Origin of the sequence: Halobacillus andaensis (assembly GCF_014636475.1) — a bacterium.
GTDB classification, from domain to species: Bacteria; Bacillota; Bacilli; order Bacillales; family Halobacillaceae; genus Halobacillus_A; species Halobacillus_A andaensis.
In genome coordinates this window covers 1-55,873 of the sequence record NZ_BMEL01000006.1, presented here as the reverse complement: position 1 = coordinate 55,873, position 55,873 = coordinate 1, and the positions used below count along the sequence as shown (strand labels likewise).

71 protein-coding genes and 2 other annotated features (1 of these 73 cut by a window edge) are annotated in these 55,873 nt (G+C 42.5%); of the genes, 66 read left to right on the top strand and 5 right to left on the bottom strand.

Annotated features, from left to right (window positions below):
- From disA to rpsI, 62 genes are all read left to right on the top strand, one after another.
- Positions 1-217: the 3' portion of a DNA integrity scanning diadenylate cyclase DisA gene (disA, locus tag IEV27_RS19235; protein ID WP_188379134.1), read on the top strand. 857 nt of this gene lie to the left of the window's left edge; only the last 217 of its 1,074 coding nucleotides appear in the window; the start codon falls outside the window, past its left edge; its stop codon occupies positions 215-217.
- Between the two features lie 128 nt (positions 218-345).
- Positions 346-1,443: a PIN/TRAM domain-containing protein gene (locus IEV27_RS19230; protein WP_188379133.1), complete on the top strand. Its 1,098-nt coding sequence runs from the start codon at positions 346-348 to the stop codon at positions 1,441-1,443.
- An 84-nt stretch (positions 1,444-1,527) separates the two neighbouring features.
- The gene (locus IEV27_RS19225) at positions 1,528-2,700 is read left to right on the top strand and encodes a bifunctional 2-C-methyl-D-erythritol 4-phosphate cytidylyltransferase/2-C-methyl-D-erythritol 2,4-cyclodiphosphate synthase (protein WP_188379132.1); all 1,173 of its coding nucleotides are present in this window, start codon (positions 1,528-1,530) and stop codon (positions 2,698-2,700) included.
- Positions 2,701-2,767: 67 nt separating this feature from the next.
- On the top strand, positions 2,768-4,237 hold the full coding sequence (gene gltX / locus IEV27_RS19220) for a glutamate--tRNA ligase (protein ID WP_188379131.1): 1,470 nt from the start codon (positions 2,768-2,770) through the stop codon (positions 4,235-4,237).
- Between the two features lie 44 nt (positions 4,238-4,281).
- Positions 4,282-4,493, top strand: a binding site (T-box leader).
- A gap of 100 nt (positions 4,494-4,593) precedes the next feature.
- The gene (cysE, locus tag IEV27_RS19215; RefSeq protein WP_188379130.1) at positions 4,594-5,286 is read left to right on the top strand and encodes a serine O-acetyltransferase; all 693 of its coding nucleotides are present in this window, start codon (positions 4,594-4,596) and stop codon (positions 5,284-5,286) included.
- Positions 5,249-6,649 carry a cysteine--tRNA ligase gene (gene cysS, locus IEV27_RS19210; protein ID WP_188379129.1) on the top strand — a complete coding sequence of 467 codons (1,401 nt, stop codon included), beginning with the start codon at positions 5,249-5,251 and terminating at the stop codon, positions 6,647-6,649. The genes cysE and cysS overlap by 38 nt, the downstream gene beginning before the upstream one ends.
- 4 nt (positions 6,650-6,653) lie before the next feature.
- Positions 6,654-7,061 (top strand): Mini-ribonuclease 3, encoded by a 408-nt coding sequence (locus IEV27_RS19205; RefSeq protein WP_188379128.1) that lies wholly within the window; start codon positions 6,654-6,656, stop codon positions 7,059-7,061.
- Positions 7,058-7,801, top strand: coding sequence for a 23S rRNA (guanosine(2251)-2'-O)-methyltransferase RlmB (rlmB, locus tag IEV27_RS19200; RefSeq protein ID WP_188379127.1), 744 nt, complete (start codon positions 7,058-7,060; stop codon positions 7,799-7,801). The genes IEV27_RS19205 and rlmB overlap by 4 nt, the downstream gene beginning before the upstream one ends.
- Before the next feature lie 4 nt (positions 7,802-7,805).
- Positions 7,806-8,315 carry an NYN domain-containing protein gene (locus IEV27_RS19195; RefSeq protein ID WP_188379126.1) on the top strand — a complete coding sequence of 170 codons (510 nt, stop codon included), beginning with the start codon at positions 7,806-7,808 and terminating at the stop codon, positions 8,313-8,315.
- 79 nt (positions 8,316-8,394) lie between these two features.
- On the top strand, positions 8,395-9,048 hold the full coding sequence (sigH, locus tag IEV27_RS19190) for an RNA polymerase sporulation sigma factor SigH (protein WP_188379125.1): 654 nt from the start codon (positions 8,395-8,397) through the stop codon (positions 9,046-9,048).
- A 79-nt stretch (positions 9,049-9,127) separates the two neighbouring features.
- Complete coding sequence (gene rpmG / locus IEV27_RS19185; RefSeq protein WP_188379124.1) at positions 9,128-9,277, top strand: 50S ribosomal protein L33; 150 nt, start codon at positions 9,128-9,130, stop codon at positions 9,275-9,277.
- A 41-nt stretch (positions 9,278-9,318) separates the two neighbouring features.
- Positions 9,319-9,492 (top strand): preprotein translocase subunit SecE, encoded by a 174-nt coding sequence (gene secE / locus IEV27_RS19180; RefSeq protein ID WP_188379123.1) that lies wholly within the window; start codon positions 9,319-9,321, stop codon positions 9,490-9,492.
- 134 nt (positions 9,493-9,626) lie between these two features.
- Entirely contained in the window at positions 9,627-10,163 is a 537-nt protein-coding gene (gene nusG, locus IEV27_RS19175; RefSeq protein WP_188379122.1) for a transcription termination/antitermination protein NusG, read from the top strand.
- Between the two features lie 147 nt (positions 10,164-10,310).
- The gene (rplK, locus tag IEV27_RS19170) at positions 10,311-10,736 is read left to right on the top strand and encodes a 50S ribosomal protein L11 (RefSeq protein WP_173917969.1); all 426 of its coding nucleotides are present in this window, start codon (positions 10,311-10,313) and stop codon (positions 10,734-10,736) included.
- Positions 10,737-10,853: 117 nt separating this feature from the next.
- Positions 10,854-11,549 carry a 50S ribosomal protein L1 gene (gene rplA, locus IEV27_RS19165; protein ID WP_188379121.1) on the top strand — a complete coding sequence of 232 codons (696 nt, stop codon included), beginning with the start codon at positions 10,854-10,856 and terminating at the stop codon, positions 11,547-11,549.
- Between the two features lie 49 nt (positions 11,550-11,598).
- Positions 11,599-11,744: a sequence feature (ribosomal protein L10 leader region), on the top strand.
- 48 nt (positions 11,745-11,792) lie between these two features.
- Positions 11,793-12,293 carry a 50S ribosomal protein L10 gene (gene rplJ, locus IEV27_RS19160; RefSeq protein WP_188379120.1) on the top strand — a complete coding sequence of 167 codons (501 nt, stop codon included), beginning with the start codon at positions 11,793-11,795 and terminating at the stop codon, positions 12,291-12,293.
- Between the two features lie 57 nt (positions 12,294-12,350).
- Positions 12,351-12,716, top strand: coding sequence for a 50S ribosomal protein L7/L12 (gene rplL / locus IEV27_RS19155; RefSeq protein ID WP_188379119.1), 366 nt, complete (start codon positions 12,351-12,353; stop codon positions 12,714-12,716).
- A 77-nt stretch (positions 12,717-12,793) separates the two neighbouring features.
- Complete coding sequence (locus IEV27_RS19150; protein ID WP_188379118.1) at positions 12,794-13,396, top strand: class I SAM-dependent methyltransferase; 603 nt, start codon at positions 12,794-12,796, stop codon at positions 13,394-13,396.
- A gap of 316 nt (positions 13,397-13,712) precedes the next feature.
- Positions 13,713-17,243 carry a DNA-directed RNA polymerase subunit beta gene (rpoB, locus tag IEV27_RS19145; RefSeq protein WP_188379117.1) on the top strand — a complete coding sequence of 1,177 codons (3,531 nt, stop codon included), beginning with the start codon at positions 13,713-13,715 and terminating at the stop codon, positions 17,241-17,243.
- A 55-nt stretch (positions 17,244-17,298) separates the two neighbouring features.
- Positions 17,299-20,907 carry a DNA-directed RNA polymerase subunit beta' gene (gene rpoC / locus IEV27_RS19140; RefSeq protein WP_188379116.1) on the top strand — a complete coding sequence of 1,203 codons (3,609 nt, stop codon included), beginning with the start codon at positions 17,299-17,301 and terminating at the stop codon, positions 20,905-20,907.
- A 143-nt stretch (positions 20,908-21,050) separates the two neighbouring features.
- Positions 21,051-21,302, top strand: a complete 252-nt coding sequence (locus tag IEV27_RS19135) for a 50S ribosomal protein L7ae-like protein (RefSeq protein WP_188379142.1) — start codon at positions 21,051-21,053, stop codon at positions 21,300-21,302.
- Positions 21,303-21,395: 93 nt separating this feature from the next.
- Positions 21,396-21,809, top strand: coding sequence for a 30S ribosomal protein S12 (gene rpsL / locus IEV27_RS19130; protein ID WP_101847046.1), 414 nt, complete (start codon positions 21,396-21,398; stop codon positions 21,807-21,809).
- A 49-nt stretch (positions 21,810-21,858) separates the two neighbouring features.
- Positions 21,859-22,329 carry a 30S ribosomal protein S7 gene (gene rpsG / locus IEV27_RS19125; protein ID WP_188379115.1) on the top strand — a complete coding sequence of 157 codons (471 nt, stop codon included), beginning with the start codon at positions 21,859-21,861 and terminating at the stop codon, positions 22,327-22,329.
- 39 nt (positions 22,330-22,368) lie between these two features.
- Positions 22,369-24,447, top strand: a complete 2,079-nt coding sequence (gene fusA, locus IEV27_RS19120) for an elongation factor G (protein ID WP_188379114.1) — start codon at positions 22,369-22,371, stop codon at positions 24,445-24,447.
- Positions 24,448-24,573: 126 nt separating this feature from the next.
- Positions 24,574-25,764 (top strand): elongation factor Tu, encoded by a 1,191-nt coding sequence (gene tuf / locus IEV27_RS19115; protein WP_188379113.1) that lies wholly within the window; start codon positions 24,574-24,576, stop codon positions 25,762-25,764.
- 321 nt (positions 25,765-26,085) lie between these two features.
- Positions 26,086-26,394, top strand: a complete 309-nt coding sequence (rpsJ, locus tag IEV27_RS19110) for a 30S ribosomal protein S10 (RefSeq protein ID WP_079525128.1) — start codon at positions 26,086-26,088, stop codon at positions 26,392-26,394.
- 31 nt (positions 26,395-26,425) lie between these two features.
- The gene (gene rplC / locus IEV27_RS19105; protein WP_188379112.1) at positions 26,426-27,061 is read left to right on the top strand and encodes a 50S ribosomal protein L3; all 636 of its coding nucleotides are present in this window, start codon (positions 26,426-26,428) and stop codon (positions 27,059-27,061) included.
- A 22-nt stretch (positions 27,062-27,083) separates the two neighbouring features.
- Positions 27,084-27,707: a 50S ribosomal protein L4 gene (rplD, locus tag IEV27_RS19100; protein WP_188379111.1), complete on the top strand. Its 624-nt coding sequence runs from the start codon at positions 27,084-27,086 to the stop codon at positions 27,705-27,707.
- Complete coding sequence (gene rplW / locus IEV27_RS19095) at positions 27,707-27,994, top strand: 50S ribosomal protein L23 (protein ID WP_188379110.1); 288 nt, start codon at positions 27,707-27,709, stop codon at positions 27,992-27,994. The genes rplD and rplW overlap by 1 nt, the downstream gene beginning before the upstream one ends.
- A 34-nt stretch (positions 27,995-28,028) precedes the next feature.
- The gene (rplB, locus tag IEV27_RS19090) at positions 28,029-28,862 is read left to right on the top strand and encodes a 50S ribosomal protein L2 (protein WP_188379109.1); all 834 of its coding nucleotides are present in this window, start codon (positions 28,029-28,031) and stop codon (positions 28,860-28,862) included.
- A gap of 57 nt (positions 28,863-28,919) precedes the next feature.
- Positions 28,920-29,198, top strand: coding sequence for a 30S ribosomal protein S19 (gene rpsS / locus IEV27_RS19085; protein ID WP_101847028.1), 279 nt, complete (start codon positions 28,920-28,922; stop codon positions 29,196-29,198).
- 20 nt (positions 29,199-29,218) lie between these two features.
- Positions 29,219-29,560, top strand: a complete 342-nt coding sequence (gene rplV, locus IEV27_RS19080; protein WP_101847026.1) for a 50S ribosomal protein L22 — start codon at positions 29,219-29,221, stop codon at positions 29,558-29,560.
- Between the two features lie 3 nt (positions 29,561-29,563).
- Positions 29,564-30,205 (top strand): 30S ribosomal protein S3, encoded by a 642-nt coding sequence (gene rpsC, locus IEV27_RS19075; protein ID WP_188379108.1) that lies wholly within the window; start codon positions 29,564-29,566, stop codon positions 30,203-30,205.
- Positions 30,206-30,223: 18 nt separating this feature from the next.
- Positions 30,224-30,658 (top strand): 50S ribosomal protein L16, encoded by a 435-nt coding sequence (rplP, locus tag IEV27_RS19070; protein WP_188379107.1) that lies wholly within the window; start codon positions 30,224-30,226, stop codon positions 30,656-30,658.
- Positions 30,648-30,848 (top strand): 50S ribosomal protein L29, encoded by a 201-nt coding sequence (gene rpmC / locus IEV27_RS19065; protein ID WP_008636054.1) that lies wholly within the window; start codon positions 30,648-30,650, stop codon positions 30,846-30,848. The genes rplP and rpmC overlap by 11 nt, the downstream gene beginning before the upstream one ends.
- Positions 30,849-30,872: 24 nt before the next feature.
- On the top strand, positions 30,873-31,136 hold the full coding sequence (gene rpsQ / locus IEV27_RS19060; RefSeq protein ID WP_101847018.1) for a 30S ribosomal protein S17: 264 nt from the start codon (positions 30,873-30,875) through the stop codon (positions 31,134-31,136).
- A 41-nt stretch (positions 31,137-31,177) separates the two neighbouring features.
- Complete coding sequence (rplN, locus tag IEV27_RS19055) at positions 31,178-31,546, top strand: 50S ribosomal protein L14 (RefSeq protein WP_188379106.1); 369 nt, start codon at positions 31,178-31,180, stop codon at positions 31,544-31,546.
- 41 nt (positions 31,547-31,587) lie between these two features.
- Positions 31,588-31,899, top strand: coding sequence for a 50S ribosomal protein L24 (gene rplX, locus IEV27_RS19050; protein WP_188379105.1), 312 nt, complete (start codon positions 31,588-31,590; stop codon positions 31,897-31,899).
- Positions 31,900-31,925: 26 nt separating this feature from the next.
- Positions 31,926-32,465 (top strand): 50S ribosomal protein L5, encoded by a 540-nt coding sequence (gene rplE, locus IEV27_RS19045; RefSeq protein ID WP_188379104.1) that lies wholly within the window; start codon positions 31,926-31,928, stop codon positions 32,463-32,465.
- Between the two features lie 26 nt (positions 32,466-32,491).
- Entirely contained in the window at positions 32,492-32,677 is a 186-nt protein-coding gene (locus tag IEV27_RS19040) for a type Z 30S ribosomal protein S14 (protein ID WP_035511674.1), read from the top strand.
- Positions 32,678-32,707: 30 nt separating this feature from the next.
- Positions 32,708-33,106: a 30S ribosomal protein S8 gene (gene rpsH / locus IEV27_RS19035; RefSeq protein ID WP_101847011.1), complete on the top strand. Its 399-nt coding sequence runs from the start codon at positions 32,708-32,710 to the stop codon at positions 33,104-33,106.
- A gap of 31 nt (positions 33,107-33,137) precedes the next feature.
- Positions 33,138-33,674 (top strand): 50S ribosomal protein L6, encoded by a 537-nt coding sequence (gene rplF, locus IEV27_RS19030; protein WP_188379103.1) that lies wholly within the window; start codon positions 33,138-33,140, stop codon positions 33,672-33,674.
- A 34-nt stretch (positions 33,675-33,708) separates the two neighbouring features.
- Positions 33,709-34,071 carry a 50S ribosomal protein L18 gene (gene rplR, locus IEV27_RS19025; RefSeq protein WP_188379102.1) on the top strand — a complete coding sequence of 121 codons (363 nt, stop codon included), beginning with the start codon at positions 33,709-33,711 and terminating at the stop codon, positions 34,069-34,071.
- 20 nt (positions 34,072-34,091) lie between these two features.
- Positions 34,092-34,589 carry a 30S ribosomal protein S5 gene (rpsE, locus tag IEV27_RS19020; protein WP_188379101.1) on the top strand — a complete coding sequence of 166 codons (498 nt, stop codon included), beginning with the start codon at positions 34,092-34,094 and terminating at the stop codon, positions 34,587-34,589.
- Between the two features lie 18 nt (positions 34,590-34,607).
- Positions 34,608-34,790, top strand: coding sequence for a 50S ribosomal protein L30 (rpmD, locus tag IEV27_RS19015; protein WP_188379100.1), 183 nt, complete (start codon positions 34,608-34,610; stop codon positions 34,788-34,790).
- 30 nt (positions 34,791-34,820) lie between these two features.
- Entirely contained in the window at positions 34,821-35,261 is a 441-nt protein-coding gene (rplO, locus tag IEV27_RS19010) for a 50S ribosomal protein L15 (RefSeq protein ID WP_188379099.1), read from the top strand.
- Positions 35,261-36,553 (top strand): preprotein translocase subunit SecY, encoded by a 1,293-nt coding sequence (gene secY, locus IEV27_RS19005; RefSeq protein WP_188379098.1) that lies wholly within the window; start codon positions 35,261-35,263, stop codon positions 36,551-36,553. The genes rplO and secY overlap by 1 nt, the downstream gene beginning before the upstream one ends.
- 41 nt (positions 36,554-36,594) lie before the next feature.
- Entirely contained in the window at positions 36,595-37,248 is a 654-nt protein-coding gene (locus tag IEV27_RS19000; RefSeq protein ID WP_188379097.1) for an adenylate kinase, read from the top strand.
- Positions 37,245-37,991, top strand: coding sequence for a type I methionyl aminopeptidase (map, locus tag IEV27_RS18995; RefSeq protein WP_188379096.1), 747 nt, complete (start codon positions 37,245-37,247; stop codon positions 37,989-37,991). The genes IEV27_RS19000 and map overlap by 4 nt, the downstream gene beginning before the upstream one ends.
- Positions 37,992-38,007: 16 nt before the next feature.
- On the top strand, positions 38,008-38,343 hold the full coding sequence (locus IEV27_RS18990; RefSeq protein WP_188379095.1) for a KOW domain-containing RNA-binding protein: 336 nt from the start codon (positions 38,008-38,010) through the stop codon (positions 38,341-38,343).
- Positions 38,321-38,539 (top strand): translation initiation factor IF-1, encoded by a 219-nt coding sequence (gene infA / locus IEV27_RS18985; RefSeq protein WP_188379094.1) that lies wholly within the window; start codon positions 38,321-38,323, stop codon positions 38,537-38,539. Before IEV27_RS18990 ends, infA begins: the two co-directional genes overlap by 23 nt.
- A 36-nt stretch (positions 38,540-38,575) precedes the next feature.
- Positions 38,576-38,689, top strand: coding sequence for a 50S ribosomal protein L36 (gene rpmJ, locus IEV27_RS18980; protein ID WP_003156543.1), 114 nt, complete (start codon positions 38,576-38,578; stop codon positions 38,687-38,689).
- 25 nt (positions 38,690-38,714) lie between these two features.
- On the top strand, positions 38,715-39,080 hold the full coding sequence (rpsM, locus tag IEV27_RS18975; RefSeq protein ID WP_188379093.1) for a 30S ribosomal protein S13: 366 nt from the start codon (positions 38,715-38,717) through the stop codon (positions 39,078-39,080).
- Positions 39,081-39,106: 26 nt separating this feature from the next.
- Positions 39,107-39,502, top strand: coding sequence for a 30S ribosomal protein S11 (gene rpsK, locus IEV27_RS18970; protein ID WP_188379092.1), 396 nt, complete (start codon positions 39,107-39,109; stop codon positions 39,500-39,502).
- Between the two features lie 173 nt (positions 39,503-39,675).
- The gene (locus IEV27_RS18965) at positions 39,676-40,620 is read left to right on the top strand and encodes a DNA-directed RNA polymerase subunit alpha (RefSeq protein WP_101846989.1); all 945 of its coding nucleotides are present in this window, start codon (positions 39,676-39,678) and stop codon (positions 40,618-40,620) included.
- A gap of 46 nt (positions 40,621-40,666) precedes the next feature.
- On the top strand, positions 40,667-41,026 hold the full coding sequence (rplQ, locus tag IEV27_RS18960; RefSeq protein WP_188379091.1) for a 50S ribosomal protein L17: 360 nt from the start codon (positions 40,667-40,669) through the stop codon (positions 41,024-41,026).
- Positions 41,027-41,194: 168 nt separating this feature from the next.
- Entirely contained in the window at positions 41,195-42,034 is an 840-nt protein-coding gene (locus tag IEV27_RS18955; protein ID WP_188379090.1) for an energy-coupling factor ABC transporter ATP-binding protein, read from the top strand.
- A complete protein-coding gene (locus tag IEV27_RS18950) occupies positions 42,010-42,882 on the top strand; it encodes an energy-coupling factor ABC transporter ATP-binding protein (protein ID WP_188379089.1) in 873 nt (290 codons plus the stop codon). Before IEV27_RS18955 ends, IEV27_RS18950 begins: the two co-directional genes overlap by 25 nt.
- Complete coding sequence (locus IEV27_RS18945; RefSeq protein WP_188379088.1) at positions 42,875-43,672, top strand: energy-coupling factor transporter transmembrane component T family protein; 798 nt, start codon at positions 42,875-42,877, stop codon at positions 43,670-43,672. The genes IEV27_RS18950 and IEV27_RS18945 overlap by 8 nt, the downstream gene beginning before the upstream one ends.
- Before the next feature lie 13 nt (positions 43,673-43,685).
- Positions 43,686-44,429 (top strand): tRNA pseudouridine(38-40) synthase TruA, encoded by a 744-nt coding sequence (gene truA / locus IEV27_RS18940; protein WP_229735430.1) that lies wholly within the window; start codon positions 43,686-43,688, stop codon positions 44,427-44,429.
- A gap of 253 nt (positions 44,430-44,682) precedes the next feature.
- Positions 44,683-45,120 (top strand): 50S ribosomal protein L13, encoded by a 438-nt coding sequence (gene rplM / locus IEV27_RS18935; protein WP_188379086.1) that lies wholly within the window; start codon positions 44,683-44,685, stop codon positions 45,118-45,120.
- 23 nt (positions 45,121-45,143) lie between these two features.
- Positions 45,144-45,536 carry a 30S ribosomal protein S9 gene (gene rpsI, locus IEV27_RS18930; protein ID WP_101846976.1) on the top strand — a complete coding sequence of 131 codons (393 nt, stop codon included), beginning with the start codon at positions 45,144-45,146 and terminating at the stop codon, positions 45,534-45,536.
- A gap of 190 nt (positions 45,537-45,726) precedes the next feature.
- Here rpsI and IEV27_RS18925 read toward each other — a convergent pair whose 3' ends face one another.
- From IEV27_RS18925 to IEV27_RS18915, 3 genes are all read right to left on the bottom strand, one after another.
- A complete protein-coding gene (locus tag IEV27_RS18925) occupies positions 45,727-46,968 on the bottom strand; it encodes an exo-beta-N-acetylmuramidase NamZ family protein (RefSeq protein ID WP_188379141.1) in 1,242 nt (413 codons plus the stop codon).
- 85 nt (positions 46,969-47,053) lie between these two features.
- Complete coding sequence (locus IEV27_RS18920; RefSeq protein ID WP_188379085.1) at positions 47,054-49,150, bottom strand: glycoside hydrolase family 3 protein; 2,097 nt, start codon at positions 49,148-49,150, stop codon at positions 47,054-47,056.
- Positions 49,151-49,174: 24 nt separating this feature from the next.
- Complete coding sequence (locus tag IEV27_RS18915; protein ID WP_188379084.1) at positions 49,175-50,872, bottom strand: serine hydrolase domain-containing protein; 1,698 nt, start codon at positions 50,870-50,872, stop codon at positions 49,175-49,177.
- A 245-nt stretch (positions 50,873-51,117) separates the two neighbouring features.
- Between IEV27_RS18915 and cwlD the strand changes: the two genes are divergently transcribed.
- Both cwlD and salA read left to right on the top strand, forming a co-directional pair.
- Positions 51,118-51,837, top strand: a complete 720-nt coding sequence (gene cwlD, locus IEV27_RS18910) for an N-acetylmuramoyl-L-alanine amidase CwlD (RefSeq protein WP_308808358.1) — start codon at positions 51,118-51,120, stop codon at positions 51,835-51,837.
- 87 nt (positions 51,838-51,924) lie between these two features.
- Entirely contained in the window at positions 51,925-52,983 is a 1,059-nt protein-coding gene (gene salA / locus IEV27_RS18905; RefSeq protein WP_188379083.1) for an iron-sulfur carrier protein/transcriptional regulator SalA, read from the top strand.
- A gap of 39 nt (positions 52,984-53,022) precedes the next feature.
- Here salA and gerD read toward each other — a convergent pair whose 3' ends face one another.
- A complete protein-coding gene (gene gerD / locus IEV27_RS18900) occupies positions 53,023-53,661 on the bottom strand; it encodes a spore germination lipoprotein GerD (protein ID WP_188379082.1) in 639 nt (212 codons plus the stop codon).
- A 136-nt stretch (positions 53,662-53,797) separates the two neighbouring features.
- Between gerD and IEV27_RS18895 the strand changes: the two genes are divergently transcribed.
- Positions 53,798-54,394 carry a KinB-signaling pathway activation protein gene (locus IEV27_RS18895; RefSeq protein WP_188379081.1) on the top strand — a complete coding sequence of 199 codons (597 nt, stop codon included), beginning with the start codon at positions 53,798-53,800 and terminating at the stop codon, positions 54,392-54,394.
- A gap of 37 nt (positions 54,395-54,431) precedes the next feature.
- Here IEV27_RS18895 and pdaB read toward each other — a convergent pair whose 3' ends face one another.
- Positions 54,432-55,190, bottom strand: coding sequence for a polysaccharide deacetylase family sporulation protein PdaB (pdaB, locus tag IEV27_RS18890; protein WP_188379080.1), 759 nt, complete (start codon positions 55,188-55,190; stop codon positions 54,432-54,434).
- 120 nt (positions 55,191-55,310) lie between these two features.
- On the opposite strand from pdaB, the gene IEV27_RS18885 reads away from it, so the two are divergent.
- Positions 55,311-55,532, top strand: a complete 222-nt coding sequence (locus IEV27_RS18885; RefSeq protein WP_188379079.1) for a hypothetical protein — start codon at positions 55,311-55,313, stop codon at positions 55,530-55,532.
- Positions 55,533-55,873: the final 341 nt, after the last annotated feature.

The window sequence follows — 55,873 nt, the reverse complement described above, 5'->3', positions numbered from 1 at the left end:
TCACCCAAGGGGTTATCGAGTGATGCACAGAATTCCCCGACTGCCGGCTTTAATCATTGAGCACTTAGTTGAACGGTTTGGCACATTAAATGACGTCGTTCAAGCTTCAGTAAAAGAACTCGTAGAAGTTGATGGGGTTGGTGAAGTGAGAGCCAAGAAAATTGGCGAGGGATTGGAAAGAATACAAGAACAATTATTCGTAGATCGTCATTTATAACCAAATGGAATATTTTTCTGTAAATTGAAAAATAATGTCATTTGTGCTAGTTTATTAAACAACATTTCAACGTCTACGATTAATAGACCTTGAGGTTGGTCATAATGGAAAATGAGGAGGTGAAAGAAGTGCTTAAACGTATCGTTCAATTATTTATAGTTATAACCGGAGGAACAATCGGTTATCTATACATGCCGGAGCTTTTTTCAGTAATGGATGTATCCTGGCAAGGTTGGATCCAATCCGGAGTAGGGGCAATTGTCGGAGCACTTATACTATTTTTATTAACTTTTTGGGTAGTAGATTATATTGTTGATTTTCTCAGGTGGGTGGAGGACACCCTCGTTCGAGCCCCGGTTGCGGATCTGTTATTTGGAAGCTTAGGCTTAATCGTAGGTCTGATCATTGCCTATTTAGTGAATAATTTACTCCAGGATATTGAGATTAAAGTAGTTAGCCAGATTCTGCCTATATTTATCACATTTTTACTTGGTTATTTCGGCTTTCAAGTTGGATTTAAGCGAAAAGATGAATTTTTAAATTTATTTGCAAAGAAAGATAAGAAAGGCTCAGATGAAGATGACCTTTCTGAAGCACCAGTGGATCGATCCTTAATTCCGAAAGAAAAAATTCTAGATACGAGTGTCATTATTGATGGAAGAATTGCTGATATTTGTGAAACTCATTTTCTGGAAGGTACAATTGTTATTCCTCAGTTTGTGCTCGAGGAACTTCAGCATATTGCAGATTCATCGGATGGATTAAAGCGAAACCGCGGACGTCGTGGATTGGACATTTTAAATCGTTTACAGAAGGACCTCCCGGTTAAAGTGGAAATTTATGATGGGGATTTTGAAGAGGTTCAAGAAGTAGACAGCAAGCTTGTGAAACTTGCGAAAGTCATGGATGGGATCGTTGTGACGAACGACTTTAATCTAAATAAAGTATGTGAGTTCCAGAATGTTCAAGTCTTAAATATTAACGATTTGGCCAATGCGGTGAAACCAGTCGTTCTTCCTGGAGAAGAAATGACGATCCAAGTGATTAAAGACGGCAAGGAACAAAAGCAAGGAATTGGCTATTTAGACGATGGTACGATGATTGTTGTGGAAGAAGGAAAAGATTATATCGGCAAAACAATTGAAGTGGTTGTTACTAGTGTATTGCAAACTTCTGCGGGACGAATGATTTTTGCAAGGCCAAAATCACTTGAAAAAGCCTTATAAAAACGGTATAACAAATAGAGATTAGCAAAAGTGATAACTGCGTGTTATCGCTTTTGTTGTTTCACTTTATTTAAGGTGGTTATCATGATAAATTATACAGCGATCGTTTTAGCAGCCGGACAAGGAAAACGGATGCATGCAGGACAAAATAAACAATTTTTGATGATCAATGATTTGCCGCTTATCATACATACTTTAACTGTATTTGTGCAAGACCCTTGGTGCAATGAGATTGTGCTGGTTACGAATAAACAAGAGAATGCTCAGATGGAAGAAATCCTCCACCAACATCAACTAAGTGATCGTATGACTTTGGTCAATGGTGGTGCTGAACGACAAGATAGTGTTTATGAAGGGCTGCAGGCTGTCAAGCGAACGAACCAGCCCGTGTTTATTCACGATGGAGCTCGTCCTTTTGTAAAACGAGAGCATCTTCATCAGCTTGCTGAGGTGGTTACTGAACGCAGGGCAGGCCTGTTAGCCGTACCTGTGACGGATACCATTAAGCAAAAGCAAAAGGAGCAACTCATTACACTGGACCGTCATTCTCTTTGGGCTGCTCAAACCCCGCAAGGATTTCATTACCCTTTAATTCTCAAAGCTCATGAAGAAGCAAAATCACAAAATTATTATGGGACAGATGATGCGTCCCTTGTGGAACGTCTTGGTGAAGCGGTAAACGTGGTTGAAGGAAGTTATGACAACATGAAGCTGACTACGCCGGAGGATTTAGTAAAGGCTAAATCTTATGCTGCTCATAAAGGAAAGGTCGTGAAGGATACTATGATTCGTATTGGACAAGGCTTTGATGTTCATCAGTTTGCTGAAGGCCGTAAGTGTATAGTGGGTGGTATTGAAATCCCGCATGATAAAGGACTGTTAGGTCATTCTGATGCTGATGTTTTGCTTCATACGATAGCAGATGCTTGTCTAGGGGCTATTGGCGAAGGGGATATCGGTAGACATTTTCCAGATACCGACGATGCCTTTAAAGATGCGGATTCGGGAAAGCTTTTGCAGCAAGTGTGGAAGTTCGTGACGGATCAAGGGTACGAGCTGGGCAATATAGACTGCACTGTGATCGCTCAAGCTCCTAAAATGGCTCCTTATGTGGAGGAGATTCAAAGAAACATAGCTGCACTTTTAAACAGTGATGCAGAGCGCATTAACGTTAAAGCGACGACAACCGAAAAACTTGGTTTTACAGGTAGAAAAGAAGGGATGGCGGCCCAGGCTGTTGTTCTTCTGCAAAAATAGTCAACAATAGACAGTAAATAATGATAAAATGAATAAAATGGAGACGGATTTGAAAGGAGTTCATATTATGAGTAACGAAGTACGTGTGCGTTATGCGCCAAGTCCTACAGGCAACCTTCATATAGGGAATGCTCGTACGGCTCTATTCAATTATTTATATGCAAGAAACGCTGGAGGAAAGTTCATTATCCGCGTGGAAGATACAGATGCGAAGAGGAATGTAGCTGGTGGAGAAGAAAGTCAGCTGAATTACTTAAAATGGCTCGGTATTGAATGGGATGAAGGAGCGGATGTCGGAGGAGAATACGGCCCTTATCGTCAAATGGAGCGTTTAGATATTTATAATAAATATGTAGATGATCTGCTTGAGAGAGGTTTGGCTTATAAGTGTTATATGACGGAGGACGAGCTTGAAGCGGAACGTGAAGCTCAGATCAACCGTGGAGAAGCCCCTAAATACTCTGGTGCTCATAGTGATTTAACAGAAGAACAAGTAAAAGAGTTTGAGGCGGAAGGAAGAGAACCGAGTATTCGTATTCGCGTTCCTAAAAATTACACCTATGAGTTTAACGATATCGTTAGAGGTAAAATTTCTTTTGAATCCAGCGATTTTGGAGACTGGGTGATCGTTAAGAAGAATGGAACGCCAACCTACAACTTTGCTGTAGCCATTGATGATCATTTAATGGGAATTTCTCACGTCTTGCGCGGAGAGGAACACATTTCCAATACTCCTAAGCAATTGATGGTTTATGAGGCATTTAACTGGGAAGCTCCTAAATTTGGTCATATGACGTTAATCCTTAATGAAAATCGTAAGAAGCTGAGCAAACGTGATGAGCATATCCTGCAATTTATTGAACAATATAAGAATCTAGGATATTTGCCAGAAGCATTGTTTAACTTTATTACATTACTTGGCTGGTCCCCTGTGGGAGAAGAAGAAATATTCACCCAGGATAAATTAATTGAGATTTTCGACGCGGAGCGACTATCTACATCACCAGCCATCTTTGATCCAGCTAAACTGAAATGGATGAACAACCAATATATTAAAGCTTCAAGCTTGGAGCGTGTAGTAGATCTTGCTCTCCCTCACCTAATTGAAGCTGGCCGTGTAAGGGAGGATATGAGTGAAGAAGATCGTGAGTGGACGCATGAGTTAATTTCCCTTTACCATGAGCAAATGAGCTATGGAGCGGAAATTGTTGAACTGACTGACCTCTTCTTTAAAAAAGAAATCCAGTATGATGAAGATGCTTTAGAAGTTCTTAAAGGTGAGCAGGTCCCAGAGGTGCTAGAAGCATTTAAAGGAAAGCTCGCAGAATTAGATGAGTGGACGCCTGAGAACATTAAAGCTCAAATCAAGGCGACTCAAAAAGAAACGGGACATAAAGGTAAAAAATTATTTATGCCAATTCGAGTAGCTACAACAGGTCAGACTCATGGTCCTGAATTGCCAAATGCGATTCGTCTGCTTGGCCTGGAGACCGTTACGATCCGATTGAATGACGCTTTAAAACAAATCCAAGACTAATCTGTTCACAAATTGCAACTTTTCACATATAGTAAAGGTACCCATATGGAACGTAGATGAGGAGAAGTAGGAGAACCTTTCTTTACACAGAGAAAATCACCTTTGGCTGGAAGTGATTTTAAGGGAAGGCTCTGAAATGCACCTCTGAGTCCCTGGTTGAATGAAGTAGGCTGGGGCGGTCGCCTGCCGTTATTAGGGAGAGTGAGGGAAGTACGTTTCCTAAACAGAGTGGAACCGCGCATAACGCGTCTCTGTGCTAATTAAGCACAGGGGCGCGTTTTTTATATAGGAATAACCAACGTTGAGCACAAGTCACTGTGCCTGAATCTTATAAGTAAAGAGAAGGAGGATGCCGGATGGGATGGTTTAAAGTGTTTAAAGAAGATGTAGATGTCGTGTTTGATCAAGATCCAGCGGCACGTTCCTATATTGAAGTGATTTTAACGTACTCCGGGCTTCATGCTACGTGGTCTCACAGGATTGCTCACGCTTTTTATAAAAGGAAATTCTTTTTCCTGGCCCGAATCATTTCACAAATCAGTCGTTTCTTTACTGGAATTGAAATTCACCCAGGTGCGAAAATAGGCCGCCGCTTCTTTATTGATCACGGCATGGGAGTTGTCATCGGGGAAACGTGTGAGATTGGTGATAATGTGACCCTTTTCCAAGGGGTAACCCTGGGGGGGACAGGAAAAGAAAAAGGAAAACGTCACCCAACGCTAAAGGATAATTCATTAGTCGCTACAGGGGCGAAAGTTTTAGGTTCTATCACGATTGGCGAGAATTCAAAGGTAGGAGCAGGGTCCGTTGTGTTAAAAGATGTGCCTGATAATTCAACCGTTGTGGGGATTCCAGGTCACGTCGTCATTCAGGACGGGAAGAAGATTCGCCAAAAAGACTTGGATCACCATAAGCTCCCGGACCCTGTATATGATCGTTTAAACGAAATGGAAGAAGAAATCAAGCAACTTTGCTTACAATTAGAACAAGAGGAAAAAGGAGCGGAACAGGATGAGCATAAAAGTATTCAACACGCTGACAAGAACTAAAGAACCTTTCACCCCACTCGAAGAAGGCAAGGTCAAAATGTACGTATGCGGTCCTACAGTATATAACTATATTCATATCGGTAACGCTCGGCCGGCGATCGTTTTCGATACGGTTCGCAGATATTTCGAGTACAAGAACTTTGATGTGCAGTATGTATTAAACTTTACAGACGTTGATGATAAATTAATCAAAGCTGCGAACGAGTTAGGAGAAGAGGTTCCAGATATCGCCAACCGTTTTATTCAAGCGTATAAAGAGGATGTAGGAGCCTTAGGAGTTAAAGAAGCGGTCCACCACCCTCGCGTAACGGAAAATATGGAGGAAATCATCCAGTTTATTGATGGCTTAATAGAAAAAGACTTTGCTTATGAGTCTGGCGGCGATGTTTATTTCCGTACACGTTCTTTCAACGAGTATGGCAAGCTTTCTCATCAGTCCATTGATGAACTGCGTTCTGGAGCTCGTATTGAAGTAGGAGAGAAAAAAGAAGACCCGCTTGATTTTACTTTATGGAAAGAAGCGAAAGAAGGAGAAATTGCATGGGAGAGTCCGTGGGGTAAAGGGCGTCCGGGCTGGCATATTGAATGCTCCGCTATGGCGAAGAAGTACCTTGGCGATACCATTGATATCCACGCGGGCGGCCAAGACTTAACATTCCCTCACCATGAAAATGAAATTGCTCAATCAGAAGCAAATAATGGAGAATCTTTTGCTCGTTACTGGATGCATAATGGGTATATCAACATTGAAAATGAGAAAATGTCTAAATCCTTAGGGAATTTTGTACTTGCTCATGACTTAGTGCAGAAGCATGACCCCCAAGTGATTCGCTTCTTCATGTTGAGCGTGCACTATCGTCACCCCATTAACTTTAGCGATGAGCTGCTAGCCGGTGCTAAGAGCAGTTTTGAACGCATTCGTAACGCCTATGAAAACTTACTTCACCGTAAAGATTCAAGCTTAAATTTAACAGATGAAAAGACGTATTGGTTAGAAGAAGCCGCTAAACATAAACAACAGTTTATTGCGGAGATGGATGATGATTTCAATACAGCCAATGCGATCTCTGTATTGTTTGATTTAACAAAAACGGCTAATTTGTATTTGCAATCAGAACAGACCCATACAGAAGTGATTGATCAATTTTCCGAAACGCTTAAAGAACTTGCAGGGGTATTAGGGCTGCAGCTTGAACAAGAAGTGGAGCTGTTAGACGAGGAAATTGATGCGTTGATTGAGGAAAGAAAACAAGCGAGAAAAGAACGTAATTTTGCTCGTGCTGATGAAATCCGTGATGAGCTTAAAGCACGAAACATTATTTTAGAAGACACCGCCCAGGGCACTCGTTGGAAGCGGGGGTAAGAGGATGACTTTTACAAATGTGAAGCAGATGAAAAGCCTCGCCCTCGCCTATATGGGTGACGGGGTGTACGAATTGTATGTAAGGAAGCATTTATTACAGCAGGGTCAAGTGAAGCCTGAGCAGCTGCACAGGGCGGCTATTCAGTTTGTGTCTGCTAAATCACAAGCTCAGGTGGTACGAGCCTGGCAAGAGGAAGAGCTTCTTACTGAAGAGGAAGAAGGTGTGTTAAGAAGGGGACGCAATGCAAAGTCTGGAACGGTTCCGAAAAACACGGATGTACAAACGTATCGATACTCCACAGCATTTGAAGCGGTTTTAGGTTTTCATTATCTTTCAGGCAATGAGCAGCGCTTAGAAGAGTTAATTGGACGAGCCATTGAGCTGGTAGAAGAGAGGAGAGAAGCGAAATGAATGAAGAATGGATCATTGGAAAAAATCCAGTGTTAGAAGCGATAAAGTCTGGGCGTTCTATTAATAAAGTGTTTGTTTCTGAGCAGCTTCAGTACCAGTCAGTAAAGAAAATTGAACAAGCAGCCAAAGAAAATGGCGTGCTTGTACAGAAAGCTCCGAAGAAAAAAATTGATCAGCTTGTCGAAGGTAACCACCAGGGAGTCGTCGCGGCTGTCGCTGCTTATGAATATAGCGATATAGATGATTTGTTTGCCCGAGCGAATGAAAAAGGAGAGGAACCATTTTTCATCATTTTAGATGAGATTGAGGATCCTCATAATTTAGGATCAATCCTTCGTACTGCGGACGCTAGTGGTGCTCATGGCGTCATCATTCCAAAAAGACGCTCCGTTGGATTAACTTCTACGGTAGCGAAAACTTCCACAGGGGCGATTGAATACATTCCAGTCGCTCGCGTTACCAATTTATCACGCACAATTGATGAATTGAAAGAACGTTTTGTTTGGGTGGTAGGCACCGATGCCAAAGGGACAGAGGATTACCGAGAATTAGATGGCAAAATGCCTTTAGCTTTGGTCATTGGCAGTGAAGGAAAAGGGATGAGTCGATTAACAAAAGATAAATGTGACTGGACCGTAAGTCTTCCAATGGCCGGGAAGGTGACCTCTTTGAATGCTTCAGTAGCTGCCTCACTGCTTATGTATGAAGTGTATCGAAAACGTCACCCTGTCGAGGGATAATACAATGAATGTACTAATCGTTGACGGATACAACATCATTGGGGCTTGGCCGGAACTAAAACAGCTTAAAGACAAGGATTTAGGACAGGCAAGAGATTTGTTGATTGAAATGATGGCAGAGTATCAATCCTATACGGGGGATCGGGTCATTGTTGTTTTTGATGCTTATCATGTGCGAGGACTCGAAACGAAGCAAAAAAGCTTTAAAGTGGAGACGATCTACACGAAAGAAAATGAAACAGCGGATGAACGAATCGAGAAATTATCCGGACAATTAAATGATGTTCGTACACAAGTTTATGTGGCAACATCCGATTATGCCGAACAGAGAACCATTTTTGCACAAGGTGCTTACCGGAAATCGGCAAGGGAATTATATATCGAAGTTAAGAACATTGAACAAGAAATAAAAAAAGATTTAGAAACCCATAAAGAGGTTCAATATCAGTCTAAAATTCCGATAAATAAAGAGATAAGAGATATTTTTGAGAAGTGGAGAAGAGGCAATAAATAACAAACGCCATATTGACGCTTTTGAAGCGCTTACTGTATAATATTTCTATATTTAGGTACCACAGTCGGAGGGATCCTGAGTGAGCATCGGACAAACAAAGATAGGCATCGAGAAGTTGGATTTCAGTCAACTTGATGACGAAGAAATCATTGAGCGGATTAACCACGGGCAAGTCCAGGCTCTAGATTTTTTAATTGATAAGTACAAAAATTTCGTTCGTGCCAAAGCACGGACGTATTTCCTCATTGGCGCAGATCGGGAAGACATTGTACAAGAAGGCATGATTGGTCTTTATAAAGCCATTCGTGATTATCAAGGGGACAAGCTTTCGTCTTTTAAAGCCTTTGCCGAACTGTGCGTCACTCGTCAAATTATTACCGCAATTAAAACTGCCACTCGCCAAAAACACATTCCACTCAATTCATATGTTTCTCTCGATAAGCCGATATTTGATGAAGAAGCGGACCGAACGTTATTAGATGTCATAGCAGGCTCGAAAGCGATTGACCCACAGGAACTTATGGTCAATAAAGAAAGGTTTGGGGACATAGAGGAGAAGATCTCTGAACTGCTTAGTGAACTGGAACAGCAGGTTCTCTCCTTGTATTTAGACGGTAAAACGTATCAGGAGATCTCCGTAGAACTGAAGAGACATGTTAAATCTATTGATAATGCGCTTCAGAGGGTCAAACGAAAGCTTGAAAGATACATTGAATTCTCTGAAACAACTTAACTATCATGCAATTGACACTAGGTTGTAAGCGTGCTACATTAGTGAAAGTGAATAAACCTCTAGGACGAGGTGACTGTCGATGAGAAAGAAAGTAATTTTAGCTTGTACCCAATGTCAAAGTCGTAATTATACTACAAATATAAATCGCTCAAATCAGTCTGAACGTTTAGAAGTTCGCAAATTTTGTAAGACTTGTGGTGAACATACACTTCATCGCGAAACAAAATAGAGGATGAAGCCGGTTGGCGTAAGTTTGGGGGTAGTACGATCATGTTTAAATTCTTGAAAAATGTATCGCGCGAGATGCGTAAAGTTAGCTGGCCAAAAGGGCAAGAATTAACGAAGTATACCATTACCGTACTTTTTACCGTAGCTTTCGTATCTGTGTTTTTTGCGGTTGTTGACTTAGGCATTACACAAATACTTGAACTTATTCCTAGCTAATAGTACAGTCAGTTTTGTGATATACTAGTTAATAGTCTTGTACAAAAAACCCGTCTGACGGGTTTTTTCATGTTGGAAATCCTTTTAAAAATGAACGATAAGGGAGGGAAGGGCAAGCCACTTGTCCTGTGTAAATGGAAAAAAGATGGTATGTGGTTCACACGTATTCAGGTTATGAAAACAAGGTGAAGACCAATTTAGAGAAGCGAGTCGAGTCAATGGGAATGGAAGATAAGATTTTCCGTGTCCTTGTTCCTGAAGATGAAGAAACGGAAATTAAGAATGGCAAGCGTAAAGTGAATAAGAAAAAAGTTTTCCCTGGCTACGTTATTGCTGAAATGGTAATGACGGATGATTCCTGGTATGTTGTGCGCAATACACCCGGGGTGACTGGTTTCGTTGGTTCGACCGGCTCTGGCTCAAAGCCGATCCCTCTCTTACCTGAAGAAGTCGATACCGTGCTGAAGCGTATGGGTATGACAGAGCCAACATCAGCAGATATTGATTTTGAAGTGAAAGAAAGTGTTAAAGTAACAGATGGACCTTTTGCTAACTTCACAGGTACGATCGAATATATTGATATTGATAAACAAAAAGTGAAGGTCCACGTTAATATGTTCGGTCGTGAGACGCCAGTTGAACTGGACTTCTCTCAAATAGAAAAATTATAAATCCCTTTCCCCTTGCATTATCATTAAATAAATGCTAGAATTCTTATGTTCTTTATGTGCCTCAGAAAAGAGGCGTTAATGCATATTGCGTTGAGTGGGAGGGGAAAACCCTATTACCACATCACGGACTTTAAGGAGGTGTGTCTCGTGGCTAAAAAAGTTATTAAAGTTGTAAAGCTACAGATTCCAGCAGGTAAAGCAAACCCAGCTCCACCGGTAGGACCGGCACTAGGACAAGCGGGTATTAATATCATGGGCTTCTGTAAAGAATTTAACGCTAAAACACAAGATCAAGCAGGAATGATTATTCCGGTTGAGATCTCTGTTTTTGAAGATCGTTCTTTTACATTTGTTACAAAAACTCCACCAGCTGCTGTTCTACTTAAGAAAGCAGCGGGGATCGAATCAGGTTCAGGTGAGCCAAACCGTAACAAGGTAGCTACTGTTAAACGCGATCAAGTAAAAGAAATCGCTGAAACAAAAATGCCTGACTTGAACGCTGCTGACGTTGAAGCTGCAATGCGTATGGTTGAAGGTACAGCGCGCAGCATGGGAATCACAGTTGAAGACTAATCCCACAGCGTCACTCTAATGGAGTTGAAGGTTGCGACACAGGAGTGATCCTTGGTTCGCAACCTTTATTCGTGGGAGGTTAATCCGTTAAAACCACAATGAGGAGGAAATTAAAAAATGGCTAAGAAAAGCAAAAAGCAACAAGAGCTACAAAAGCTTGTTGATCGTACAAAAGCTTATCAAGTAAATGAAGCAATCAGCCTTGTGAAAGAAACGTCTAAAGCTGGATTTGATGAAACTGTAGAAGCAGCTTTCCGTCTTGGAGTAGATCCTAAGAAAGCGGACCAACAAATCCGTGGAGCTATGGTTCTTCCGCACGGAACTGGTAAAACACAGCGTGTACTTGTTTTCGCTAAAGGTGATAAAGCGAAAGAAGCAGAAGCTGCTGGAGCAGATTACGTAGGAGAGCAAGACTTGATTAATCAAATTAATCAAGGATGGTTCGATTTCGACGTAGTCGTTGCAACGCCTGACATGATGGCTGAAGTTGGTAAACTAGGTCGTGTGCTAGGACCAAAAGGTCTTATGCCTAACCCTAAAACAGGCACAGTAACTTTCGAAGTTGAAAAAGCAGTAAATGAAATCAAAGCAGGTAAAGTAGAATACCGTGTTGACAAAGCTGCTAATATTCATGTACCAATCGGAAAAGCTTCTTTCGATGAAGGAAAGCTTAAAGAAAACTTCGAAGCGATTACTGATGCTCTAGTTAAAGCTAAGCCACAAGCTGCGAAAGGTACTTACATGCGTAATGCTGCAGTATCTTCCACTATGGGCCCTGGCATCAAAGTTGATGTTTCTAGCTACGTTAAGTAATCAATGGTTGACTTTCCGTTTTTAATTATTTATAATTAGAAACGTTGTATAAATTAAATACGTTATACCGAAGACAGTAGGTGCGGTGATCCGCTTAAATTTCCTGCCGAGGTGTGTGAATAAACAGTCCAGCATCGTTGCTGTGCTGACATACGTACCTCCATGTCTTCATGGGGGTACTTTTATTTTATGTAAAACACGAACTCCAATCGGTATGATGCTAAGTCAATAGGAGGTGGAACGATGAGCAATATTATTGAGCAAAAGCAGCAGGTTGTTACAGAAATCGCTGAGAAACTTCGCAACAGTAAATCTGCTGTACTAGTAGACTACCGCGGGCTTGATGTATCAGAAGTTACAGAGCTACGTGCTCAGCTTCGTGAAGCAGGCGTAGATTTCAAAGTGTACAAAAACACAATGACTCGCCGTGCGACTGCGGAAACTGAACTAACTGATCTTGATGAAGTCCTAACTGGACCGACAGCTCTTGCGACTAGTGAAGATGACGCTGTTTCTCCAGCGAAAATCTTGAACAACTTTGCGAAAGATCATGACAGCCTTGAACTTAAAGGCGGCGTGATCGAAGGAAAAGTTGCTACTCTTGAGCAAATCAAAGAGCTTGCTACTCTTCCAAACTACGAGGGACTTGTTTCTATGTTCCTAAGCGTGCTACAAGCACCAGTACGAAACTTCGCATACGCGACAAAAGCAATTGCGGAACAAAAAGAAGAAGAAAGTGCATAAGCTTGCACTCGTTTACGGTTAATAAAAATATTTTAAAATCTAAGGAGGAAATTTCTCATGTCTAACGAACAAATTATCGAAGCGATTAAAGAAATGTCTGTTCTTGAGCTTAACGACCTAGTTAAAGCAATTGAAGAAGAATTTGGTGTATCTGCTGCTGCTCCAGTTGCAGCTGGTGGTGCTGCTGCAGGTGGCGAAGCTGAAGAAGAGCAAACTGAATTTGATGTAGTACTAGAATCTGCTGGAAGCTCAAAAATTAAAGTAGTTAAAGCAGTTCGCGAAATCACTGGTCTTGGTCTTAAAGACGCAAAAGAGTTAGTTGATAACGCACCTGGCGCTGTTAAAGAAGGCGTTTCTAAAGACGAAGCTGAAGAAGTTAAAGCTAAGCTAGAAGAAGCTGGAGCTTCTGTAGAAGTTAAGTAATGATAGAATGAAGAAAAGCTCGCTGTTTATCGGCGAGCTTTCTTTTTCCTTATCTTTCTTATAAGAAGGTGTGCTGAATGTCTGAGCATTATTATTCCAAAACAACAGAGGCCAAAAGTGAAGAACGGTCGTGGTCATTTGCTCTGAAAGGGAATGAATTCACTTTTACTACAGACCATGCTGTCTTTTCTAAAGGAGAGGTGGATTTTGGGTCAAAAGTACTCATCGACGCCTATACGCCGCCTGATATACAAGGTGACATCCTTGACCTCGGATGCGGGTATGGTCCGATAGGGTTAGCAATCGCTAAAGCCGACCTTGACCGAAAAGTTGTGATGGTAGATGTCAATGAGCGAGCGTTAGCTCTAGCTAGTAAAAATGCTAAACAGAATCAAGTTGAGAATGTTATGATTAAAGAAAGTGATCGCTTTTCCAATCTAGAGGGTCACTCATTTGCGGCTGTCCTAACCAATCCGCCGATTCGTGCAGGAAAGCAAGTGGTACATGCTATGTTTACAGAATCGTTTACGGCATTAAAGCCTAACGGAGAATTATGGGTGGTTATACAGAAGAAACAAGGGGCTCCCTCTGCGAAAGAAAAGTTGGAAGAGCTTTTCGGGAATGTAGAATTGGTCGTGAAGAAGAAAGGCTATTACATCCTCAAGGCTAAAAAGGTTTGACTCGATTTTTTGTGTGTGGTATTATTGAAAAATGCCAGTATGACCTTTTTGTTGTCAAGTCTTTTTTTCACTCTTTGTATAAAAGGGTGAGAAATGGATAGAATGGTAAATCGTACATGTAGATTGAAATGAGGTTTTTGTTTGAAAACCCTTTTTCTTTTTTGTCTAACGTTAGAGAGAAATGAAGAAACACCATTCGCTAAATATGCGGATGTTTAAATAGTGCTTGTGGCAAGATCAACCGCAAGCCTGTTCGGCATGTCTTTGCCGAACCCTTTTTTCGTTTTAAAAATGCTTGATTGAAGGGGTGAATCTGTTGACAGGTCAACTAGTTCAATATGGACGACACCGCCAACGCAGAAGTTACGCACGTATTAGTGAGGTATTAGACTTACCGAACCTAATTGAAATTCAAACCGCATCTTATGAGTGGTTCTTAGAAGAAGGTTTGAAAGAGATGTTTAAAGACATCTCACCTATTGAAGATTTCACTGGGAATCTGTCACTTGAATTTGTAGATTACAGCTTAGGGGAGCCGAAGTATCCGGTCGATGAATCAAAAGACCGTGACGTGACTTACAATGCTCCGCTGCGCGTGAAAGTACGTCTATTAAATAATGAGACAGGTGAAGTGAAAGAACAAGAAGTATTTATGGGAGATTTCCCGTTAATGACTGATACTGGTACATTTATTATTAATGGTGCCGAACGAGTCATTGTATCTCAACTTGTTCGCTCTCCTAGTGTCTATTTTAATAAAAAAATAGATAAGAACGGAAAGCGTGGATATACAGCTACGGTTATTCCGAACCGTGGAGCTTGGTTAGAATTTGAAACGGATGCTAAAGATGTTGTTCATGTTCGTATCGATCGTACACGTAAGCTTCCGATCACCGTATTACTTCGTGCATTAGGATTTGGAACGGATCAAGAAATCATTGATTTGATCGGTGAAAATGAATATTTGAAGAATACGTTAGAGAAAGACAACACTGAAACCAGTGAGAAAGCATTGCTTGAAATTTATGAACGTTTACGCCCTGGTGAGCCGCCGACGGTAGAAAATGCGAAAAGCTTGTTAGTTTCTCGCTTCTTCGATCCAAAGCGTTATGACTTGGCTCGCGTAGGACGATACAAAATGAATAAAAAGCTTCACATCAAAGAACGCCTCTTCAATCAAACGTTAGCAGAAACTCTTGTTGATGAAGAAACGGGTGAAGTTATTGCTGAGAAAGGTGCGAAAATCGATCGTCGTTTGTTAGATCGTTTAATTCCACACTTTAACAATCAGGAAGAAACAATGAGCGAGCGAGTACTTGATCCTGTAGATGGCGTACTAGAAGAACCAATTCGCGTTCAATCTGTGAAAATAGTAGATCCAACAGACCCTGAAGGTGAACGTTCTATCAATGTTATTGGGAACGCGAACATTGACCGCGATGTAAAACACATTACTCCTGCGGATATTTTGTCATCTATCAGCTACTTCTTTAACTTGCTTCACACTGTTGGAGGCACAGATGACATTGACCACTTAGGAAACCGTCGTCTCCGTTCAGTTGGTGAATTGCTGCAGAACCAATTCCGTATTGGACTATCTCGTATGGAGCGTGTAGTTCGTGAACGTATGTCTATTCAAGATACGTCTTCCATTACACCGCAGCAGCTGATTAACATTCGTCCTGTGATCGCGTCGATTAAAGAGTTCTTCGGAAGCTCTCAGCTTTCGCAGTTTATGGACCAGACTAACCCACTTGCAGAGTTAACGCATAAGCGTCGTCTGTCAGCGCTTGGACCGGGTGGTTTAACACGTGAGCGCGCAGGTTTTGAAGTTCGTGACGTTCACTACTCCCACTACGGTCGTATGTGTCCGATCGAAACACCAGAAGGACCAAACATTGGTTTGATTAACTCCTTATCTTCTTATGCGAAGGTAAACGAGTTTGGATTTATTGAAACACCGTATCGTCGCGTAGACCCTGAGACAAACCAGGTAACTTCTCATTTTGATTATTTAACAGCTGATGAAGAAGACCATTATGTTGTCGCACAGGCCAACGCTAAGTTAAATGAAGACGGTTCTTTTACCGATGAAGAAGTTATTGCTCGTTTCCGCGGGGAAAACACAGTAGTAAACCGTGAGCGTCTGGATTACATGGACGTATCTCCAAAACAAGTAGTATCCGCTGCGACAGCATGTATTCCATTCTTAGAAAACGATGACTCTAACCGTTCTCTAATGGGAGCAAACATGCAGCGTCAAGCAGTACCTCTATTAAAGCCTGATGCACCGATTGTAGGTACAGGTATGGAATATGTATCTGGTAAAGACTCTGGAGCTGCTGTAATCTGCCGCCACGAAGGAACTGTAGAACGTGTGGAAGCAAAAGAAGTACTTGTCCGCCGTATCTCTGAAGTAGATGGCAGAGAAGTAGAAGGTGACTTAGATCGTTACCGTCTTCAGAAATTCATTCGTTCAAACCAAGGAAGCTGTTACAACCAGCGTCCAATCGTGTCTAAAGGAGACCGCGTCGTAAAAGGTGAAATCCTTGCGGACGGGCCTTCAATGGATATGGGTGAATTGGCACTTGGTCAAAACCCTCTTGTAGCATTCATGACATGGGACGGTTATAACTATGAGGATGCTGTAATCATGAGTGAACGCCTTGTGAAAGATGACGTGTACACTTCTATTCATATCGAAGAGTATGAATCTGAAGCACGTGATACGAAGCTTGGACCTGAGGAAATTACTCGTGACATTCCAAACGTAGGGGAAGATGCATTGCGTGATTTAGACGAACGTGGAATCATCCGCGTTGGGGCTGAAGTAAGCGATGGTGACCTTCTAGTAGGTAAAGTAACTCCTAAAGGGGTGACTGAACTATCTGCTGAAGAGCGACTTCTACACGCTATCTTTGGAGAGAAAGCTCGTGAAGTTCGTGATACTTCTCTACGCGTGCCTCATGGCGCAGGTGGAATCGTACTTGATGTTAAGATCTTTAACCGTGAAGACGGCGATGAACTTCCTCCTGGTGTAAACCAATTAATCCGTGTTTACATCGTTCAGAAGCGTAAGATTTCTGAAGGGGACAAAATGGCCGGACGTCACGGAAACAAAGGTGTTATTTCGAAAATACTTCCAGAAGAAGATATGCCGTACTTGCCGGATGGAACACCGGTAGACATCATGTTGAACCCATTAGGTGTACCATCTCGTATGAACATCGGGCAAGTTCTTGAACTGCACCTTGGTATGGCTGCTCGTCAGCTTGGCATCCGTGTTGCGACACCAGTATTTGACGGTGCCCGTGAGGAAGATGTTTGGGAAACTCTCGATGAAGCCGGAATGGCTCGAGATGCTAAAACCATCTTATATGATGGAAGAACAGGCGAGCCGTTTGATAACCGTATCTCTGTCGGAGTCATGTATATGATTAAACTGTCTCACATGGTTGACGATAAACTGCACGCGCGTTCTACTGGACCTTATTCCTTAGTAACGCAACAGCCTCTAGGAGGTAAAGCACAGTTTGGCGGACAACGTTTTGGTGAGATGGAGGTATGGGCGCTTGAAGCATATGGTGCTGCCTATACGCTGCAAGAAATTTTAACGGTTAAGTCCGATGACGTCGTTGGTCGTGTGAAGACATATGAAGCGATCGTTAAAGGTGATAACGTACCGGAACCTGGTGTGCCAGAGTCATTTAAAGTTCTAATTAAAGAGCTTCAAAGCTTAGGTATGGACGTTAAGATTCTTGATGGTGAAGATGAAGAGATTGAAATGCGTGATATTGAAGAAGATCAAACGCAAGAATCTGAGAACATGAATCTCGAAGAACAATAAGGCTAATTGTTAAAGCTTAGGGTAGAACCTGGATACTAAAAGGGAGGTAGGCCCCTTGCTAGATGTAAATAGATTTGAGTATATGAAAATTGGTCTGGCTTCACCTGACAAGATTCGTTCTTGGTCTTATGGAGAAGTCAAAAAGCCAGAGACGATTAACTATCGTACACTAAAACCTGAAAAAGATGGTCTGTTCTGTGAGAGAATTTTCGGTCCGCAAAAAGACTGGGAATGTCATTGTGGTAAATACAAGCGTGTACGTTACAAAGGTGTAGTGTGTGACCGTTGTGGCGTTGAAGTTACTAAGGCGAAAGTTCGTCGTGAGCGCATGGGGCACTTAGAATTAGCTGCCCCTGTCTCTCACATTTGGTACTTCAAAGGCATTCCAAGCCGTATGGGACTTGTTCTTGACATGTCTCCTCGTGCGTTGGAAGAAGTGATCTACTTCGCTGCATATATCGTAACTGAGCCTGGAGAAACAGCTTTAGATAAAAAGCAACTTTTATCTGAAAAAGAATACCGTACTTACCGCGAGAAGTTCGGGCAAGGATTCCAGGCGGCGATGGGTGCAGAGGCCATTCGTAAGCTGCTTTCTGACATCGACTTGGATGCAGAAGTAGACACTCTTAAAGAAGAGCTGAAATCAGCTCAAGGACAACGTCGTACTCGTGCGATTAAACGTCTTGAAGTTCTTGAGTCATTCCGTAATTCGGGCAATGATCCTTCTTGGATGATCCTTGATGTACTTCCGGTCATCCCTCCAGAATTGCGTCCAATGGTTCAGCTTGATGGCGGACGCTTTGCGACGTCTGACTTAAACGACTTGTACCGACGTGTGATCAACCGTAACAATCGCCTGAAGCGTCTGTTAGATCTTGGAGCGCCGACAATTATCGTACAAAACGAGAAGCGTATGCTTCAAGAAGCTGTAGATGCTTTGATTGACAACGGTCGTCGCGGACGTCCCGTAACAGGTCCAGGAAATAGACCGCTGAAGTCTCTTTCTCACATGTTGAAAGGGAAGCAAGGTCGATTCCGTCAAAACCTACTTGGTAAGCGTGTGGACTATTCTGGTCGTTCTGTTATCGTTGTAGGTCCGAACTTGAAGATGTACCAGTGTGGACTTCCGAAAGAAATGGCTCTCGAATTGTTCAAGCCGTTCGTTATGAAAGAACTCGTTTCCCGTGGATTAGCACACAACATTAAATCAGCCAAACGTAAGATTGAACGCGTCCACCCTGAAGTGTGGGACGTTTTAGAGGATGTAATTAAGGAGCACCCGGTGCTGTTAAACCGTGCGCCAACCTTGCACCGTCTTGGCATCCAGGCTTTCGAACCAACGTTGGTTGAAGGACGCGCGATTCGTCTTCACCCGCTCGTATGTACAGCTTATAACGCTGACTTTGATGGTGACCAAATGGCTGTACACGTACCATTATCTTCTGAGGCTCAGGCTGAAGCTCGTATCCTAATGCTAGCTGCTCAGAACATCCTGAACCCGAAAGATGGCAAGCCTGTAGTTACTCCATCTCAGGATATGGTATTAGGTAACTATTACCTAACTCTTGAGCGTGAAGGTGCTGTTGGCGAAGGTATGGTTGTTAAAGACTTAAATGAAGCGTTAATGGCTTATCAGAACGGATATGTTCACTTACACACACGTGTAGCCGTTCAAGCTAACTCTTTAAACAATGAGACATTTACAGAAGCACAGAATAATCAATTGCTGATTACGTCTATTGGTAAGTTGATTTTCAATGAAATGCTTCCTAACTCGTTCCCTTATATGAACGAACCAACTCAAGAGAACCTTGAAATTAAAACTCCTGAACATTACTTTGTTGAGAAAGGTACGAACATTAAAGAAGAGATCGCTAAGCGTGATTTAGTTCTACCATTCAAGAAAGGAATATTAGGAGATATCATCGCAGAAGTATTTAAGCGTTTCTCTATTAGTGAAACTTCTAAAATGCTAGACCGCATGAAAGATCTTGGTTTTGCTTACTCTACAAAAGCTGGTATTACTGTTGGTGTATCCGACGTAGTTGTACTTCCGGAGAAAAAGGAAATTCTCGATGAAGCCCAAGCTAAAGTAGATAAGGTTCTAAAACAGTTCCGCCGTGGTCTAATTACAGAAGAAGAGCGTTATGACCGAGTAATTGAGATTTGGTCCGCTTGTAAAGATGATATTCAAGATCGACTGATGAATACCCTGAATCCTAGAAACCCAATCTTTATGATGAGTGACTCGGGTGCACGTGGTAACGCATCTAACTTTACGCAGCTTGCAGGTATGCGTGGTCTAATGGCCAACCCGGCTGGACGAATCATTGAATTGCCGATTAAATCAAGCTTCCGTGAAGGTCTAACGGTTCTTGAGTACTTTATCTCCACGCACGGTGCTCGTAAAGGTCTTGCCGATACAGCCCTTAAGACAGCCGACTCAGGTTACTTGACTCGTCGTCTTGTTGATGTGGCGCAGGATGTTATCGTACGTGATGAAGACTGTGGAACCGATCGCGGCCTTCCAGTCAGCGCAATTAAAGAAGGCACGGAAACGATCGAACCGCTTGTTGACCGCTTAGTGGGACGTACGTCATTCCAAACAGTAAAACATCCTGAAACTGGTGAAGTTTTAGCTACTCGTAATGAAGTCATCTTTGAAGATGCAGCTAAACAGATCGTTGATGCTGGAATCGAGGAGATTACTATCCGTTCAGCATTTACTTGTAACACGAAGCACGGTGTGTGTAAGAAGTGTTACGGACGTAACCTAGCTACGGGTGATGAAGTTGAAGTAGGAGAAGCTGTAGGAATTATCGCTGCACAGTCCATCGGTGAGCCTGGTACACAGTTAACAATGCGTACCTTCCACACAGGTGGTGTTGCAGGAGACGATATCACGCAAGGTCTACCGCGTATTCAAGAGATCGTTGAAGCTAGGAACCCTAAAGGTCAAGCTGTTATTACTGAGATCGAAGGAACTGTCCACGAAATCAACGAAGTGAAAGAGAAGCAAGAAATCGTTGTTCAAGGCGCAGTAGAATCTCGTTCTTATACAGCACCATATGGTTCTAGACTTAAAGTTTCAGTAGGTGATCAAGTACTAGCTGGTGAACCACTTACTGAAGGTTCAATCGATCCTAAAGAACTCTTGACGGTTCAAGGGCTAGATGGCGTCCAAGAATATCTATTAAAAGAAGTTCAAAAAGTATATCGTATGCAAGGTGTTGAGATTTCCGACAAGCACGTAGAAGTAATGGTCCGCCAAATGCTTCGTAAAATCCGTGTACTTGACTCTGGAGATACAGATGTACTACCAGGTTCCTTACTCGAAATACACCAATTCAAAGAAGCGAACCAAAAAGTTCTCATGGAAGGCGGCCAACCGGCAGTCGGCCGACCAGTTATTCTCGGTATTACAAAAGCATCGCTTGAAACTGACAGTTTCCTTTCAGCCGCATCATTCCAGGAAACAACCCGTGTCCTAACTGATGCAGCGATCAAAGGTAAACGCGATGAATTACTAGGTCTTAAAGAGAATGTTATTATTGGTAAACTTGTCCCAGCCGGTACAGGTATGACAAGATACCGTAAGATCCAAGCTGAGTCAGAACAGAAAGAAGAAAAGAACGAAGCTGCTGAAGAAGTAACTCAGCTATAAAAATCAAGGTGAAGGTTAACAGAGGATAAAAAAAGGAGCATCTTGAAAACACTATTTTTAAAATCCAGTTGACATGGGTTTTCGCTAGTGATAATATAATCAAGGTGCTTCCGTTTATCCATGTTACTTTGGAGGATATGCAGATGTCTTATGAAAAAGTAGCACAGGCTAAATCAGATATAGTCATTGGGACCAAACAAACACTTAAAGCTATGAAAAATGGCGAAGTGATTGAAGTCATAACGGCTGACGATGCTGATCAGTCGATGACATTAAAAGTAGCAAAACTAGCTGCACAATTAAACATTCCTCATACAAAAGTTGATTCAATGAGAGAGTTAGGTAATGCGTGTGGCATTGACGTTGGAGCTGCTACAGTGGCGATAAAGCAATAAAGTTTTGGCGGTGATTCGCGAAAGCTTTGTTTTTTGCCTTTTTATGAACCACCTGGATGTGTGGTATTAAAGAATTGAAGGGAGGATAATAAAATGCCAACAATTAACCAACTAGTTCGTAAAGGACGCGTAAGCAAAAGCAAAAAGTCTGACTCCCCTGCGTTGAACAAAGGCTATAACAGCTACAAGAAACGCATGACTGATCAGTCTTCTCCTCAAAAACGTGGAGTTTGCACACGTGTAGGTACGATGACTCCAAAGAAACCGAACTCTGCACTACGTAAGTATGCGCGTGTTCGTTTGACTAACCAAATTGAAGTTAACGCCTACATTCCTGGAATCGGCCACAACCTGCAAGAGCACAGTGTTGTTCTTATCCGTGGCGGACGTGTTAAAGACTTACCTGGTGTTCGCTATCACATCGTTCGTGGTGCACTTGACACTGCAAGCGTAGATGGCCGTATGCAAGGTCGTTCTAAATACGGTACGAAAAAACCTAAAAAATAAAACAATGCTTTTAGCATAATAAATAACTTTCAGGAAAGGAGGGGAACATATGCCACGTAAAGGACCAGTAGCTAAACGTGATGTGTTACCAGATCCAATGTATAACTCTAAGCTTGTTACTCGCTTAATCAACCAAATTATGGTTGACGGACAGCGCGGTAAAGCTCAGAAGATTCTTTATAAATCATTTGAACTTGTTCAAGAGCGTAGTGGAAACGACGCTATGGAAACTTTTGACCAAGCAATGAAAAATGTAATGCCAGTACTAGAAGTACGCGCTCGCCGTGTAGGTGGATCAAACTACCAAGTACCAGTTGAGGTGCGCCCGGAGCGTCGTCAAGCACTAGGCCTTCGTTTCATTGTTAACTATGCGCGTCTTCGCGGAGAAAAGACAATGGAAGAACGTCTTGCAAATGAAATTCTAGATGCAGCAAACAATACCGGTGCAGCAGTTAAGCGCCGTGAAGATATGCACAAAATGGCGGAAGCAAATAAAGCATTCGCACACTATCGTTGGTAATCAGCGAAAAACACTTTCAATCAGGAAGGAGAAAAAATCATGGCTAGAGAGTTCTCCTTGGAAAAGACTCGTAATATCGGCGTTATGGCTCACATTGATGCCGGTAAAACGACAGCTACCGAGCGTATTCTTTTCTACACAGGACGTATCCACAAAATTGGTGAAACTCACGAAGGGGCTTCCCAAATGGACTGGATGGAGCAGGAACAAGAGCGCGGAATTACAATCACTTCCGCTGCGACAACTGCTCAGTGGAAAGACCACCGTATTAACATCATTGATACTCCAGGACACGTAGACTTCACAGTTGAAGTTGAGCGTTCCCTGCGTGTACTTGACGGTTCTGTAGCTGTACTTGATGCTCAGTCTGGTGTTGAACCACAAACTGAGACAGTGTGGCGTCAGGCAACAACTTACGGTGTTCCACGTATCGTATTCATCAACAAAATGGATAAAATCGGAGCAGACTTCATCTACTCCTTAGGCACACTTAGTGATCGTCTAGGAGCTAACGCAGCTGCTGTCCAACTTCCAATTGGTGCAGAAGATGACTTCGAAGGAATTATTGATCTTGTAACAATGGAAGCTTACTACTACTTGGACGATTTAGGAACTCGTGCTGAAGCGCGCGAAATTCCTGATGAGTACAAAGAGCAAGCTGAAGAGTACCGCGGCAAGCTTGTAGAAGCCGTTGCGGAACTTGATGAAGATCTTATGATGAAGTACCTAGAAGGGGAAGAAATCACTAACGATGAGTTAAAAGTTGCTATTCGTACAGCAACACTAAGCGTTGATTTCTACCCAGTATTCTGTGGTTCAGCTTTCAAAAACAAAGGGGTTCAGCTTCTAATTGATGGAGTAATTGATTACCTTCCATCTCCATTAGACGTACCTCCAATTGAAGGTCACGTTCCACAAACTGAAGAAGAAGTCGTACGTAAGCCAGATGACAACGAGCCATTCTCTGCATTGGCATTTAAAGTTGCAACTGACCCTTATGTTGGTAAACTTACATTCTTCCGTGTTTACTCTGGTACGCTAAACTCTGGTTCTTACGTTAAGAACTCTACAAAAGATAAGCGTGAACGTGTAGGTCGTATCCTGCAAATGCACGCAAATTCTCGTGAAGAGATCTCAACGGTATACGCTGGAGATATTGCCGGTGCTGTAGGTCTTAAAGACACTGGAACAGGTGACACTCTATGTGATGAAAAGAGTCTTGTTATTCTTGAATCTATGGAATTCCCTGAGCCAGTAATCTCTGTTGCGATCGAGCCTAAATCTAAGGCTGACCAAGACAAGATGGCAGTAGCACTTGGTAAACTAGCTGAAGAGGATCCAACGTTCCAAACTGAAACTAACGTAGAAACTGGTCAAACAATCATCGCTGGTATGGGTGAGCTCCACCTGGACATCATCGTAGATCGTTTGCGCCGTGAGTTTAAAGTTGAAGCGAACATTGGTGCTCCTCAAGTTGCTTACCGCGAAACATTCCGTGGAAGTGCAGAAGTTGAAGGTAAGTTCGTACGTCAGTCTGGTGGTCGTGGACAATTCGGTCACGTTTGGGTTAAATTTGAGCCAAACGAAGAAGGCGCTGGCTTCGAATTTGTTAACAAAATCGTTGGTGGTGTAGTACCGCGTGAATACATTCCATCTGTAGAAGCTGGTATTAAAGGTTCTATGGAAAATGGTGTATTAGCCGGTTACCCAATGGTTGACATTAAAGCCACTCTATATGATGGTTCTTACCACGATGTCGACTCTAACGAAATGGCCTTTAAAGTAGCTGCATCTATGGCACTTAAAGAAGCTAAGAACAAATGTAAACCTGTTCTTCTTGAACCAATGATGAAAGTTGAAGTTGTTATTCCTGAAGAATACATGGGAGATATTATGGGTGACGTAACTTCCCGTCGTGGACGTGTTGAAGGTATGGAAACTCGTGGATCTGCCCAAGTGGTTAAAGCATTCGTTCCACTATCTGAAATGTTTGGTTATGCAACGTCTCTTCGTTCTAACACTCAAGGTCGCGGAACGTACACGATGCACTTTGATCACTATGAAGAAGTACCGAAGAGCATTTCTGAGGAAATCATCAAGAAAAATGCTGGTGAATAATTGATTTTTTTGCAAAGTTAAAGTATAACTTGTATTGTAAGCATAGGGGTTAAGCCCCTTTGCTTCACATAAAAAATTCAGTTTTAAAAATACACTTTGTTTCTTATTTAAAGGAGGAAATATACTATGGGTAAAGAAAAATTCGACCGTTCCAAGTCCCACGTTAACATTGGTACTATTGGACACGTTGACCACGGTAAAACAACATTAACTGCTGCTATTACAACTGTACTTCACAAAAGATCTGGTGAAGGTTCTGCAATGGCATACGATATGATCGACGGTGCTCCTGAAGAGCGCGAGCGTGGAATCACAATCTCCACTGCACACGTTGAGTATGAAACTGAGAACCGCCACTATGCACACGTTGACTGCCCAGGTCACGCTGACTATGTTAAAAACATGATCACTGGTGCTGCACAAATGGACGGAGCTATTCTAGTTGTATCTGCAGCTGACGGCCCAATGCCACAAACTCGTGAGCACATCCTACTATCTCGTCAGGTTGGTGTACCTGCAATTGTTGTATTCCTAAACAAAACTGACATGGTAGACGACGAAGAGCTACTTGAACTAGTTGAAATGGAAGTTCGTGATCTTCTTTCTGAGTACGACTTCGATGGTGACGATGTACCAGTAGTAAGCGGTTCTGCTCTTAAAGCTCTTGAGGGAGACGAAGAGTATGAGCAACGCATCTTCGACCTTATGGATGCTGTTGATGAGTACATTCCAAACCCAGAGCGTGACGTAGACCAGCCATTCATGATGCCAGTTGAGGACGTATTCTCAATCACTGGTCGTGGTACTGTTGCTACTGGACGTGTTGAGCGTGGACAAATCAAAGTCGGTGACGAAGTTGAAATCATCGGTCTTGCTCCAGAGGCTAAGAAAACTACAATCACTGGTGTTGAAATGTTCCGTAAGCTTCTTGACTATGCTGAAGCTGGCGATAACATTGGTGCACTTCTTCGTGGTGTTGACCGTGAACAGATCAACCGTGGACAAGTACTAGCTAAGCCTGGTACAATCACTCCACACACGAAGTTCCAAGCTGAGGTTTATGTACTATCTAAAGATGAAGGTGGACGTCATACGCCATTCTTCTCTAACTACCGCCCACAGTTCTACTTCCGTACAACTGACGTAACTGGTGTTATTCAACTTCCAGAAGGCGTAGAGATGGTAATGCCTGGCGATAACGTTGAAATGACTGTAGAACTTATTTCTCCAATCGCGATCGAAGATGGAACTAAGTTCTCTATCCGTGAAGGCGGACGTACAGTAGGCGCTGGCGTTGTTGCTTCCATCACTGAGTAATTTTATAAAATAAAAACAAGCAGCAGCTCTTCGAGTTGCTGCTTGTTTTTTTGTGTAATCTATTTAAGATAAAAAATTGTTTAAACGTGTTGAAATTGCCTATAATTCTTAGTATAATATTTTGTGGTGTTCATAGATAAATATTTATGAAAAACTCTTGCATTGACCGCATTTCTTCTATATAATGAGTAATGTTGGTCATAAAAGGCGATGATGCGAAAGGTTGTTGACACACCCGGCCCCTTTGCCATGGCTAGTGAGTCAAGGAATTTTCGCGGAGAATGTCTATTTAAAAAAATGGGCGAAGAAGGAGGGAACATAATGGCAAAAGAAAAAATTCGTATTCGTTTAAAGGCGTATGATCACAGGGTTCTTGATCAGTCCGCTGAAAAAATTGTAGACACAGCGAAGCGCTCTGGAGCAAACGTATCTGGTCCAATCCCGCTTCCAACTGAAAAATCAATCTACACTGTACTTCGTGCGACTCACAAGTATAAAGATGCTCGTGAGCAGTTCGAAATGCGTACACACAAACGTCTAATCGACATTGTTAATCCAACGCCACAGACGGTTGATTCGCTAATGCGTCTTGATCTACCATCTGGTGTGGATATCGAAATTAAACTATAAAAAAATGAACTTATATTAGGAGGTGTAACGGATGACGAAAGGAATCTTAGGACGTAAAGTCGGTATGACTCAAATCTTCTCTGAAGATGGAGAGCTTATCCCGGTAACAGTAGTTGAAGCAGAACCAAACGTAGTTTTGCAAAAGAAAACTGCTGAAAACGATGGCTATGACGCCCTTCAACTAGGTTTTGCTGATCAAAAGTCAAACCGATTGAAGAAAGCGGACCAAGGTCACGCAGAGAAAGCAAGCACAACACCTAAGCGCTACATTCGTGAATTCCGTAATACAAACCTTGATGACTATGAACTTGGTCAAGAGGTTAAGGTGGATATTTTCGAAGCTGGTGACGTAATTGATGTAACAGGAACTTCTAAAGGGAAAGGTTTCCAAGGTGCAATCAAGCGCCACAACCAATCTCGCGGCCCAATGAGCCACGGTTCCCGTTTCCACCGTCGTTCTGGTTCTATGGGACAAGGTGCTGACCCATCAAAAGTCTTCAAAGGTAAAGGCCTTGCAGGACAAATGGGTGGAGAAACAGTAACTCTACAAAACCTTGAAGTAGTGAAAGTGGACGCTGAGCGCAATTTACTATTGATTAAAGGTAACGTACCAGGTCCGAAAAAATCTTACGTTAAAGTATCGAGTGCAGTTAAGGCTAGCAAATAATTAAAGGAAGGGAGGATATGTCATGCCTAAAGTAGCACTATTAAACCAAAGCGGCTCTAAAGTTGGAGATATCGAACTAAACGATGCTGTTTTTGGTGTTGAACCAAACACTCATGTTTTACATGAAGCAGCTGTGGCCCAACGCGCAACATTGCGTCAAGGCACACACAAAGTTAAAAACCGTTCTGAAGTTAGTGGCGGCGGACGTAAACCATGGCGCCAAAAAGGTACTGGACGTGCGCGTCAAGGTACAATTCGTGCACCACAATGGGTAGGTGGAGGAACTGTATTTGGTCCTACACCACGTAGCTACAGCTACAAACTTCCTAGAAAGGTTCGTCGTTTAGCTCTACAATCTGCTTACTCTTCTAAAGTACAAGAGAACAACGTGATCGTTCTTGAAGATCTTTCTCTTGATGCGCCAAAAACTAAAGAAGTAGTAAACATTTTGAAAGGGCTAGAAGTGAACGAAAAAGCTCTAATTGTTACAGCAGATAACAACGAAAATGTTGTTCTATCTTCTAACAACATCCCTACAGTTAGTGTAACTACTGTAGATCAAGTAAGTGTGTTAGATTTACTAACGCATGACAAGCTTATCCTAACGAAGGAAGCAGCTGAAAAAGCAGGGGAGGTGCTCTCATAATGAAAGAACCACGCGATATTATTAAACGCCCTGTCATTACTGAACATTCTGCTGACCTTATGGGAGAAAAGAAATATACGTTTGAAGTGAGCACGAAAGCTAACAAAACTGAAATCAAAAATGCTGTTGAAGAGATTTTTGGAGTTAAAGTAGCTAACGTAAACACTATGAACCTTAAAGGTAAATTCAAGCGTATGGGTCGTTACGGCGGATACCGTTCTGACCGTAAGAAAGCAGTTATTACGTTGACTGAAGACAGTGAAGAACTAGAATTCTTTGAAGTATAAAATATAAAACTTGTAAGTGAAGGAGGGAAAAAAGATGGCGATTAAAAAGTTTCGACCAATTACTAACGGTCGTCGACACATGACAGTATCTGATTTCGCTGAGATCACTACTGACAAACCTGAACGCTCCCTAGTTACTCCGCTTCACAAACGTGGAGGACGTAACAACCAGGGTAGGCTGACAGTTCGTCATCAGGGCGGAGGTCACAAGCGTCAATATCGTATCATCGACTTTAAGCGTGATAAAGATGGAATACCTGGACGCGTTGCTACGATCGAATACGATCCAAACCGCTCCGCAAACATTGCACTAATTAACTACGTTGATGGTGAAAAACGTTACATCCTGGCTCCAAAAGGGCTTAAAGTAGGTAACGAAATCATCTCTGGTCAAGGATCTGACATTAAAACTGGTAACGCTCTTCAACTGAAGGATATTCCTGTTGGTACAATCGTACACAACATTGAGCTTAAACCAGGACGTGGAGGTCAGCTAGTACGTTCAGCTGGGGCTTCAGCTCAAATCCTTGGTCGTGAAGAAAAATACACTCTAGTACGTCTTGCTTCTGGTGAAGTTCGCCTAGTACTAAGCACTTGCCGTGCAACAATCGGTCAAGTTGGTAACCTAGAGCACGAACTAATCAGTGTAGGTAAAGCTGGACGTTCTCGTTGGAAAGGCAAGCGCCCAACTGTACGTGGTTCTGTTATGAACCCTAGCGATCACCCACACGGTGGTGGTGAAGGACGTGCACCAATCGGTCGACCTTCTCCAGTATCTCCATGGGGTAAACCAACTCTTGGGTACAAGACTCGTCAGCGCAACAAGCCGTCTGATAAATATATCGTTCGTAGAAGAGGTAAAAAATAACGGGATTGAACGACGGGTAACAACCCCCGTCTCTCAATCACGAAGGGAGGTTTATTCATGGGCCGCAGCCTAAAAAAGGGACCTTTTGTAGATGACCATTTGATGAAAAAAGTTGAAAAGTTGAACGAAGATAGCAAGAACCAGGTGATCAAGACTTGGTCACGTCGTTCTACGATCTTCCCAAACTTTGTTGGACACACAATTGCCGTCTATGACGGACGCAAACATGTACCTGTATACGTGACTGAAGACATGGTAGGTCACAAACTTGGTGAATTCGCACCAACCCGTACGTTCAAGGGACACTCTGGTGACGACAAGAAAACAAAACGCTAAAGTAGAGAGGAGGCACTCTAATGCAAGCTAAAGCAGTTGCTAAAACCGTTCGTATTGCTCCTCGTAAAGCTCGTCTAGTGATTGATTTAATCCGAGGAAAAAACGTAGGTGACGCGATCGCAACATTGCGCTTAACTCAGCGCGGCGCTTCTCCAGTAATCGAGAAAGTGCTTAAATCTGCGATTGCCAATGCTGAACACAATTATGAAATGGATCCAGACAACTTATACGTTTCCGAAGCGTTTGTAAATGAAGGTGTAACACTTAAACGTTTCCGCCCACGTGCTATGGGACGTGCAAGCCAAATTAACAAACGTACGAGCCACATTACAGTGGTTGTATCAGAAAAGAAGGAGGGATAATCAGTGGGTCAAAAAGTTAATCCGGTAGGTCTTCGTATCGGCGTTATCCGTGACTGGGAATCAAAATGGTACGCTGGCAAAGACTACGCTGACTTATTGCATGAAGACATTAAAATTCGTGAATATACAGAACAACGTCTTAAAGACGCTGCCGTTTCTACAATTGAAATTGAGCGTGCAGCAAACCGTGTAAATATTACTATTCACACAGGTAAACCAGGTATGGTTATCGGTAAAGGCGGTTCAGAAGTTGAAGCACTTCGTAAATCGCTTAACGATCTGACTGGCAAACGAGTTCACATCAACATCGTTGAGGTGAAGAAACCAGACTTGAACGCTACTCTTGTAGCTGACAATATCGCACGTCAATTGGAAAACCGTGTTTCTTTCCGTCGTGCACAAAAACAAACAATCCAACGTGCTATGCGCGCAGGAGCTAAAGGTATTCGTACACAAGTATCAGGACGCCTAGGCGGTGCGGATATCGCTCGTGCTGAATATTACAGCGAAGGAACAGTACCACTTCACACACTTCGTGCAGATATCGATTACGGAACTGCAGAAGCTGACACAACTTACGGTAAGCTTGGTGTTAAAGTGTGGATCTATCGTGGAGAAGTCCTTCCAACAAAAAACGAAAAATAAGGAAGGGGGAACAGCATTATGTTAATGCCTAAACGTGTTAAATATCGTCGTCAACACCGTGCTAGCCTAAAAGGTCGCGCGAAGGGCGGCACATCCGTATCATTCGGAGAATATGGACTACAAGCTATCGATCCTGCATGGATCACTGCTCGTCAAATTGAAGCAGCGCGTATCGCTATGACTCGTTACATGAAGCGTGGCGGTAAAGTATGGATTAAAATCTTCCCAGACAAACCTTATACTGCTAAACCCCTAGAAGTACGAATGGGTTCCGGTAAAGGTGCTCCAGAAGGTTTTGTCGCTGTGGTAAAACCAGGTAAAATTTTGTTCGAAGTAGCAGGTGTATCTGAAGAAGTTGCACGCGAAGCGTTGCGCCTTGCTTCTCACAAGCTGCCGATCAGAACTAAATTTGTAAAACGTGAAGAAATTGGTGGTGAAATCAATGAAGGCTAATGAAATCCGTGAATTAACCACTGCCGAAATTGAACAAAAAGTAAAGTCTTTGAAAGAAGAACTTTTTAACCTACGTTTCCAGCTGGCAACAGGTCAACTTGAGAACACTGCGCGTATTCGCGAAGTTCGCAAGTCTATCGCTCGTATGAAAACTGTTGCTCGCGAACGTGAGCTAGGCGTAAATAACTAATAGATGAGAGGAGGTCACCCTCACATGAGTGAACGTAACGATCGTAAAGTTTACACTGGCCGTGTAGTATCCGATAAAATGGACAAAACAATCACTGTTTTAGTTGAAACTTATAAATTCCACAAGCTTTATGGCAAGCGCGTAAAATATTCTAAAAAATTCAAGACTCATGATGAAAACAACCAAGCTAAAAATGGCGACATCGTGCGCATCATGGAAACTCGTCCATTATCTGCAACAAAACGTTTCCGTTTAGTTGAAGTTGTTGAAGAGTCTGTTATTATCTAATATAGTTCGCTCGGAGAGATTCCGAAGGGAGGTTACAGTGTATGATTCAACAGGAGACTCGTTTGAAAGTAGCCGACAACTCTGGTGCTCGTGAAATCCAAACTATTAAAGTATTGGGTGGATCAGGACGCAAAACTGCTAACATCGGTGATATTATCACCGCTACTGTGAAACAGGCAACACCAGGGGGCGTTGTTAAAAAAGGTGAAGTAGTAAAAGCCGTAATTGTACGTTCTAAGAGCGGCATGCGTCGTAAAGACGGTTCTTATATCCGTTTTGACGAGAATGCAGCCGTAATTGTACGTGATGATAAAGGTCCACGTGGTACTCGTATCTTTGGACCAGTTGCTCGTGAACTTCGTGATGCTAAATTCATGAAGATTGTATCACTAGCTCCAGAAGTATTATAAATCCTTTAAATGATAAGCCTTGTTAAGGAGGTGCGCGAAGCATGCACGTGAAAAAAGGTGACAAAGTAATGGTTATTTCCGGCAAGGACAAAGGAAAGCAAGGAACAATCCTAGAAGCTTACCCAAAGAAAGAACGCGTCCTAGTTGAAGGAATTAACGAAGTTAAGAAACACGCGAAGCCTTCTCAAGATAACCCACAGGGTGGGATTCTTACACAAGAAGCGCCGATTCACGTCTCAAACGTTATGCCGATTGATCCTAAATCTGGCGAGCCAACTCGTGTTGGTTATAAAGTTGAAGACGGTAAGAAAGTTCGTATCGCGAAAAAATCTGGTGAAGCATTAGATAAATAATCCAGTGACGAAAGGAGGGCCACTTGATGAACGAACTTAAGAAAAAATATCAAGAAGAAATTGTGCCATCTATGATGAGCAAGTTTAACTATGACTCTGTTATGCAAGCACCTAAGATTGAAAAGATCGTAATTAACATGGGTGTTGGTGATGCTGTTCAAAACGCGAAAGCACTTGATACAGCAGTTGAGGAACTATCTCAAATCTCTGGTCAAAAACCAATGATCACTAAAGCTAAGAAATCTATCGCGGGATTCCGTCTGCGTGAAGGTATGCCAATCGGAGCGAAAGTAACATTGCGTGGAGAGCGCATGTACGAATTCTTCCAAAAACTGATTGCTGTATCTTTACCACGTGTTCGTGACTTCCGTGGGATCTCAAAGAAAGCTTTTGATGGTCGTGGAAACTACACTCTAGGTGTTAAAGAACAGTTGATTTTCCCAGAAATTAATTATGACAAAGTAGATAAAGTGCGTGGCATGGACATCGTTATCGTCACAACTGCTGACACTGACGAAGAATCACGTGAACTATTAGCTCAATTCGGTATGCCGTTTCAGAAATAATGAGCTAACCATAAGGAGGGAAAATAGTGGCTAAAAAATCTATGGTCGCGAAGCAACAACGCAAACAAAAGTACCAAGTACGCGAATATACTCGCTGTGAACGTTGCGGACGTCCTCATTCCGTACTGCGCAAATTCAAACTTTGCCGTATTTGTTTCCGTGAACTTGCATATAAAGGACAAATCCCTGGCGTCAAAAAAGCCAGCTGGTAAACCCGAGACAGGGAAGGAGGTATATAAGTTATGACTATGACAGATCCAATTGCAGATATGCTCACGCGTATTCGTAACGCGAATATGGTGCGTCACGAGAAGCTTGAACTACCAGCTTCTAAAGTGAAAAAAGAAATTGCTGATATCCTTAAGCGTGAAGGTTTTGTACGTGATTATGAATTTGTTGAAGACAACAAGCAAGGTGTACTACGCATCTTCCTTAAATACGGTCAAAATGATGAGCGTGTAATTAGCGGAGTGAAACGTATTAGTAAGCCAGGTCTTCGTGTATACGCGAAAGCTGAAGAACTTCCAAAAGTTCTAAACGGCCTAGGTGTTGCTGTTGTTTCTACTTCAAAAGGTGTACTAACAGATAAAGAAGCTCGTGAACAAGCCATTGGCGGCGAAGTTCTAGCTTACGTTTGGTAATCTAAACAGAATAGACAGGAGGTGCAGATGAATGTCTCGTGTAGGATTGAAATCATTAGAAATCCCTGAAGGTGTAGAAATTATTCAGGATAATAATACAATCACAGTTAAAGGCCCTAAAGGCGAATTAACTCGTACGTTCCATGAGGATATTACAGTGAAGGTTGAAGATAACGTTCTTACAGTAGCTCGACCGAGCGACCACAAAGAACATCGTGCTCTTCACGGTACTACTCGCAGCCTGATCGGTAACATGGTTGAGGGTGTTTCCAAAGGATTTGAGAAAAGCCTTGAAATCATCGGGGTTGGATACCGTGCTCAGAAACAGGGAGAAACAGTTGTTATTAACGCTGGGTACTCTCACCCTGTAGAAGTTGAAAAGCGCGACGGAATTGATATCGAAGTTCCTTCAAACACCAAAGTTACTGTTAAAGGAATCGACAAAGAACTAGTTGGTGCTGTTGCCGCTAAGATCCGTGCTATCCGTCCTCCAGAGCCATATAAAGGCAAAGGGATTCGTTACGAAAACGAACATGTTCGTAGAAAAGAAGGAAAGACAGCTAAATAAGGTTCTTAGGTAGGAATAGAAAGGAGTGACTGAGATGATCACAAAGGCTGATAAGAATGCTGTTCGTAAAAAACGCCATGCGCGCGTGCGCTCAAGCGTTGTAGGAACAGCTGAACGCCCGCGTTTAAACGTTTATCGTTCAAACAAACACATCTATGCACAATTAATTAATGATGAAACGCAAAACACAGTGGCAAGTGCTTCTACGGCTGAAAAAGATTTCGGACTCGAAAACACAGGTAATGCAGAAGCAGCTAAAAAAGTCGGTGAATTAGTCGCTAAACGTGCGAAAGACAACGGCTATGAAGTAGTTGTGTTTGACCGTGGTGGTTACTTGTATCATGGACGTGTAAAAGCATTAGCAGATGCGGCTCGTGAAGCCGGTCTAGTATTTTAATCGTTAAAGGAGGGACATACATGCTAACAAACATTGACCCTAGTAAACTTGATCTTGAAGAACGCGTAGTTACGATCAACCGTGTTGCAAAAGTTGTTAAAGGTGGACGCCGCTTCCGTTTTGCTGCATTAGTTGTCGTAGGTGATAAAAATGGCCACGTTGGATTTGGGACTGGTAAAGCACAAGAGGTACCAGATGCCATTAAAAAGGCTATCGATGATGCGAAGAAGAATCTTATTTCAGTACCAATTAAAGATACGACGATTCCTCACGAAATTACAGGACAGTTCGGTGCAGGCAGTATTCTTATGAAGCCAGCTGCAGAAGGTACCGGAGTTATCGCAGGTGGTCCTGTACGTGCAGTCCTTGAACTTGCAGGTGTTCAAGACATTCTTTCTAAGTCACTTGGTTCAAACACACCAATTAACATGGTACGTGCGACACTTACTGGACTTGGAGAGCTTAAGCGCGCAGAAGACGTTGCTCGTCTTCGTGGGAAGTCCGTAGAAGAACTGTAGGATAAGGAGGGAAATGAAATGGCTAAAAAGTTAGAAGTTACCCTCACGCGCAGTGTGATTGGCAGACCACAAGATCAGCGCTCTACTGTTAAAGCGCTAGGTCTCAACAAAATTCGTCAAACTGTCGTAGTTGAAGATAACCCAGCTATCCGAGGTATGACTAACAAGGTTTCACACCTTGTATCCGTTAAAGAAGTATAAGAACAGAAACAAAAATAAGGAGGTGCTCGCATGAAACTGCATGAACTTAAACCAGTAGCAGGAACGAACAAGAAACGTAACCGCGTAGGTCGTGGAATGTCTTCTGGTAATGGTAAAACTTCAGGCCGTGGCCACAAAGGTCAAGGACAACGTTCTGGTAGCAAAACTCGTCCAGGTTTCGAAGGTGGTCAAATGCCGCTATTCCAACGTTTGCCAAAACGTGGATTTACGAACATTCACCGTAAAGAATTTGCAATCGTAAACCTTGATGCTCTTAACCGTTTTGACGAGGGCACAGAGGTTACACCTGAACTTCTACTTGAAACTGGCGTAGTCAGCAAAGAGAAAGCAGGTATTAAAGTACTTGCTAAAGGTTCTATTGAGAAAAAGCTTACAGTGAAAGCTCATAAGTTCTCTGCTTCAGCTAAAGAAGCTATTGAAGCAGCGGGCGGTCAAACTGAGGTGATTTAATGTTCCGGACAATCTCCAATTTTATGCGCGTGGGTGATATTCGACGGAAAATTATCTTCACATTATTGATGCTCGTTGTTTTTCGCGTGGGAACTTTCATCCCTGTACCTTTTTCAAATCGAGAAGCCATTGACTTTATGGATGAACAAAATGCCTTTGGTTTCTTAAATACATTTGGAGGCGGTGCACTGCAGAATTTCTCCATCTTCGCTATGGGGATTATGCCTTACATCACAGCCTCCATCATTATGCAATTGTTACAGATGGATGTAGTCCCGAAATTCGCGGAATGGAAAAAGCAAGGTGAAGTCGGCCGTCGAAAATTAGCTCAGTTTACCCGCTATGGAACGATTGTTCTAGCCTTTATTCAAGCTATTGGGATGTCGATCGGTTTCAACGCATTGGCTGGAGGACAGCTTATAGCTGAACCTGGTCCTTTGAAATTTGCTGTCATCGCACTTGTTTTAACAGGAGGAACGGCGTTCTTAATGTGGCTTGGTGAGCAGATTACGTCTCACGGCGTTGGAAATGGTATTTCCATCTTAATCTTTGCCGGTATCGTTGCTGCGATTCCGACAGGAGCGAATCAGCTGTATGACCAGTACATTACTGGTGCAGGTGAGGAGCTATTTATGAATCTAGTGATTATTGCCATTCTTGCATTAGTCATTGTTGCGGTTGTTGTGGGTGTTATTTTCATCCAGCAAGCGCTTCGTAAGATTCCTATTCAGTATGCTAAGAAGCTTGTAAATCGTTCTCCTGTAGGTGGCCATTCTACTCACCTACCGATTAAAGTAAATGCCGCAGGGGTTATTCCCGTAATCTTTGCCATCTCCTTTATAATCGCGCCGAGTACGGTAGCTGGTTTCTTTGAAGGTAATGAAGTAGCTTCTGTTATTCAATATATTTTTGATTATCAGAATTGGCCTGGAATGATTATCTATGTTGCGTTAATTATTGCTTTCACTTATTTCTACACATTTGTTCAAGTTAATCCTGAGCAAATGGCAGAGAACTTGAAGAAGCAAGGCGGATATATCCCTGGGATTCGTCCTGGTGCAAATACTGAAACGTATTTAACAAGAGTGATGTACCGTTTAACATTCGTAGGTTCAATCTTCCTTGCAGCTGTCTCTATCCTTCCTATTATTCTTGGAGCAGTTGCTGATCTGCCGCCAAGTGTGCAAGTAGGAGGAACTGGACTACTCATCGTCGTGGGTGTTGCCCTTGAAATGATGAAGCAGTTAGAAAGCCAGCTTGTTAAACGCCACTATAAAGGCTTTATTAAATAGATTTGAAAGAAGCTAATGAATAAGAGAGCGGAGGGAACACGTTGAACTTAATTCTGATGGGTCTTCCTGGTGCCGGCAAGGGTACTCAGGCAGAAAAGATAGTCGAGAAATATAACATCCCTCATATCTCTACTGGAGATATGTTCCGTTTAGCTATCAAAGAAGGAACAGCCCTTGGTCAAGAAGCTAAATCTTTTATGGATAAAGGTGAACTAGTTCCAGATGAAGTAACGATTGGAATTGTTCGCGAGCGTCTGAGTAAACCTGATTGTCAAGAAGGCTTTCTGCTAGATGGCTTTCCTCGTACGATTGCTCAAGCAGATGCCCTTGAAAATTTGTTAGCAGATATGAACGAATCAGTCGATTATGTTCTTCATATTGATGTTCCAAAAGACAAACTTGTCGAACGCCTAACCGGACGAAGAGTTTGCCCGACTTGTGGAGCAACTTATCATGTTATATTTAACCCTCCTAAAGAAGAAGGGAAATGTGATCATGATGGAGCAGAGCTTATTCAGCGTGAAGACGATCAACCCGAAACCGTTAAGAAACGTTTAGAAGTAAATGTAGAGCAATCTCAACCACTTCTTGATTTCTACCAAGAAAAAGGCTATTTAGTCACATTCGATGGTGATCGAGATATTAATCTCGTTTTTGAAGATATTGACAAAAAGCTCGGAGGCCTTGTTAAATGATTATTTGCAAAACACCACGGGAATTAGAAATCATGCGGGAAGCCGGCCGTATCGTCGCCTTAACGCACCAAGAAATGAAGAAGAACATCCGGCCTGGTGTGACCACCGGTGAATTGGATCAAATCGCTGATGACTTCATACGCAGCATGGATGCAATCCCTTCTTTTAAAGGTTATAATGGATTCCGTGGTAGTATTTGCGCGTCGGTCAATGAAGAGCTCGTTCATGGTATTCCGGGAAACCGGGTACTCAACGAGGGAGATATCATTAGTATCGATATTGGTGCGAAATACCAAGGCTATCATGGTGACTCGGCTTGGACGTATCCAGTCGGCACTGTTGATGACAACACTGCGGATTTGCTGAGAGTAACAGAAGCTGCGTTGTGGAAGGGACTCGATGAAGCTAAGCCTGGTGTACGCCTTTCAAATATATCCCATGCCATTCAAAGCTATGCTGAAGCTGAAGGTTTTTCGATCGTTCGTGAATACGTAGGACATGGAGTTGGGCAGGATTTACATGAGGCACCACAAATTCCTCATTACGGTCCTCCAAACAAAGGTCCGCGATTGAAACCTGGAATGGTATTGGCTGTAGAGCCAATGGTCAATGCAGGGTCTCGATATGTGAAGACACTGGCAGATCATTGGACGGTAGTGACACAAGATGGTAAAATGTGTGCGCATTTTGAACACACCATTGCGATTACGGAAGAAGGTTACGAAGTATTAACTACAACCTAAGTGAAGGTGATCGTGTTTGAATGAATCTGAGTCGAGTCCACGAATAGGTCAAGTTGTTCGTATTGTGCAAGGACGTGAGGCAGGTCAGTATGCTGTCATTATAGACATTCTAGAAGACCGCTTCCTACTGCTTGCCGACGGAGAGAAACGAAAGTACGATCGACCAAAGAAAAAGAATCTGCAACATGTAGAGCTTAAGGATTTCGTCTCTCCGGAAGTCCAAAACAGCCTTCTGGAAACTGGTCGCGTCACGAATGGCAAGCTTCGATTTGCCGTATCAAAATATGTCAATGAAGAAGTGACTGATGTAGAGAAGGGAGATCAACTCGATGGCGAAAGACGATGTAATTGAAGTGGAAGGTAAAATCGTTGAAACTCTACCCAATGCACAATTTAAAGTAGAGCTTGATAACGGTCATACTGTCTTAGCTCATGTTTCTGGTAAAATTCGTATGCACTTTATTCGAATCTTGCCTGGAGATAAAGTGACGGTAGAACTTTCCCCGTATGATCTAACAAGAGGACGTATTACGTACCGTTATAAATAAAAAAACAGAGCTCCGTTATAAAAGGAGGTATGGATGATGAAGGTAAGGCCTTCTGTAAAACCAATTTGCGAGAAATGCAAAGTTATCCGACGTAAAGGTAAAGTAATGGTTATCTGTGAAAATCCTAAACACAAACAAAAACAAGGTTAATTAACCAAGGAGGTGCACGTACTAAATGGCACGTATAGCAGGTATTGATATCCCTCGTGAAAAACGAGTTGTCGTATCTTTAACTTATATCTATGGTGTAGGTAAGTCATTAGCTAGTGAAGTGTTAGCAGAAGCTGGCGTTTCTGAAAACACTCGCGTTCGTGATCTTACAGAAGATGAATTAGGTAAGATTCGTAAAGCTCTAGACAACCACAACGTGGAAGGTGACCTTCGTCGTGAGAATTCCCTAAACATTAAACGTTTAATCGAAATCGGTTCTTACCGTGGAATTCGTCATCGTCGCGGACTTCCAGCGCGTGGTCAAAAGACAAAAAACAACTCTCGTACTCGTAAAGGCCCACGTCGTACAGTGGCTAACAAACGTAAGTAATTAGTTATAAAGGAGGTTTATAGAATATGGCACGTAAAGGAAACACTCGTAGTCGTAAACGTCGCGTGAAAAAGAATATTGAGAGCGGAGTGGCTCACATTCGCTCTACTTTTAACAATACGATCGTATCGATCACCGACGTTCAAGGTAATGTAATCACTTGGAGCAGCTCTGGATCCCTTGGTTTCAAAGGTTCTCGTAAGTCTACTCCATTTGCTGCTCAAATGGCATCTGAAGCCGCTGCGAAAGACGCTATGGACAACGGAATGAAAACTGTTGAAGTTACAGTTAAAGGCCCTGGCGCTGGTCGTGAAGCAGCGATTCGTTCACTACAAGCCGTAGGACTAGAGATCACTGCAATTCGTGACGTGACTCCAGTACCACACAACGGTTGCCGTCCGCCAAAACGTCGTCGCGTATAATAATTCTGAATAGAATTTGTCACCCTGTCTATAATGGGGTATGATAGCTTGTAATTAGCACCGCCACAGACAGTCATAATGAGTCTTGAAATTGGGACTGCCTACCTGAGGAATTTCGGTTAGACCAGATGTCTAACCGAGGTTTCGACGTTTTGAAGGAGGGTTTTGTTTAAATGATCGAAATTGAAAAGCCAAAAATTGAACCGGTTGAGATCAGCAGTGATTCCACATTCGGTAAATTCGTCGTTGAACCGCTTGAGCGTGGATATGGTACAACACTAGGTAACTCCTTACGTCGTATTTTATTATCCTCACTACCTGGTGCAGCTGTTACATCTGTACAAATTGATGGGGTTCTCCATGAATTCTCAACAATTGAAGGTGTCGTGGAAGATGTAACAACCGTTGTACTCAACTTAAAGAAACTAGCTTTGAAGATTTATTCTGATGAAGAAAAGACTTTAGAGATTGATGTACAGACGGAAGGTAAGGTAACTGCAGCAGATATTACGCACGATAGTGATGTAGAAGTACTAAACCCAGACCTTCATATTGCTACACTGGACAGTAACACACCGCTACGTATGCGTATTACCGCTGAGCGTGGCCGAGGATATCGTCCAGCTGAAGGAAACAATCATGATGATTTACCAATTGGAGTAATTCCAGTTGATTCTATCTTCACACCTGTTTCTCGTGTAACGTATCAAGTTGAGAACACACGGATTGGTCAAACTTCAAACTTTGATAAGCTAACTTTGGACGTGTGGACTGATGGAAGCATTCGTCCTGAAGAAGCGATCTCACTTGGAGCAAAAATCTATATGGAACACCTCAATATCTTTGTCGGCCTAACTGACGAAGCTCAAAAAGCTGAAATCATGGTCGAAAAGGAAGAGGACCAAAAAGAAAAAGTTCTTGAGATGACAATCGAAGAGCTTGATTTGTCTGTCCGTTCTTATAACTGCTTGAAACGTGCAGGAATTAATACAGTTCAAGAGCTTGCGAATAAATCAGAGGACGATATGATGAAAGTTCGTAATCTCGGTCGTAAATCTCTTGAAGAAGTGAAGCACAAACTAGATGAGCTCGGACTAGGTTTAAGAAAAGAAGATTAAATGGATCGGTCACATCTAAGAGATTCCTAAAAGGGAGGGATAATCCATGGCTAGAAAATTAGGACGTACTACTGATCAACGTATGGCGCTACTTCGTAACTTAGCTACAGACTTGATCATTCATGAACGTATCGAAACAACAGAAGCTAAAGCGAAAGAGCTTCGTTCTGTTGTAGAGAAGATGATTACACTAGGTAAGCGTGGCGATCTACACGCTCGTCGTCAAGCTGAATCATTCCTTTATAAAGCTGATGCGAATGAAGAAGGAGACCAAACAGCCCTTCAAAAGCTGTTCTCTGACATTGCACCACGCTATGAGGAACGTCAAGGCGGTTACACTCGCGTGCTTAAGCTAGGCGAGCGCCAAGGTGACGGAGCAAAAATGGCGATCATTGAACTCGTTTAATATCTCCATTTTTTAATGGGTGTAAAGGGCAGGACGAGAATCTCTACAAGAGGTTTACTCCAGCCCTTTTTTTATTGCACTTATTTAGAAATAAGGAAATATGTCGGAAATAATAGATAAATGTTGAAAAATATTTCCCGGGAAATTAGTAGAGCGGAGGATCACACAATGGATCATAGTAAGATGGAGTTTAGAAATGTCTCGTTCCGTTATCAAGATGATATGCCCTGGGTATTAAAAAATGTTAGTTTTACCATCCACGCCAATGAATGGGTCGCGATCATTGGTCACAATGGCTCTGGTAAATCAACGATTGCAAAACTTATGAATGGATTGTTATTTCCTCAAGAAGGAGAGATCTATGTTAACGGTCAGCTGGTGAATCAAGAAACCATTTGGGACGTACGTAAAAACGTGGGGATGGTTTTTCAGAACCCTGACAACCAATTCGTAGGTACAACGGTCAGAGACGATGTTGCATTTGGTATGGAGAACCACGGGATGCCAAGAAAGCTAATGATTGAACGAATCACTGAAAGTTTATCGGCCGTAGGAATGAGTGACTATGAATACCACGAACCTCATCGACTGTCGGGTGGGCAAAAGCAGCGAGTGGCTATTGCCAGCGTACTTGCTGTTTCACCAAAGTACATTATTTTGGATGAAGCAACCGCCATGCTTGATCCAAAAGGGAGAAAAGAAATATTAAATACCGTACTTGATGTTCAAGACCAGAGAAACCTATCATTAGTAACAATTACTCATGACTTGTTAGAAGTAACGCAAGCAGATCGTGTGATGGTTATGAACGAGGGTGAAGTTTGGCTTGAAGCTGGCCCGAGAGAAGTATTTTCCAGGAAAGAGCAGTTACAAAAGATTGGCTTAGATACTCCATTTGTAACAAAGCTAGCAGAGGAGCTTCAGTCTGCTGGTCTTACCCTTACACGTGAGCCACTTAATCACCAGGAGTTGTTGGAGGAATTATGGACATTACGTTCAAGAATGTAAGCTATACGTATCAGCCAAATAGCCCTTTCGAATACAAAGCATTACACGACCTCTCTTTTCATATCGACTCCGGATCTTTTGTAGCTATCATTGGTCATACAGGATCTGGTAAATCGACGTTGATTCAACACTTAAATGGTTTAGTGCAGCCGACAGAAGGTTCAGTAACCATAGGGCCTTACCAGCTTTTAGCTGACGAGAAAAACAAAAAGCTTCGTGAGTTGCGTGAAAAGGTAGGAGTGGTTTTCCAATATCCTGAACATCAGCTCTTTGAAGAAACGGTTGAAAAGGATATTGCCTTTGGACCAGCGAATTTTGGAGTAAACGAAACAGAGATTGATAACCGTACAAAAGAGGCGATTAAGGCTGTTCGTTTGGATGAATCCATGTTAGCTCGTTCTCCGTTTGATCTAAGTGGAGGCCAAATGCGGCGTGTTGCTATAGCGGGAGTGCTGGCTATGAATCCGGAAGTTCTCGTATTAGATGAACCTACCGCTGGTTTAGACCCTAGAGGACAAAAGGAAATTATGAATATGTTCTCACGGCTTCATCAAGAGAAGCAATTAACCACTGTACTTGTTACTCATAGCATGGAGGATGCACTTGCCTATGCGGATCACGTCATTATTCTTAATCATGGTGAAGTGTATCAAGAAGGGGCGCCTATTGAATTATTTAAACAAAAAGAATCGCTTCAAGCTGTCCAACTGGATGTTCCAGAGGTTATTGAGTTTATAACTAAGGTTAGCGATAAATTTGATGTTCATCATTCATACCATGGCCAGTCAATAACTGAATTAGCAAAAGAACTCGCCCAGCTAGTCAAAGGGGGGCACGATCATGAGTAGCACGATGATGATTGGTCAATACATCCCGGGCAGCTCCGTTGTCCACAGACTAGACCCTCGAACAAAAATTGCTATTATCTTTTTCTTTGTTGTGATCGTATTTTTTGCTAATTCCGTTATGAGTTATGGGTTGTTGACTTTATTTGCTGTAGGAAGTGCTTTTGCTACGAGAATTAAAGTTCGCTATATTTTAAAAGGATTAAAGCCTGTCTGGTTTTTGATTGCTTTTACGTTCTTGCTTCATCTGTTTGTTACTAGAGAAGGGGAAGTGATCGCAACGGTATTAGGGTGGGATCTCTATCGTGAAGCTGTCATCCAAGGAGCAACGATTTCACTTAGGTTTTTCCTGCTGATTATGGTAACCTCCTTACTCACGTTAACGACCACTCCAATTGAAATTACCGATGCGATAGAGCACTTACTAGGGCCTTTAAAGAAAGTGCGCTTTCCTGTTCACGAATTAGCCTTAATGATGTCGATTTCACTGCGTTTTATCCCGACGCTTATGCAAGAAACCGAGAAGATTTCAAAAGCCCAGGCATCTCGAGGAGTAGATTTCCGCACAGGCTCATTTAAAGACCGTATAAAAGCGATTATCCCACTTTTAGTACCATTGTTTGTCAGTGCGTTTAAAAGGGCTGAGGAGCTGGCTATGGCCATGGAAGCGCGTGGTTATAAAGGTGGCGAAGGGCGAACAAAATTAAGAGAGTTACAGGTTGGGCGAATGGACTATATGATCAGCGGTTTATTTCTACTGCTTGCGATCGGATTATTTTTTACAAGGAACTAAGTTGGAGGAGAGCATTATGCCCCGTTTAAAATGTATAGTGGCGTATGACGGTACCCGTTATGCGGGGTACCAAGTGCAGCCTAATGGAAACACGGTTCAAGAAGAACTTGAAAAAGCATTAGCGAAAATGCACAAAGGGGAAAAGGTGAAGATCACAGCGTCCGGCCGAACAGATTCCGGCGTTCATGCAAAAGGTCAGGTCATTCACTTTGATACGAATTTAACCATTCCGCCATCCAATTGGAAACGTGCCCTTGATTCCATGCTGCCACCTGATATTCACATTGCTGACGCAGAAGAGGCAGCCGATGACTTTCATGCACGCTACGACGCAACAGGTAAAGAGTATCGATACTTTGTATGGAACAGTCGGGAACCTGATATCTTTCGCCGGCACTTTTCCTGCCATGTAAAAATACCGCTTAATTTGGAAGCTATGAAAAAGGCATGCCGAATCATTGAGGGAGAGCATGACTTTACTTCGTTTTGTTCATCGCGGACTGATGTAAAAGGAAGTAAAGTGAGGACAATTCATCAAGCATTCATTGAGAAAGATGGTGCTGAATTGACGTTTATATTTAAGGGGAGCGGCTTTCTCTATAATATGGTCCGAATTTTAGTAGGGACAATACTAGAAGTAGGAAGAGGCGAGCGAGAGCCAGAAGATTTAAAAGCAATGATCGAAGCTTTAGATCGGGAAGCTGCGGGTAAGACAGCTCCGCCTCATGGTCTGTTTTTATGGAAGGTAGATTATTAATTGGTGCCAGGTACCGAAAAACAAAATATGGTTCCATGATTTTTATATCGCCTTTCGGTACCTGGTACCGAGAAAGATAAAAAAACAACGTTTCCTTGCGTTTAGACTCTTGACATCGAGGACAAGAGTGTTATATTATAATCTATGGCATTTTATTTCTATACCACGGTTAGCCCCGGAAACTAATCGTATTTTGAGATAAATAATCAATCAATCAGTTTTGTGAAACTAACCATTCAGGAGGGAAACCGATATGCGCACAACTTTCATGGCAAATGAAAACAACGTGGACCGCAAATGGTACGTAGTGGATGCTGCAGGGCAAACACTTGGCCGTCTGGCAAGCGAAGTTGCTGCGATCCTTCGCGGTAAAAATAAACCTACGTATACTCCACACGTTGACACAGGTGACCATGTCATCATCATCAACGCTGGAGAAATCGAACTAACAGGTAACAAAATCAACGATAAGATTTATTACCGTCACTCAAATCACCCAGGTGGTTTGAAGCAGCGCACAGCTAACGAAATGCGTAACAAATACCCAGAGCAAATGCTTGAGCTTGCTGTTAAAGGTATGCTGCCTAAAGGAAGCCTAGGACGCAAAATGGGCAAGAAACTTCATGTATACGCTGGATCTGAGCATAAGCATGAAGCACAACAACCAGAAGTTTACGAACTTCGCGGATAATAAAAAAAGGGAGGTAATCGAGAGTGGCACAAGTACAATACTCCGGTACTGGACGTCGTAAAAAGTCAACAGCTCGTGTACGTCTTGTTCCAGGAACTGGTCGTGTAGTAGTAAATAAGCGTGATGCTGAAGACTTTTTCCCATATGAAACACTTCGTACAATTCTGAAGCAGCCTCTAGCTGTTACAGAAACTGAAGGAAACTATGATGTATATGTAAACGTAGATGGTGGAGGTTTCACTGGTCAAGCTGGTGCGATCCGTCACGGAATCGCTCGTGCTCTGCTTCAAGCAGACCCAGAATACCGTACACCACTTAAGCGCGCAGGACTTCTAACGCGTGACGCACGTATGAAAGAGCGTAAGAAATACGGTCTTAAAGGTGCTCGTCGTGCTCCACAGTTCTCTAAGCGTTAATATCTTTTATCACAAAAAGCTCTTTTCCTTATATCGGGAAGAGAGCTTTTTTATTATTATGAAGACCATAAACCCCTCAAAATCGCTGATGAACAAAATTCTCAGAAACCGCTCATCAAACCGGTGCCCTCCGTATTCGATTCTCACAAAAATACCCCGGACCTCATCTTAGAGCCCGGGGTATTCTTATTTACTTATAAAGCAAGTATTGTTCACGTATTTCCTTGAATTCATTCAATTCATCTTCCCATTCCGCTTTAATCTCTTCCACAGATTCACCGTTCTCAATTGCTTCACGAACCCATCCGTTTCCGATCAGGTTATCGAAGAAAGAAATGCCGGCTGAATTCTCTGCGCGGAAGGCAAAATCTTCAGGATACATATCGTGGATCGTCTTCACAAGGTGAAGGCCAGTTTCTACAGGCTGGTACGATTCTTTATGGTTCACGTGTATCTCTACGCCATTGCTCAATACACCCTGATGTTTGGAAAAGCTAGGTGTAAAGGAGGCAGCGCGGAAGGTAACGCCTGGTAAATTCAAGCTGTTCAGCTCAGCAGCCAGCTCTGTGCTGTTAATAAAAGGAGCTCCAATTAGCTCAAACGGCTGAGTTGTTCCTCGGCCTTCTGAAACGTTGGTTCCTTCAATTAAAGCTGCGCCAGGATAGACGAGAGCGGTTTCTGTTGTCGGCATGTTTGGTGATGGAGCCACAAAATCAAGTGGTGTATCATCATAATACATGTCACGCTTCCACTTATCCATTTCGACCACTGTTAAATCAGCACCAATTTCAAATTCCTCATTGAACAGCTGAGCAAGTTCACCGACTGTCATGCCGTGGCGAAGCGGAATTTCATAATTTCCTACAAAAGATTTATACTCTTCTTCTAATACGGGACCTTCTACTTTATCTCCGCTTAGTGGGTTTGGTCGATCCAATACGACAAAAGGAATATCGTTTTCTTGAGCGGCTTCCATCGCGTAAGCCATTGTGTAGATATACGTATAGAACCGAGTTCCTACATCCTGGATGTCGAAAAGCAATACGTCAATACCTTCTAGCATCTCTGGCGTAGGCTTGCGTGTTTCCCCATACAAGCTGTATACTGGCAGGCCAGTTTGTTCGTCGATATAGTATTCCACATATTCACCCGCTTGAGCACTTCCGCGAACGCCGTGCTCCGGTCCATAAAGAGCGGTCAGGTCTACATCAGGATCTTCATTCAGAATATCAACGATACTGTTTAAATCTTTATCGACGCCTGTCGGGTTTGTAATTAACCCTACGTTTTTCCCTTCAATCAATTCTTTCTCTTCATCGAGTAAAACTTCAACACCTAGCTGGAAGTTCTTATTTTTGCCTTTTTGCTTACCATTGGTTTCACCCTTTTCTGCAAACACGACCGTAAACGTAGAAAGAATGAGCACGAGCATGAGAATTCCGATTAATGGTTTATTCAAGACATCTTCACTCCTTTTCAAAAATTAGGAGAAGGGGATCTACACCTCCCCTCCGTTATTAATAATTTAATCCGTGTCCAAATTCATAAAGAGCGTTTCCGTTTTTTCCAGGTATCGTTACAGGTAGAGTACCTGAAGGGTTATTTTCTCCGAACAGGGTGGAGGCTGTGGCGTCAAAGCTTACGTCATTAAACCCATATTGAGCCAAATATCCATCCACGTCTGGGTAAGCCATGACGTCATAAGGGTTCCGAATGCCTACACCGATGACAGGAGTATCTACTTCATTGATTAGCTGGTTAGCGAGCTGCATTTGCAGGCTGTTTGCATCACGACCGGCAACATTGAACGTATAGGTGCCGATAATAATGTGATCAGCTTCCTCCATTTGAGCTAATTGCTCATCACTTAGAGGACCTGATGCTTTTACTAAATCAGTGTTCTGGTTATGTTTACTGACTGAGTCATACAACCTGTCGATAAATGTGTTTCCTATAACGACTACTTTTTCGTCACGATCCGCATCCAAAGGAAGCACGTTATCATTTTTTAATAGCGTAATGGATTGATTGGAAGCTTCTTCTTCCACCGCTTGATGTTCTTCTGACCCTACGGTTTCTTCAGCATTAGCAATAATCTCATCCATGTCCGGAGCGGATTCCGCTTTTATAATGCCGCGCTTCAATTTAAGAGTCAAAATTCGTTCGACTGATTCTTCAATCCGTTCTTCGCTGATTTCATCTGTCTCTACAGCCTCTAATAATCCATCAGCTACTTCTTCAAGCCCGACCGGCATCAGTACGATATCTGTACCTGCTTTGACTGATCGAATGACCGCGTCTACCGATCCAAAATGATCAGAGATGGCTTTCATGTTAAGAGCGTCAGTAATGATCAACCCTTCATACCCCATTTCCTCACGCATTAAGCCCGTAAGAACTTTCGGGGACAGTGTAGCTGGTAAAGAAATTTCAGTTCCATCTTTTTGGGAAGTTACTTTTGTATCATCAATCTTAGGGAACGTGACGTGTGCCGTCATGATGGCGTCGATATCCGCTTCCATAGCTTGCTGGAATGGATGCAGTTCGACGTCCATTAAACGTTCTTTATCGTGTGGTACTTCAGGCAAGCCGAGGTGAGAGTCAACGGCTGTGTCTCCATGGCCGGGGAAGTGCTTCGCTGTAGCGGCTACCCCGGTGCTTTGTAAGCCTTTTGTATAAGCGATTCCCAGGTCTGCGACAAGGTCAGGGTCTTCGCCAAAAGAACGTGTTCCAATGACAGGGTTATCAGGATTGTTGTTTACGTCTAGTACGGGTGCTAAGTTCATGTTAATTCCGAGTGACTCAAGCTCTGAGCCAATGGCATGCCCTACGTCCTCAGTAATTTCCAGAGAACGTGTAGCACCAAGTGCCATATTTCCAGGCATGTCCGTTCCTGATTGCAGGCGTGTGACAATGCCGCCTTCCTGGTCAATGGTCATAAGCAGTCCATATTTTTCAGACGCTTCCTGATAATCAGCGACTAATTCTGCTGTTTGCTCTGTTGTTACAACATTTTCACGAAAAAGGATAACGCCGCCCAGGTGATAATCTTTCACCGTTTGTTCAATTTCAGGCAGCATCTCAGTTACATTTTCACCATCCCAGTTTCTAAAATCAGGCATGAGCATCTGGCCGACTTTTTCATGTATCGTCATGCCATCGATGGCTTGGTCAATGACTTCGTAACGATCGCCTTCTTGCTTCACGAGTTCGCCTTCAACGTCAGGCTTACCTTCCTGGCTGCTGGCTGGTTTGTGATCTACTGCAATACGGTCTTTATGGGTTCCATCCGTAACGGAGATAAATGTACGGCCGTTTTTACCAGAAAGAGTTACAGTTCCTTCATCATCCACAGTAGCCACATTTTTGTTGGATGAAGACCAGCTAAGGTCTTCATCCGCTTCTGTAAAATGTCCATCTTCGTAAAGGTTTAAAGCTGTTAAATCAAGTTCACCCTTAGTAAATTCAGCCTCTACCTGGGGAACATTTTCCAGTAATACGAGATCACTAGGCCCTTCATGGTTATCAGCAGCTGCTGTCTGAGGGGTTAATGGACTGACCACAAGGGCGGCTATAATGGCGAGCATTGAATGTCGATTTCGTAATCGCTTCATTAAGCTTTTCAACTCCCTATCTATTTAATAAGATCTCTTTTCCCAATCATTTTCTAAAATGTCGATAGAAGCGGATGCGTCTATAGTCAAGTTTGTGACGTACCAGCCTCTGCCATTCGTACTTCCATCGGTTTCATAGCGGAAGCGGACATATTCGGTATCAGCAGGAAGGGTGATACTTTGTGTATCCCATGCCACACTGCTGCCAGTGAGCGGTTCGGATACTTGCGTCCAGTTCTCCCCGTCTTCAGAAATTTCAACATAGCCGAAGTCATAGTCCTGCTCGATTCGGAACCATGTATCAAAGGAAAGGGTACTTTCTTCGTTCGTATCAATTTTTGCCGTCAATGTTCGATCCAGGTTATCTCCATATCCAGAGAACCAGGCGCCGTCTTTCGTTGGCATGTCGACAGGTATGGCATCCGCCACTTGTCTTGCAAAAAGTTTACGAGTAGGGTTTGTGGACACGGTGTTTCTTGAAGGGTGGACTCTATTGGTTAACAGGATCGCCATCGTTTGGTTATCAGGATTTATTACCATAGATGTTCCTGTAAAGCCGGTGTGTCCGATGGAAGAAGCCTCTGTTAGGGCATCCATATACCACCCTTGAGAAAGTTCCCATCCTAAGCCATGTTCATTGCCAGGAAACTCAGGAATTCGGTTTTCAGTTAAACGTTCAATTGTTTCGGGTTGAAGAATTTGTTGATTTCCATAACGTCCTTCGTTTAAGTACATATGTCCAAGCTTTGCTAAATCTTCTGCCGTTGAGAATACACCGGCATGTCCAGCGACTCCGTCTAATGACCAGGCATTTTCATCATGTACTTCCCCCCACACGAGTCCACGGTCAATTAAAGGCTGGTACTCAGTAGCGGCAATACGATCTTTTAATTCTGCAGGTGGATTGTACATGGTATCATCCATTTTTAAAGGGTCAGTGATAGTTTCTTTAACAAATTCGTCCAAGCGTTGACCGGAAATACGTTCAATAAGAGAGGCAAGTGTAATCATGTTTAAGTCACTGTAGGTGTATGTAGATCCTGGTGGGTTATTAAGCGGGTGTTCAAAGACATATTGTAATCGATCTTCTCGGCTTTCACCATGTGCGTATAAAGGGACCCAGGCGACAAATCCGGAAGTATGTGTCATTAACTGTTCTATTGTGACGTTTTCTTTGCCATTTTGTGCAAATTCGGGGATATGTTTGGCGACCGGATCATCTAAGTTAAAATGCCCGTCTTCATAAAGTTTCATGGCAGCTGTTGACGTGAAAATTTTACTAATAGAGGCGACATCAAATATAGTGTCTTTCTCCATTTCCAATGGTTGGTCAACTGTAGTTCCTTGATCATCTTTATACAGTAATGAGTTCCCGTAAGCTTCATGTTGAGCAATGTGACCTTTTCGAGCCACTAGAGTGACAGCTCCAGGCATCGCTCCTTCTGAAATTTTAGACTCTAAGACTGGATCAATTTCTCGCAGAGGTTCAGCCATTAATCCTGATCCTTTCACAGACCCGGGATGCAGAACCGGAGAAGAAGGACCGGGGTCACTCCACGAAAATTTTGGGTGAGGTTTCTCTTGGGATTTCTTTTGATTACGATCTTCCATAGTAGGTTTATTCAGCTCGTTGGCTTTGACACTCCTTTCTTCTTCAATAGGGTAAAACAGAGATGCAAGTAAAGCAGTGGATAGGACAATAGATGCAGCTTTCTTGTTCATAAACTCCTCCTTTCAAAAGTCGACAGGTAAAGAGAGGAGACCCCTCCCTTGTAGTTCTAATGTTAATGAACAATAATATAGATGTCTATACCACATAAGTCGCAAAATTTTTAGAAAATTACAAAATTCGACTTCATATGTCTAGGCCCTTTGGTATATTTTTAAATGTTGAGAATGAACTTGCATACATAATTTAAAGTCTTGTCCCATATAGTGAGCTACAAGGGTAAGGGAGTGTGTGGGACATGATGGCGCGACGTTTAAAAACAATTACATGGTTTATTGCTATCTTAATTTGTGTAAGTATGATTGCGATACCTGTCCAAGAAGTGAAAGATACGTGGCAATCTTGGTCATCCCCCCTGTTTGGTAAGGTGATTGTTATTGATCCAGGGCACGGGGGACCGGATGCAGGAGCTAGCGGTGCCAATGGGACAGAGGAAAAAGGAATTACGCTCAACCTCTCTAATTATTTAAAGGACTATTTGCAGGAAGCGGGAGCTATCGTTTATTTAACACGCGCGGATGATCGGGACTTATCAGACGATCCTATCTCAACGAGGTACGGAAGCTTATCGGCACGGAAAGCTGAGGATATCCGCAATCGAATTGAGATTATTAACGAATCGAATGCTGATCTCTATGTAAGTCTACATTTAAATGCGAGCACGTCTTCCTCGTGGAGGGGAGCCCAAACTTTTTTTAACCCAACCAAAGAAGATAGTGAAAGGCTGGCTAAGTTAATTCAAGGTGAGATTCGGGATAACTTAGAGAATACGAATAGGGAAGCGGCAGGTTTAAGAAATATTTATATTTTAAAACATGCTGAGCCACCTGGTGCATTGGTGGAGGGAGGCTTCTTATCAAACCCTCAAGAACGAAAGCTGCTCGAAAGTGAAGATTACCAAAGAAAGATTGCTGCATCGATCTACAGAGGCATCCTAAAGTACACAACAGAAGAATAATTTCCATGATTTGTGCAAATTACTTAGAAAGCGTTTCATGTATGTTATACTTGCACTGTTGAAACATTTCTAAGGAAGGTGACTCACGTGCTTACTCAAGAAAAAGTATTAGAGATTCTTCACTCTGTCGAAGATCCGTTTTTACATAAAACGTTAGAAGAAACTGGTGGAGTTGAAGAGATTAAGATAAAAGAAGAAAAAGATCACGTCAGCGTGAAAATTTTAATTGCAAAAACAAATACAGCTGAACAAATGGAACTGCAGCAAAAAATCGTTAATGCCCTAAAAAGCGGAGGTGCAGCTACAGTCGGCCTTCGGTTTGATCAACTACCTGATGAAGTTATTGAAAAATATCAACCAGCAGCTGAGCAGGAGCAAGAGGCTTCTCTGCTTGGCGGCAATACAGGCACGAAGTTTATTTCAATCGCTAGTGGTAAAGGCGGGGTAGGAAAGTCTACGGTTACCGTTAACTTAGCGGTAGCTTTAACTCGTTTAGGTAAAAAGGTCGGCATCATTGATGCTGATATTTACGGATTCAGTGTACCGGATATGATGGGAGTCGAAGAACGTCCAGTCGTTCGTGGGGAAAAGATTATTCCTGTCGAACGTTTTGGTGTTAAGCTCGTTTCCATGGGCTTCTTTGTAGAAGATAATTCTCCGATTGTGTGGCGCGGCCCTATGCTCGGTAAAATGCTGACCAGCTTCTTTAAAGAAGTAGAGTGGGGAGAATTAGACTATCTATTGCTTGATTTGCCGCCGGGAACTGGCGATGTAGCAATGGATGTTCACTCTCTGCTGCCATCTTCAAAAGAAATCATCGTTACCACACCTCACCCTACAGCAGCGTTTGTAGCGGCTCGTGCTGGTCAAATGGCGATTAAGATGGAACACGACATTTTAGGTGTTGTAGAAAATATGGCCTATTTCGAGAGTAAAGAAACGGGCAATAAAGAATTTGTCTTTGGACGCGGCGGCGGTGTGAAACTTGCGGATGAATTGAAAACTGACGTGTTAGGTCACATTCCACTGCAGCAGCCATATGAAGATGAAGACGTATTTGCTCCGTCTGTTTATCAAGAAGATCATCCAACGGGTGTCGTGTACCGTAACATGGCAGCTAAAATTGTAGATAAACTCTCCAATTAAACAAAAAACACGCAGTCATGTTTTGGCTGCGTGTTTTTTTTATGATGAACCTTTATCTTCTTGACTATCTTCATCAGAAGACTGTTCTTGATTCTGCTGATCTCCACCCTCATCTTGACTTCCGCCACCTCCACTTTGCATTTCTTCAGCGGCTTTTAAAAGGGTTTCGCTCATTTTAGCTTGGAATACAGGGTTATTTAGTGTTTCTTCAATCGTTTTTTCTAAATGACCACGAAACTGTTGGCCCTGCATCACTTCCAGCATTTTTTCCATCATTTCTGGATTTTGATACAGCTGGATTAATGAGGCCTGATATTCAGAATCCTTCATAAGACCTTTCATGAGATCTTCTTGTTCCTCTTGGACAACTTTACTGAATTCTTGAACGAACGATGGGTCTGAGAACAATTTGCTCCAAAATTCTTTTCCTTCTTCAGAAAGGAGAGTTTCTTTTACAGCACTTGATACTTCTTCGGACTCCAGCGCCAGTTCTTGCTTCATTTTTTCATCGGAGAGGACTTCCATTAAAGCCTTTTGACCTTCATCTGTTTTTAATATATCGACCATCATTTTCTTAGTGGTGTCATAATCCGATTGCTCGGCAGCCCCTGAACTGCCATTACAAGCTGCCAGGAAAACGACAAGTAATATGGGACAAATAATTCGTAAAATGGACATGAGAAATGTCCCCTTTCATTTGTTTTCCCTTATCTTTAATATGTACGTGAACGAAAAAAATATGCGAGCTTAAGGAAAATGAACAGCCTTCATGGTAAAATACGAGAGGGAACTTATAGCAGTAGGGGGAAAAAACGTGAATAGTCGAAAATGGGTGCGGTTATTTCTAACGACGCTTTTAATTGGCGGCGTTTTAACATTGCTCTCCAGTTTTATTATTAAAAGTGATTCATATGCTGAAGTATTTCAACCATTCCAGCTGTTTGAACTGCTTGGCTTATTATTGTTCTTTTCAGGTTTAGGTTTTATCTTTAGTGTTATCAGTCAAATGGGGTTTTTTGCGTACTTAACGATTCACCAGTTCGGAAAAGGCATTTTTCGCGGAAGTTGGACGTCTATCCAGCTCTTCTTAGTAGCCTTTACCATTTTTGATTTAATTTATTTTCGCTATCAAGCCGCTGAGGATGCGTCAATATGGCCGTATGTATTTACAGCTTTTGCGTTGTTAGCCGTTTCTTTAGGGGTGGCTTTTGTGAAGGCAAAAGAAACAAATCATCAGGCGTTTGTACCTGCTTTGTTTTTTATGGTAGTTGTGACTACAGTGGAATGGGTGCCGGCTTTACGTGCAGCTTCTGCTGACTATGTATGGTTAATGATCATCCCGTTAGTCGTTTGCAATGCCTACCAATTATTGCTCTTACACCGATTAACCTCAGTAAACACAGCAAAATAAAGGGAAGAGAGCTACGGCTGATCGTAGCTCTCTTTTTTTATTCTACTTGTGTAATTTTAGATTTACTTCCATTGACTAACTCGGTGATTGTGGCGAATTCTAAATCCTTTTGTTTTAGACCAGGCAGGACGACCTCTAATGCTTTATCTGTTTGTTTAACAGAATCGGAAGCGTGTAATAATACAATATCTCCCTTGTCCGTTTCATCTAAGATCTGTTCAATGATTTGGTTGGTGCCAGGGTTCTCCCAATCTCTAGGGTTTACGCTCCACTGGATGGCTTCTAGTTTTTCCCCATCAATGACCTCTAATACTTCTTTATTATATTGCCCGTGCGGAGGGCGAATCCATTGAATATCTTCAAAGCCAAGCTTTTCAAAAGTCTCTCGAGCTTTTTGGATGTCTTGTTTAATTTCTTGTGGTTCTAGTTTGGGATAACTGTTATATGCATAACCCATCATTGCAATTTCATGCTGACCTTCATGGATGCTTTTTACGATATCCGGGTGTCGTTCCGCCCATTCTCCGCTAAGGAAAAAGGTAGCCTTTGCATCATGAGCCTCAAGCTTTTTCAAAATATCATGTACTTTGTTATTTCCCCAACTCACATTAAAAGTTAAAGATACAAAAGGATGGTCCTCACTGCCTTGTGATAGAGCTCGGGGCTCTCCATCGTTAGAAAATACCGCAATTTGAGCACGCTGCCCCACCCACATCAAGACGGCGCAAAATAAAGCAATAATAACAATAACTCCATATCGTTTGATCAGTTCTATTCGGTTAGTCATAAAACTCATCACGCTGCACCCTTTCTTAGCCTCTATAATCTATACCTATGAAAAAAAGGACAACCTATGCTATAAATTCGGAAAAAAGGGTAAAAATAAAAAGAAGTTGCTTGATAGGGAGGGTCACAGATGTATGGACTTATGCTGACAAAGCAGGAACATCAAGAGATAGAGTATTTATTGAAAAGAGAAATGGAAGAGATCACACTTGACCTGGGAGACCATAGGATTGATTCATCTATTAAGGGAGCGATGGAAAAAAGATACGACGTCCTCTTTCAATTGTTCAGAAGATTTGCGAATGGGGAAGAGTGTTTGCAGTATATGCCAAAGAAGAAAAAACAGAACTAATTCATCCGTTTTAAAATAGACAAAAGCCATGTTGCTTTTGTCTATTTTTGTGGAAAGGGTTTACGGGAAAATAGAAAGGGTAAAAAGAAATAATAAAAAATCGCGAAAAGTTATTGCGTTTAGTTCTGAGTGTGTGCTATATTATTAATCGTTGTCAGGAAAGGCGTTGGCCAAATGAAGCAAACGCAAATAAATGATTAGAACTTTTTTCGAAAAAGTTATTGACTTAAATCAATAACCATGGTAAATTAGTTCTTGTCGCTAAAACGACAGCAAGTCATTTTGATCTTTGAAAACTGAACGAACCAACCAGTACGTCAAGATTTCTTTCTATAGTATAG

Bases quoted from the DNA above. Each gene is read 5' to 3' on its own strand.
- IEV27_RS19225 (WP_188379132.1), top strand. From the start codon at position 1,528: ATGATAAATTATACAGCGATCGTTTTAGCAGCCGGACAAGGAAAACGG.
- gltX (WP_188379131.1), top strand. From the start codon at position 2,768: ATGAGTAACGAAGTACGTGTGCGTTATGCGCCAAGTCCTACAGGCAAC.
- cysE (WP_188379130.1), top strand. From the start codon at position 4,594: ATGGGATGGTTTAAAGTGTTTAAAGAAGATGTAGATGTCGTGTTTGAT.
- cysS (WP_188379129.1), top strand. From the start codon at position 5,249: ATGAGCATAAAAGTATTCAACACGCTGACAAGAACTAAAGAACCTTTC.
- IEV27_RS19205 (WP_188379128.1), top strand. From the start codon at position 6,654: ATGACTTTTACAAATGTGAAGCAGATGAAAAGCCTCGCCCTCGCCTAT.
- rlmB (WP_188379127.1), top strand. From the start codon at position 7,058: ATGAATGAAGAATGGATCATTGGAAAAAATCCAGTGTTAGAAGCGATA.
- IEV27_RS19195 (WP_188379126.1), top strand. From the start codon at position 7,806: ATGAATGTACTAATCGTTGACGGATACAACATCATTGGGGCTTGGCCG.
- rpmG (WP_188379124.1), top strand. From the start codon at position 9,128: ATGAGAAAGAAAGTAATTTTAGCTTGTACCCAATGTCAAAGTCGTAAT.
- secE (WP_188379123.1), top strand. From the start codon at position 9,319: ATGTTTAAATTCTTGAAAAATGTATCGCGCGAGATGCGTAAAGTTAGC.
- nusG (WP_188379122.1), top strand. From the start codon at position 9,627: ATGGAAAAAAGATGGTATGTGGTTCACACGTATTCAGGTTATGAAAAC.
- rplA (WP_188379121.1), top strand. From the start codon at position 10,854: ATGGCTAAGAAAAGCAAAAAGCAACAAGAGCTACAAAAGCTTGTTGAT.
- rplJ (WP_188379120.1), top strand. From the start codon at position 11,793: ATGAGCAATATTATTGAGCAAAAGCAGCAGGTTGTTACAGAAATCGCT.
- rplL (WP_188379119.1), top strand. From the start codon at position 12,351: ATGTCTAACGAACAAATTATCGAAGCGATTAAAGAAATGTCTGTTCTT.
- IEV27_RS19150 (WP_188379118.1), top strand. From the start codon at position 12,794: ATGTCTGAGCATTATTATTCCAAAACAACAGAGGCCAAAAGTGAAGAA.
- IEV27_RS19135 (WP_188379142.1), top strand. From the start codon at position 21,051: ATGTCTTATGAAAAAGTAGCACAGGCTAAATCAGATATAGTCATTGGG.
- rpsL (WP_101847046.1), top strand. From the start codon at position 21,396: ATGCCAACAATTAACCAACTAGTTCGTAAAGGACGCGTAAGCAAAAGC.
- rpsG (WP_188379115.1), top strand. From the start codon at position 21,859: ATGCCACGTAAAGGACCAGTAGCTAAACGTGATGTGTTACCAGATCCA.
- fusA (WP_188379114.1), top strand. From the start codon at position 22,369: ATGGCTAGAGAGTTCTCCTTGGAAAAGACTCGTAATATCGGCGTTATG.
- tuf (WP_188379113.1), top strand. From the start codon at position 24,574: ATGGGTAAAGAAAAATTCGACCGTTCCAAGTCCCACGTTAACATTGGT.
- rpsJ (WP_079525128.1), top strand. From the start codon at position 26,086: ATGGCAAAAGAAAAAATTCGTATTCGTTTAAAGGCGTATGATCACAGG.
- rplC (WP_188379112.1), top strand. From the start codon at position 26,426: ATGACGAAAGGAATCTTAGGACGTAAAGTCGGTATGACTCAAATCTTC.
- rplD (WP_188379111.1), top strand. From the start codon at position 27,084: ATGCCTAAAGTAGCACTATTAAACCAAAGCGGCTCTAAAGTTGGAGAT.
- rplW (WP_188379110.1), top strand. From the start codon at position 27,707: ATGAAAGAACCACGCGATATTATTAAACGCCCTGTCATTACTGAACAT.
- rplB (WP_188379109.1), top strand. From the start codon at position 28,029: ATGGCGATTAAAAAGTTTCGACCAATTACTAACGGTCGTCGACACATG.
- rpsS (WP_101847028.1), top strand. From the start codon at position 28,920: ATGGGCCGCAGCCTAAAAAAGGGACCTTTTGTAGATGACCATTTGATG.
- rplV (WP_101847026.1), top strand. From the start codon at position 29,219: ATGCAAGCTAAAGCAGTTGCTAAAACCGTTCGTATTGCTCCTCGTAAA.
- rplP (WP_188379107.1), top strand. From the start codon at position 30,224: ATGTTAATGCCTAAACGTGTTAAATATCGTCGTCAACACCGTGCTAGC.
- rpmC (WP_008636054.1), top strand. From the start codon at position 30,648: ATGAAGGCTAATGAAATCCGTGAATTAACCACTGCCGAAATTGAACAA.
- rpsQ (WP_101847018.1), top strand. From the start codon at position 30,873: ATGAGTGAACGTAACGATCGTAAAGTTTACACTGGCCGTGTAGTATCC.
- rplN (WP_188379106.1), top strand. From the start codon at position 31,178: ATGATTCAACAGGAGACTCGTTTGAAAGTAGCCGACAACTCTGGTGCT.
- rplX (WP_188379105.1), top strand. From the start codon at position 31,588: ATGCACGTGAAAAAAGGTGACAAAGTAATGGTTATTTCCGGCAAGGAC.
- rplE (WP_188379104.1), top strand. From the start codon at position 31,926: ATGAACGAACTTAAGAAAAAATATCAAGAAGAAATTGTGCCATCTATG.
- rpsH (WP_101847011.1), top strand. From the start codon at position 32,708: ATGACTATGACAGATCCAATTGCAGATATGCTCACGCGTATTCGTAAC.
- rplF (WP_188379103.1), top strand. From the start codon at position 33,138: ATGTCTCGTGTAGGATTGAAATCATTAGAAATCCCTGAAGGTGTAGAA.
- rplR (WP_188379102.1), top strand. From the start codon at position 33,709: ATGATCACAAAGGCTGATAAGAATGCTGTTCGTAAAAAACGCCATGCG.
- rpsE (WP_188379101.1), top strand. From the start codon at position 34,092: ATGCTAACAAACATTGACCCTAGTAAACTTGATCTTGAAGAACGCGTA.
- rpmD (WP_188379100.1), top strand. From the start codon at position 34,608: ATGGCTAAAAAGTTAGAAGTTACCCTCACGCGCAGTGTGATTGGCAGA.
- rplO (WP_188379099.1), top strand. From the start codon at position 34,821: ATGAAACTGCATGAACTTAAACCAGTAGCAGGAACGAACAAGAAACGT.
- secY (WP_188379098.1), top strand. From the start codon at position 35,261: ATGTTCCGGACAATCTCCAATTTTATGCGCGTGGGTGATATTCGACGG.
- map (WP_188379096.1), top strand. From the start codon at position 37,245: ATGATTATTTGCAAAACACCACGGGAATTAGAAATCATGCGGGAAGCC.
- infA (WP_188379094.1), top strand. From the start codon at position 38,321: ATGGCGAAAGACGATGTAATTGAAGTGGAAGGTAAAATCGTTGAAACT.
- rpmJ (WP_003156543.1), top strand. From the start codon at position 38,576: ATGAAGGTAAGGCCTTCTGTAAAACCAATTTGCGAGAAATGCAAAGTT.
- rpsM (WP_188379093.1), top strand. From the start codon at position 38,715: ATGGCACGTATAGCAGGTATTGATATCCCTCGTGAAAAACGAGTTGTC.
- rpsK (WP_188379092.1), top strand. From the start codon at position 39,107: ATGGCACGTAAAGGAAACACTCGTAGTCGTAAACGTCGCGTGAAAAAG.
- IEV27_RS18965 (WP_101846989.1), top strand. From the start codon at position 39,676: ATGATCGAAATTGAAAAGCCAAAAATTGAACCGGTTGAGATCAGCAGT.
- rplQ (WP_188379091.1), top strand. From the start codon at position 40,667: ATGGCTAGAAAATTAGGACGTACTACTGATCAACGTATGGCGCTACTT.
- IEV27_RS18955 (WP_188379090.1), top strand. From the start codon at position 41,195: ATGGATCATAGTAAGATGGAGTTTAGAAATGTCTCGTTCCGTTATCAA.
- IEV27_RS18950 (WP_188379089.1), top strand. From the start codon at position 42,010: ATGGACATTACGTTCAAGAATGTAAGCTATACGTATCAGCCAAATAGC.
- IEV27_RS18945 (WP_188379088.1), top strand. From the start codon at position 42,875: ATGAGTAGCACGATGATGATTGGTCAATACATCCCGGGCAGCTCCGTT.
- rplM (WP_188379086.1), top strand. From the start codon at position 44,683: ATGCGCACAACTTTCATGGCAAATGAAAACAACGTGGACCGCAAATGG.
- IEV27_RS18925 (WP_188379141.1), bottom strand. From the start codon at position 46,968: ATGCTCGTGCTCATTCTTTCTACGTTTACGGTCGTGTTTGCAGAAAAG.
- IEV27_RS18920 (WP_188379085.1), bottom strand. From the start codon at position 49,150: ATGAAGCGATTACGAAATCGACATTCAATGCTCGCCATTATAGCCGCC.
- IEV27_RS18915 (WP_188379084.1), bottom strand. From the start codon at position 50,872: ATGAACAAGAAAGCTGCATCTATTGTCCTATCCACTGCTTTACTTGCA.
- cwlD (WP_308808358.1), top strand. From the start codon at position 51,118: ATGATGGCGCGACGTTTAAAAACAATTACATGGTTTATTGCTATCTTA.
- gerD (WP_188379082.1), bottom strand. From the start codon at position 53,661: ATGTCCATTTTACGAATTATTTGTCCCATATTACTTGTCGTTTTCCTG.
- pdaB (WP_188379080.1), bottom strand. From the start codon at position 55,190: ATGAGTTTTATGACTAACCGAATAGAACTGATCAAACGATATGGAGTT.
- IEV27_RS18885 (WP_188379079.1), top strand. From the start codon at position 55,311: ATGTATGGACTTATGCTGACAAAGCAGGAACATCAAGAGATAGAGTAT.